Genomic DNA, 54900 nt, shown 5'->3' on the forward strand with positions numbered 1-54900 from the left:
CCCCCTCCACGGCCGCGCGCACCTCCGGCTTGCGGACGCCCGTCAACTCGCGCAGGGTCTCCGCCAGTTGGGAGCGGACCGTGCGGACGGGCGTCAAGTGGGCGGCGGGGCTCTGCGGCACGAGGCCGACGCGGCGCCCGCGCACCGTGCGGGCGAGGGTCCGCTCGTCGGCGGTGAGCAGGTCGGTGCGGTCGAGGACCGCCGACCCCGCGGTCTCGGCGTTCTGCGGCAGCAGGCCGAGCAGCGCGGAGGCGAGCACGGACTTGCCGCAGCCGCTCTCGCCGACGAGGGCGAGGCACTCCCCCGCCGCGAGGTCGAACGAGGCGTCGCTGACGGCCCGTACGAAGGTGTCGCCGCGCATGCGGAAGCGCACGGAGAGGTTCCGGACGGAGAGGACGGTCGCGGCGGCGGGGGCAGAGGCAGGGGCGGTCACAGCATCAGCTCCGATCGGCGGCGCGGGTTGATCCGTTCCCGCCAGGCGCCCGCGAGCCCGGCGACGGCCAGGGTCGGCACGATGATGAACAGGCCGGGGAAGAGCGTCGGCCACCAGTCGCCCGCGAGCAGCGAGCCGCGCGCGGTCTGCACGAGGGTGCCGAGGCTCGCCTGGTGGGTGGGCAGGCCGAGGCCGAGGAAGGACAGCGCGGACTCGTGCCAGATGGCGTGCGGCACCATCAGGACGGCCGCGAGCCCGGCCTGCGGGAGCACGCCCGGAAGCAGGTGGCGCACCGTGACCCGCCACCGCGACGCACCCCCGGAGACCGCCGCGTCGATGTACGGGCGCGCGCGCAGCGACAGCACTTCGGCGCGGACGATGCGGGCCGTCGACAGCCAGTGCGTGAGCGCCACGGACACCACCACCGGCCATACGCCGGGCCGGAACATGGCGACGATGAAGATGCCGAGCAGCAGGTGCGGCACCGACGAGAAGACGTCGACGAGCCGCATCACGACGCGGTCCACCCAGCCGCCGAGCGCCCCTGCGAGCGCCCCCACGGCGGTGCCGATCACGGTGGCGACGACGGCCGCCACCACCCCCACGAGCAGGGAGACGCGCAGCCCGTACACGCAGCGGAGCAGCAGGTCGCGGCCCACGTCGTCGGTGCCGAACGGGTGTGCCCAGGAGGGCGGTCGGAGCTTGGCGGCGAGGTCCACGGCCTGCTCGTCGAGGTGCACCAGGGGCGGCACCACGAGCACGGTGAGGACGACGGCGGCAACGAGCACGGCCGAGGTGCGCACCCGCCACGCGCGCGTGGAGCGCCGTACGCCTCCTCGGGCGCGCCAGACAGTCGTGGTGTCAGCCATCGAATCCCACCCTCGGGTCGGCCAGGCCGTAGAGCAGGTCGGCCAGCAGGTTGCCCAGGAGCACCGCGACGGTGGCGAGCACGGTCAGGGCCGCGAGCAGCGGGAAGTCCACGGACGTCGCGGCCTGCACGGTCGCGGCGGCGATGCCCGGCCAGCTGAAGACGGTCTCCACCAGGAGCGCTCCGGTGATGAGTTCGGGCACCCGGGAGCCGACGAGCGTGAGCACCGGCAGCATTCCCGAGCGCAGCGCGTGCCCGAGCAGGATGGTGCGTTCGGCGAGCCCCCGCGCGCGGGCGCCACGTACGGGGTCGTCGCCGAGCGCGTCGCCCACGCCCTGGCGCACGTACAGGACGAACCAGGGCAGCTGGGACACCGCCAGCACCCCGGTGGGGAGCACCAGGTGGTGCAGGACCTGTCCGGCCGTGACGGTGGAGCTCGCCGTGTCCGTGAGTCCGCCCGCCGGCAGCACCCCGAGCTTCAGGGCGAAGAACCACACGGCGAGCAGCCCGAGCCAGAACGGGGGCGCGGCCTCCAGCGTGTAGGCGAGGGAGGTCACCGCACGGTCGAGCCAGCCGCCGGGGCGCCGGGCGGCCAGCACGCCGAGCAGGGCGCCGAGCACGATCGCCACGGCGAACGCGGTCGCGGCGAGCAGCACCGACCAGCCGACGCGCTCGCCGATGGCGTCGGCGACGGGCTGGCGCAGCGTGCTGGACTGCCCGAGGTCCCCGGTGGCGGCCGAGGTCAGCCAGTCCCACCAGCGGCCCACGAGCGGCTTGTCCACGCCGAGGTTGGCGCGCAGCTGGTCGAGGTTCTCCTGGGACGCGGTGAGCCCGGCGTTCCCGGCGTACGCCTTGACGGGGTCGAACGGGGAGAGCGCGGCGATCGCGAAGACCCCGAAGGTGACGGCGAGCAGGACGGGCACGGCGAACAGGGCCCGCCGTGCCGTCAGCCGCGCCATCGGCCCCCAAGGGAGCGCCCGGCGGGGGGACTTCACTTCTTCGTCTGCCAGTCCTCGACGTTCCACCACGGGCCGGAGGCGAGGCCGTGGTCGTGCGGCTCGACCTGCGTGCTCAGGTCGCCGTAGCCCTTGTCGACGACGTAGAGGTGGTCGATGTGGGTGAGGAAGGTGTAGCCGGGGTCCTTCATGAGCTCGCGCTGGATGGTGTCGTAGGCGGCCTTGCGCTTGGCGTGGTCGTCCGTCTCGCGGGCGTCCTCCAGTGCCTTGTCGACCGTGGCGTTCTTGTAGTGCGCCATGTTGTTGAAGCCGTCGCCCGCGAGCGCGGACTTCAGCATCAGGTACTGGTCGAAGTCCGGGTCGGCCGGGGCGCCGCCGCCCGCGAGGACCGCGTCCTTGGGCATGCGCGGCTCGATGACCTCCCAGGTGCCGGACTGCACCTCGACCTTGATGCCGAGCTTCTTGGCGTCGGAGGCGTAGGCGAGGGCGTGGTCCTGGCGGAGCTTGTCGCCGGTGAGGTACCAGAGCGGGAAGGTGGCCGTGACGCCGTCCTTCTCGCGGATGCCGTCCTTGCCGGGCTTCCAGCCCGCGTCGTCGAGGATCTTCTTCGCCTTGGCGAGGTCCTGCTTGCGCTCGGTGCCCTTGGTGAACCAGGGGCTGTCGGTCGGCACCGGCCCGTAGGCTTCCTTGCCCGCGCCCTCCAGGATCGACTTGACCATGGCGGCGCGGTCCACACCGATGTCGAGGGCGCGGCGGACGGCGGTGTCGCCCGCGACCTTGTTGCCGGTGGGCAGCGTCACGACGCGGTAGTCGAAGGTCTTGGCGGCGTACGTCTTCTTGTCGCCGTCGCCCTTGAAGGTCTTGGCGAGGTTGGGCGGCAGGATCGCGCCGTCGAGGTCGCCCGTGCGCAGGCGCGTGGCGCGGATGTCGTCGTCCTTGATGATCGCCATCGTGAAGTTCTTGATCTTCGGTGCGCCGCCCCAGTAGCCGGGGTTCGCCTTGAAGGTCAGCTTCTCGCCCTTGGACCAGTTCACCAGCTGGTAGGGGCCGGTGCCGACGGGCTTCTTGGTGAAGTCGCCGGTGTTCACGTCCTGCTTGCCCGCGATGTGCTCGGGCGCGATGGGCAGGACGGTGCGCTCGGCGAACGGCGCGTAGGGGTACTTCAGGTGGAAGACGACGGTGTCGGCGCCCTTGGCCTCGACGCTCTTGACGGCGTCGAGTTCGGTCTTGGAGGCGTTGTTGGTCTTCTTGTCGAGGATCGTCTCGTAGGTGAAGACGACGTCCTTGGACGTGAAGGGCTTGCCGTCGCTGAACTTGACGCCCTTGCGCAGCTCGTACGTGTAGGTCGTGCCGTCGTCGGTGACCTTGGGGAGCGCGGCGGCGAGCGCGGGCTTCAGCTTCATGTCGGCGTCGTGCGTGAGCAGACCGTCGAAGATCTTGGAGTTGCCGTCCTTGCCGAAGCCGAGGAGCGGGCTGAGGGTCTCCGGTTCGTACGCGATGCCGACGACCGCCGAGTCCTTCGCGCCGCCGGACCCCTCGCCGTCACCCGGCGCCGAACAGGCCGACGCGGCAACCGTCAGTGCGGTCGCCGTCGCGGCGACACCGGCTGCGCGTATCGATCGGGCCCTCATGCCACACCCCTACTGAAGATCAAACGTTATTGCGAACGGCTCGCAATTATGCCTCATGTAATGGGTGGGTAAAACGCGCAGCCCGTACGGGGTTCCGTACGGGCTGCGGGGCGGCGGGAGAGCGCCGCGCTCAGGGCGTCAGGAGAGCCTCAGGGCGCCTGGAGGTCGACCAGGGCGGCCAGTTCCTCCCGGTGGCGGCCCGCCGTGCCCAGCGCGATCGCGTCGGACTTGGCGCGCTTCAGGTAGAGGTGCACGGGGTGCTCCCACGTCATGCCGATGCCGCCGTGCAGCTGGAGCGCCTCCTCGGCGGCGTGCACCGCGACCGGGGCGGCGTACGCCTGCGCGAGGGCCGCGGCGAGGTTGGGCTCACCGCTGCCGGTCGCCAGGGCGTCGGCGGCGTGCCGGGCGGCGGCGCGGACGCCCACCGTCTCCAGCCAGAGCTGCGCGAGCCGGTGCTTGAGCGCCTGGAAGGAGCCGACGGGCCGGTTGAACTGGTTCCGCTCCTTCGTGTAGCGGACGGTCTCCGTCAAACACCATTCCGCGAGGCCGAGTTGCTCGGAGGCGAGCAGTCCCGCTCCTGCGCGGAGGCCGAGGCGCACCGCAAGGTCGGCCCGCTCCGCGTCGTCGACCAGCACGCGCGCGCGTGCCGCCTCGAAGGTGACGGTGGCGAGCGGCCGGGTGCGGTCGAGGGAGGTCTGCGGGGTGACGGTGACGCCGTCCTGGCTGGTGTCGACCGCGTAGAGGCCGCCGTCGGCGGGGACCAGGAGGACGTCGGCGACGCTCGCGTCCGCGATGCCGGTCAACTGCCCGTGCAGGGCACCGTTCTCGTGCCGTACGCGGGTGAAGGCACCTCCGGGGGCGGTGGCGAACCCGACCGCGAGCGCGCCGATGGTGCGCCCGGACGCGAGGCCGCCGAGCAGCTCGGCCGCCGCACCGCCCTCACAGATCAGCAGCGTCTCGGTGGCGATGACGGCGCTCGTCAGGAACGGCACGGGCGCGACCGCTCGGCCCAACTCCTCCAGGACCAGGGCGGCTTCGCGGTGCGAGGCGCCCTGTCCGTCGTGCTCTTCGGGGACGAGGAGGCCCGCGAGGCCCATCCCCTCCGTGAGCGCCTTCCACAGCTCGCGGTCGTGCGGGGCGTCCGACTCGCTGCGGGCGAGCACCGATGCGGGCTCGCAGTGGTCGTCGAGGAGGTCGCGGACCGCGGCGCGCAGCGCCTCCTCCTCTTGCGTGTACAGCAGGTCGCTCATCGCGCGAGGTCCTTCCAGGCGACGTCCTTGTCGGTGCGCGGCTCGGCGGGCAGGCCGAGGACGCGTTCGGCGACGATGTTCAACAGGACCTCGCTGGTCCCGCCCTCGATACTGTTTCCCTTGGCGCGCAGATAGCGGTAGCCCGCCTCGCGCCCGGTGAAGTCGACGAGTTCGGGGCGCCGCATCGTCCAGTCGTCGTACAACAGCCCTTCCTCGCCCATGAGTTCCACTTCCAGGCCGCTGATCTCCTGGTTGAGGCGGGCGAAGCCGAGCTTCATGCCGGAGCCCTCGGGGCCGGGCTGGCCCGCGACGAGCTGCTGGCGCAGGCGTTCGCCGGTGAGGCGGGCCACCTCGGCCTCGACCCAGAGCTTCACCAGGCGCTGGTGCAGGTCGTGGGTGCGCAGCTCGGGGCGTGCGCGCCAGGCGGCGGCGACCGGGCCGATCATGCCGCCCTCGCGCGGGATGCGCATGCCGCCGATGGAGACCCGCTCGTTCATGAGCGTGGTCTGTGCGACCTTCCAGCCGTCGCCGACGGGACCGAGGCGCCGGTCGTCGGGGATCCGCACATCGGTGAGGAACACCTCGTTGAACTCGGCCTCGCCGGTGATCTGCCGCAGCGGCCGCACCTCGACGCCGGGGTCGGTCATGTCGCACACGAAGTAGGTGATGCCGCGGTGCTTGGGCACGTCCGGGTCGGTGCGGGCGATGAGGATGGCCCAGCGGGCCAGGTGGGCGCTGGAGGTCCACACCTTCTGCCCGTTGACGACCCAGTCGCCGGTCGCCTCGTCCCGCACGGCCCGGGTGCCGAGCGCGGCCAGGTCGGATCCGGCGCCGGGCTCGCTGAAGAGCTGGCACCACACCTCCTCGCCGACCCACAGGGGCCGCAGGAAGCGCTCCTTCTGCTCGTCCGTGCCGAAGCCGAGGACGGTGGGCGCGGCCATGCCGAGCCCGATGCCGATGCGGCGCGGGTCGTTGTCGGGCGCGCCCGCGAGCTCCAGCTCCTCGTCCACGACGGCCTGCAGGGTCCTGGGCACCCCGAGCCCGCCGAGCCCCTCGGGGAAGTGCACCCAGGCGAGCCCCGCGTCGAAGCGGGCCTTGAGGAAGTCGAGGCGGCCGGTGGTCCCCGGCGGGTGCGCGGCGAGCAACTCCTGCGTACGGAGGCGCAGTTCGGCCTCGTCCATGACGGCCTTCGTCGTGGCCTTCTCGGCGTCGGTCATGCGGCGACTCCTTCCGGAACGACGGCGACCCGGCCGGTGGTGACACCGTCGGCGACGCGCTGCACGGCGGCGGCCGCGTCACCCAGGGCCACGCGCTCGCTGATCAGCGGCTTGATCGCACCCTTGGTCGCGAGCTCGGTCAGCTCCTCGTGGCAGCGTGCGATCGACCGCGGGTCCTTGGTGTTGTAGAGGCCCCAATGCAGGCCCACGATCGAGTAGTTCTTCACCAGGGCGTGGTTGAGGGCGGGCGTCGGGATGGCGCCGCTCGCGAACCCGACGACGAGGATGCGGCCCTCGAAGGCCACGCACTTGGCGGACTGCGCGTAGGCGGTGCCGCCGACGGGGTCGTAGACGACGTCCGCGCCCCTGCCGCCGGTGGCCTCCTTCACGGCGCCCACGATGTCGTCGGCGCGCCGGTCCAGGACCAGGTCGCAGCCGAGCTCACGGGCGACCGCCGCCTTGTCGGCTCCGCCGACGACACCGATGACCCTGGCGCCCGCGGCCTTGCCGAGCTGGACGGCAGCGCTGCCGACGCCACCCGCGGCGGCGTGCACCAGGAGCGTCTCCCCCTCCTGGAGGTGCGCACGCCGGTGCAGGCCGAACCAGCCCGTCTGGTAGCCGATATGCAGGGCGGCGGCCTCCGCGTCGCCGAGGGCGTCGGGCGCGGGCAGCAGGGCGGCGGCGTCCGCGACCGCGTACTCGGCGAAACCCCCGTACGGGAGCGCCGGGTTGGTGATGACGCGCCGCCCGTCCTCGATCTCGCCGCAGATCTCCACGCCGGGCGTGAACGGCAGCGTCGGCCTGATCTGGTACTGACCCCGGCAGAGCAGCGCGTCCGGGAAGTTGATGTTGGCGGCGCGGACCTTCACCAGGACCTGCCCCTCGGCGGGCACCGGCCGGTCCACGTCCGCGAGGCGCATCACCTCGCCCGGCTCGCCGTTCTCGTGCACTTGCCATGCCTGCATGCGGGGCCTCCACGGGCTGTCATCGACCGGGTTCCACCGCATACTAAGCGGTCGCTTGCCCCGAGGGGAACCGTGCGAGTGCCGGAATCGTCACGTCCCCGCCACAGCCACCGGGCGGCTCTTGAATCACATCCGGCGCGGAATCGACGCTGGTGGCACACGGAGACGCCGATACGCGGAGCCGCGGACACCCAGAGCCGCAGAGACCAGGCCCGCACGGCACACGACTCACCGGGGGAACCACCATGAACGCTCGCCACCGCTCGGCCACCTTGATCGCCGGCGCACTGACCGCCGCCCTCGCCCTCACCGCCTGCGGCGGAAACGGCGGCGAGGGAGCCGCGGACGGAAAGCGCGGCAAGGACGACAAGGCCGCCGCCTCGTCCACCGGGGCCAGGAACCTCGAGCAGAAGGCGCAGGTCCGGGGCGAGGAGTGCGGCTGGGAGAAGGGCGTCGGCATGTACTGCGGCCGCTACAAGGGCGACCGGTACACGGACTACGGGGACCGGGGCCTGCACGTGGAGGAGATCCAGCAACTGATCCTCCAGACCACGAAGTTCAAGGGGCACATGGTCGCGGACGGCAAGTTCGGGCCCGACACCCTGGCCGCCGTGAAGTGGTACCAGAGGACCCACCGGCAGGCCGGTGCCGCGGACGGCAAGGTGGGCCCCAGGACCTGGGCCGCGCTGCGGCAGAGCTGGGTCTGAGCCGCTCCCCCGCCGCCCCTTCGCCTGCCGCTCGTCCCCGCCCGCCTTCCGCTACTCGTCCCCGCCCTTCTTCGCGGGCCGCGCCCGCACATGCATCCGCTCGCCCTGCGGCCCGAAGAGGCTGATGAACTCCGCGCCCGTCTCCGGCGTGGCCCCGAACCAGTGCGGCACCCTGGTGTCGAACTCGGCGGCCTCGCCGGGCCCGAGCACCACGTCGTGCTCGCCGAGGATCAGCCGCACCTTCCCGGAGAGGACGTACAGCCACTCATAGCCCTCGTGCGTCCTCGGCTCAGGGGCCGGCTCGGTGCGGGCGGGCTCGATGCACTTGTACGCCTGGAGGCCGCCGGGCTGCCGGGTCAGCGGCAGCAGTGTGCGGCCGTGCCGGACGATCGGCTTGGCCCGCACCCGCGGATCCCCGACGGGCGGGGCCCCGACCAGTTCGTCCAGCGGGACCTGGTGGGCGCGGGCGATGGGCAGGAGGAGTTCGAGGCTGGGCCTGCGCCGGCCGGACTCCAGCCGGGAGAGGGTGCTCACGGAGATGCCGGTCGCCTCGGAGAGGCCCGCGAGGGTGGCGCCGCGCTCCTTGCGGATGTTGCGCAGCCGGGCGCCGACCTCGGCGAGGACGTGGTCCATCTCATCGGCCCCGGGTCCGGCGCCTTCGTCCGCGTGGGGGTGCGCGTGACTGTGCCCGTCTGCGTTCATGGACCCATTCCAGTTTCGGCAAACCCGTTTGTCAACGCCGCAGCGGGGCGGGGAGTGGAATCCCGTACGGGCATGGAGATTTCACGCCCGTCGCGCTACCGATGGCGCCCATGACGTACGACGACGAGGGCACCCAGCACGCCGGCCGCGCCCTGCCCGGACTCCCCGCCCCGCCCCCGCCCGGCGTGAGCGCCCTGCCGCCCGGCACCTATGACGGGCAGGTGGTCCTGGTCACCGGGGGCGGCACGGGGCTCGGCAAGGCGATCGCGGCGGAGTTCGCGCGGCTCGGGGCGGACCTGGTGATCGCCGGCCGCAAGGAGGACCGCCTCAAGGCCGCGCGGGACCAACTCGCCGCGCTGGGCGGGAAGGCGACGGCCGTGCCCTGCGACATCCGGGACCCGGAGCGGATCGTGGAGCTCTTCGACGCGGCGGAGGCAGCCCACGGCCTCCCGGACGTCCTGGTCAACAACGCCGCCGCCAACTTCCCCGTACCGGCCGAGGAAATGTCGCCCAACGCGTGGCGCTCGGTCGTGGACATCACCCTCACCGGGACGTTCCTGGTGACGCGCGAGTTCGCCCGCCGCCATCTGGCGGCGGGCGCCCCCGGCTCGGTGATCGACATGGGCGCCTCCTACGCCTGGACCGGCGGGCCGGGCTTCGCACACAGCGCGGCGGCGAAGGCCGGGGTGAAGTCACTCGTGGAGAGCCTCGCGGTGGAGTGGGGCCCGTACGGGATCCAGGTCAACGGCCTGGTGCCGGGCCTGATGCCGCACGAGGACATGACCGCCGACATCCGCGCGAACCTCGACCGGGCGAGCGGCGACAGGGGCGACGACGATCACGGTGACGGCCTCGACCGGGCCCGCGACCAGGACGCCCGCCAGCCCGCCCTGCGCGCCGGCGCCCCGCGCGAACTCGGCTGGGCCGCCACCTTCCTGGCCTCCCCGTACGCCCGCTTCATCACCGGTCACACCCTCGTGGTGGACGGGGCGAACTGGCAGCGCCGGGGGCTGGTGAGCCCGCCGGTGGTGACGGTGCGGGAGCAGATGGGGCGCGGGCCGTTCGCACCCTGAACCCCCAACTCCCTTGTGAGGGGCGTCACATCGGGCCCATGTCACAGACGGGCCGTCTTCTTCCATCTGGTGGTCGTCAGCAACGAAGCGAAGCAGCAAAGGGGCCCGGCGATGAGCCACCAGCACGAAGTCGGCACACACCGCGTACTGATCCTGGGCGCGGGCTACGCGGGCATGGCCGCGGCGATGCAGCTCGCTCCCCGCACCAAGGGGCGCGGCGACGTCCAGGTGACCCTGGTGAACCCGCAGGAGCGGTTCACGGAGCGGCTGCGACTGCACATGACGGCGACCGGGCAGCCGCTCCCCGAGTTCAGCATCCCGGAGCTGCTCGCGGGAACCGGCGCCCGGTTCGTGCGCGGCTGGGTGACCGCCGTCGACGCGGACGCGCGCACGGTGCGGATCGACGACGACCGGGTGCTCTCCTACGACACCCTCGTCTTCGGCGTGGGCAGCGTCGCCGACACGGCCGCGGTGCCGGGCGTCGAGGAGCACGCGCACACCCTCGACTCCGCGCAGGACGCCGGGATTCTCGCCGACCGGCTCGCGCGGCTCGGCCGCGGCACGGTCGTGGTCGGCGGCAGCGGGCTCACCGGCGTCGAGTCGGCGGCCGAGATCGCCGAGCGGCACCCGGAGCTGAGGGTCGTGCTGCTGGGGCGGGGGGAGGTCGGCGCGTCCCTGCGGCCGAAGGCGCGGGCGTATCTGCGGGCCGCCCTCGACCGCCTGGGCGTCGAGGTGCGCGAGGGGGTGGAGGTCGCCAAGGTGCTGCCCGACTCGGTCGAACTGGCGGGCGGGGAGAGCATTTCCGCCGACGCGGTGCTGTGGACGAGCGGGACGCGCGTGTCGCCGCTGGCGGCCGCGGCCGGGCTGACCGTCGACGAGCGGGGCCGCGTCGTCACCGACGCCGCGCTGCGCTCGGTCTCGCACCCGGAGGTGTACGCGGTGGGCGACGCGGCCGCGATCCGGCAGGGCTACGGCGTCATGCACGGCACCTGCCAGGGCGGGATGCCGACCGGGGTGCACGCCGCCCTGTCGGTCCTGCGCGAGCTGAAGGGCAAGCGGCCGAAGCCGTTCCGCTTCGGCTACTACCACACGCCGGTGAGCCTCGGCCGCGGCGACGGCGTGGTGCAGTTCACACACCCCGACGACAGCCCGAGAAGGATCTTCCTCACCGGCAGGACCGCCGCCCGGTATAAGGAGTTCGTGACAGCCTCTCCCTGGCCGACGTACGGCCGCATGAAGAAGATGCCCTCCTCGGGCGCGTTCTGGCCGCACGGCGGCCGCTTCACCCGCACCCACCGCACCCACCGCACCCACAAGGACGAGCAGTGACCGGCCCCGCCCCCGCCGACCCCTTCCACGAGCATCGCACCCTGCTGTTCTCGGTGGCGTACCGCATACTCGGCTCGGCCGCCGACGCCGAGGACGCGGTGCAGGACGCCTGGCTGAAGTGGTCGGACGCCGACCGCTCGCACGTGGCCGACCCGAAGGCGTACTTGTCGCGGATCGTCTCCAACCTCGCGCTGGAAAGGCTGCGTTCCACGCGCCACAAGCGGGAGACGTACGTCGGCCCGTGGCTGCCGGAGCCCATCCTCACCACCGGCGACACCGCCGACGCCGTCGCGGACGCCGAGACGGTCTCGACGGCGATGCTGGTGGTCCTGGAGACGCTGAGCCCGCTGGAGCGGGCGGTGTTCGTCCTGCGGGAGGTCTTCGCCTTCAGCCACGCCGAGATCGCCGAGGCGGTGGAGCGGTCGGAGGCGGCGGTACGGCAGGCCGCGCACCGCGCCCGTGAGCACGTGCAGGCCCGGCGGCCGCGGTTCGCGGCGGACCGGTCGCGGCAGCGCCAGGTCACCGAGCGGTTCTTCGCGGCGGCGACCGGCGGGGACGTCAACTCCCTGATGGAGCTGCTGTCCCCGGACGTCACGCTGTGGACCGACGGCGGCGGCAAGGTGCACCAGGCGCTGCGCCCGGTGGTGGGAGCGGCCACGGTCGCGGGCTGGTTCGCGGCGATGGGCACCGTCACCTATCAGGGCGTCGCGCCGGCCGACATGAAGGCCGAACTCGTCGAGCTCAACGGCGGCTTGGGCCTGATGTTCAGCGCCCCGGACCGGGTGATCGCCACGGTCACGTTCGACTTCGACGCGGAGGGCCGCATCACCACCCTCCACAACGTGGCCAACCCGGACAAGCTCCGGGCCGTCGGGGCGGGCACTGCTCTCCGGCTCGGGCAGCGGTGACCCGGGGGCGGCGGCATCCGCCCGGAGTCACCGCCCCCCGGAGCCACCGCCCCCCCCCGGAGTCACCGCCCTTCGAAGCTCGCCGCCCTGCGCGCCGCCTTCGCCGCGTACCCCTCGCGGACGTCCTCCGACGCGAGGGTGAGCGCCGCGGTCATCGCCACCTGGTCGAGCGCCTCGGCCAGGCCGGCGTCGGCGTAGGCGTCGATGTCCCGCTTGATGCCCTGGACGGCGAGCGGCGCGTTGCCCGCGATCTCGGCCGCCACGGCACGGGCGGACGCACCCAACTCGTCCTCGGACACCAGGAGTTGGACCAGGTGGAGGCGCTCCGCCGTCGCCGCGTCGACGCGGCGCCCGGTGAGCGCGAGGAGCTTGGCCCAGCCCGCGCCCGCCTCGCGCGCGACGCGCAGGTCGCCGCCCGCGTCGACGGCCACGCCGAGCTGCGCCTCGGGCAGCGCGAACACCGCGTCCCGCGCCGCGATCCGCACGTCGGCCATGAGCGCGAGCTCGAAGCCGAAGCCGAGGCAGTAGCCCTGGACGGCGGCGACCACCGGCTGGGGCAGGCCCGCGAAGGCGCGGAAGCGCTCGTGCACCCAGCGGATGCCCTCGTAGTAGTTGCGGGTGCGCTCGGCGCCGGAGCGGCCGGTGATCGCGCCGCCCGGCGCGGTGACGTCGATGCCCGCGCAGAACGCCCGGCCCTCGGCGCGCAGCAGCACCACCCGGATCGAGTCGTCGAAGCGGATCCGGTCGGCGAACAGGCCGAGTTGGCGGGTGGACTCCCAGCTCCAGGCGTTGAGCCTGTCCGGTCGGCAGAGGGTGAGGACACCGATGCCGTCCTCGACGTCGAGGCGGAGGCGCTCGGTGCCCTCCGGGATGTCCGTGCCGGTCGTGTCGATCATCCAGCCCCCATGGACCCTGCCGCCGCCAGTTACTGATGGGGCGTCAGGTTACGGGGGTCGGGTCACCGAGTGAAGACCTCGAACGCGACCGCGGGCCGCCCGCCGAAGCGGGGCGCGACCGCCTCCGCGTGGGCGGTGAGGAAGGACCGGCAGTACTTCTCGGGGTCCTCCTGGGTCAACACCTCGATGTAGGTGCGGTGTTCGAGGAGCGAGCGCACGGAGCGCTCCAGGCCCGGGCCCGCGTCGGCGGCGTGCGTCGGCTCGGTGGTCCCGGCGACGGCCACCCAGCGCACCCCGTCCCACGGCTCAAGGCCCTGTTCCTCGATCAGCTCGGGGAAGATCCAGCGGTTGCCCGCGTCGGCGGCGGCGTCCAGGGTGGCGCGGCCGACGGCCACGTGGTCCGGGGTGTTCCAGGCGACGCCGCCCCAGGTGTCGCGGTAGTTGAGGGTGATGAGGAGCTCGGGGCGGTGCCTGCGGATGGCGGCGGCGATGTCGCGGCGCAGCGCCGTCCCGTACTCGATGACGCCGTCCCGGTGGTCGAGGAACTCGACGGTGCTCACGCCGACGACGGCCGCGCTGGCCCGCTGCTCCCGCTCGCGCAGCGGCGCGCACTCGGCGGGCGGCAGGGTGTCGATGCCCGCCTCGCCTCGGCTGGCGAGGAGGTAGGCGACCTCGCGGCCGCCGTCGGTCCAGGCCGCCACGGCCGCGGAGCAGCCGTATTCGAGGTCGTCGGGGTGGGCGACGACGGCGAGGGCCCGCTGCCAGTCCTCGGGCATGGGCTGCAGCTGGGCGGGGGTGGAGCCGGCGTCGGCGCCGGTCTGCGGCTCAGTCATGGCGGCAGCCTAATCACCCGGTACGGGGTGTTCGCGGGGAGCCTCGGCTTCCGCTCACGGAGTCCCGGGTTCCGCCCGCGGACCCTTCGACTCCGCTCACGGGCCCTTCGACTCCGCTGCGGCAGCCTTCGGTTGCGCCCGCGGCCCCTTGGGTTCCGCTCGACCGGCCGGGCCGAGGAGCGCGCGCAGGCGGCCGGGGGCGAGGCCCGTCTGCGCGCGCAGGACCCGCGTCATGTGGGCCTGGTCGGTGAAGCCCACCTCGGCGGCGAGCAGGCCGAGCTCCCGCTCGCCGTCGAGCAGCCGCTCCAGGGCGGCGGCGAGCCGCAGACCGCCCCGGTACCGGGCGAGCGTGGTGCCGGTGACCTCCCGGAAGACCCGACTGAGGTGGTACGGGGAGCAGTTGAGCTCCTTGCCGAGCGTCGCGAGGTCCAGGCGGTTGTCGGCGGCGAGGGCCTCGCGGGCGTCGCTCGCGAGGCGGCGCCGTGCGGTGCGGGTCGCGGGCAGCCCGGCGGCGACCCGCTCGGGAGCGAGCCGGGCGAGCACGCCGACCGCCAACTCGCCGGTGCGTTCGGCGAGTTCGAAGGAGTCGGCGCCCGCGCGGGCGGAGGCCAGGAGCAGCCGGTGGGCCAGGGCGGCGTCGGGGGTGGTGCGGACGAAGCCCTGGGGGACGGTGGGATCGCCGCCGAGACAGGCGGCCAGGGCGGGCTCGGACAGCACGATCTCCGTGAAGACGTCACCGCCGTGCGGGTGCGCGAACTGCTGCTCCCCGCCGATCCGTTCCACGAAGACGGTGGTGGGGTCCATGACCTGCTCGACACCGTCGACCCGGGCCCGCACGAAGCCGCTGCGCACCAGGACCAGTCCGAAGACGGGCGCGGGCCCGAGCGGGCCCCAGCCGTGCGGCGGGTCGACGCAGCGCACGTCCGCGAGGTACAGGTCGGCGCCGCTGAGCAGGGTGTGCCGGTCGGCCGCCATCGCCGCTCCTCCCCTGCGCCGGGCACCGGACTCCGGCCGCCTGGGCCCGGAGGCTTGCGGGGCCGTGCGCCCCCTGAGCAAGAAGGTACAAGAATCCCCCGCCGCCCTCTCCCGAGGATTCCTCCAACTCATCCCTTACGAAGGTGTGTTGGAGTCTCCATGACCGTTCCCCGGAAGTCGCCCCTGCCGCGCAGGCGGCTGCTCACCGCCACGGCCGCCGCCACCGGGGTCGCGGCCCTGCCCGCCTGGACGGCGCCGCCCCGGCCCGTGGGCGGTGGCCTGGAGGTCCTGGCGCTGCTCGACGCGGAGGGTCCGTTCCCGCGGCCCGCCCGGCCGACCTTTCCCGGCGCGACGGAGGCCGACTGGGCGCGCGCCCGCCGCCTGGACCCGGCGGCGTTCGGGCCCGACGACGCCTGGCTGCTGGCCTTCCGCTGCTTCGCGGTGCGCCGCCCCGGCGGCCGGGTCACGATCGTCGACACGGGCGTGGGCCCGGCGAACAGCCCGGCCGCGCCCTGGGCGCCGGTACCGGGAAGGCTCCCCGAGGTCCTCGAGAGCGCCGGGATCGACGTACACGACGTCGAGGCGGTCGTCCTCACGCATCTGCACGAGGACCACTACGGCTGGGCCGTCCTGCCCGGCGGCGAGCCCCTCTTCCCCGACGCCCGCCACCTGGTGCAGCGCACCGAGCTCGCGGCGCTCGCAGACGGCGACCCGGCCCAGTCGTACGTCGTCGAACCGCTGCGCCGGGCCGGGCAGTTGCACGCCGTGGAGGGCCGCCACCAGCTGCGGGGGCGGGGCGGGCGGCTCACGCTCCTGCCCACCCCCGGGCACACACCCGGCCACCAGTCGGTGCTCGTCGAGGGCGGCCGCAGGGACGTGGTGATCACCGGGGACGCCCTGGTGCACGCCGTGCAGCTGGCCGCGCCGGACGTGGCGTACGCCCCGGAGCGGGACAAGGAACAGGCTCGTGCCTCGCGCCGCGAGCTGTTCGCGACGGCCCGCGAGCGGCACGCCCTGCTCGCGACGAGCCACCTCAACCAGCCCTTCACCGAAGCGAGTTGGGGCCCCGACGCCTAGGACCTGTCCAGCGGATCTTGCCGCGGTCGCGGGCGGCACAGCTCGGAATCATGCGGCCTGATCCGCCGGACAGGCCCTAGGCTTCGCCGCGCACCAGGGCGAGCAGCCGGTCCAGGACGCGCCCTCCGCTCACCCGCAGCCCGTCGTGCTCGTACTCGTCGGTGACCCAGGTGCGCAGGCCCTTGACGGCGCGGGCCGTGTCCAGGGAGTGGGCGGTGTCGACGTACAGGTCGTCGTGGTAGACGGCGGCGGCCACCGGGACCTCGTTGGCGGCGAGGCGGGCGGCGTCGTAGAGCGGGGTCCAGTCGGTGCGCGCGGCAAGCAGATCGGCACTCTCGCGCAGCGGGCGCAGGGCCGGGTCGCAGTCGAACTGCCAGGGGTGGACGGTCTCCCCGGTGAACTGCAGGGGCGCGTCACCGGCCAGTGCCTTCGCCGCGTCGAACGCGGGGAACTCGGCGCGCACCCGGTCGGCCGCCCAGGCCGTGGGACGCGCGTCCTGCCCGTAGATCGTCTCGTGCAGGACGGCGTACAGCGGGCGCCCGGCGTAGGAGAGGGCGGCGTGCGCGGCTTCCTGGAAGGCGTCGGAGAGGGCGGGCCCGGAGGGGGTGCGGACGAGGGCGTCCTCGAGGAGGTAGTGGAGACGGTGGCTGCCGTCACCCGTGCCGAGGAGGATGCCGAGGGACTGGAAGGCGGGGACGGTGAGGCGGTAGCCGCTGTTCAGGACGGGCTCGTGCTCGGCGAGGTGCGCGGCGATGCGGCGGGCCCGCTCGATGTCCTCGGGGTAGCGGGCGTAGTGCGCGGCGACCTTGCGGGCCATGCGCGGGTAGGCGGCGCGGTAGACGTCGTCGGCGTGCGCGTCGAGGCTCGGCAGGCCGCCGGTGATGAGCGCGGCGCTCAGGCCCTCGGGCGCGACGGACAGATAGTGGGTGGCGCAGAAGCCGCCGAAGCTCTGGCCGAGGACGGTCCAGGGGGCGCCGCCGGTGAGCCGGGCGCGGAGGGCCTCGCAGTCGCGGACGATGGCGTCGGCGCGGAAGTGCGCCAGGTAGTCGGCCTGTTCACGGGGGCCGCCGCGCAGGGGCAGGGTCTGCCGGGTGGCGGGCGTGGAGGAGCCGGTGCCGCGCTGGTCGAGGAGGAGCACCCGGTAGTCCTCCAGGGCCCGGCCGAGCCACGCCTCCTTGCCCGCGAACCGGTTCGCTGCGCAGCCGGGGCCGCCCTGGAGGTACAGCAGCCAGGGCAGATCGCGGCCCTCGTTGCCCGCGGCCACCGCCTCGCGCGCGAACAGCTCGATGTGCTCGCCACCGGGCCGGTCGTGGTCGAGGGGCACGGAGAAGCGGTGGTCGGTGAGGACGACGCCGGGCTGGCGGAAGGTGACGGGCACGGTGCTCCTGGGCGGGACGGGACGGAACGGCGGACGAGCCGCGGACGACGGACAAGCCGTGACGACGAACAAGCCGCTGTGGCGGACGGTGCGTCCCAGTTCAGCACATCTGTCCCAGCCGCCTGCCGGGGCCCCGGTGGGCGGGTACGGGCTGCCTGCCTGGGCCCGGTCGACGGGTACGGGCTGCCCGCCAACACCCCACTCAGCAAACACCGACCGCCCACCGGGACCCGGTCAGCGCGGAGCCGCTCCGCTCGGTGGTGGACGCGAGCGACCCCGCCTTTCTGGCGCCCGGCCGGATGCCGCAGCGGCTGGCGGAGGCGTGCCGCGCCTCGGGGCAGCCCGCGCCACAGACGCCCGCCGCGACGGTGCGCTGCGTCCTCGACTCGCTCGCCCTCGCCCACCGCCGGGCCATCGCCGACGCACACCGGCTGACCGGGCGGTCCGTCGACGTCGTCCACCTGGTCGGCGGCGGCGCCCGCAACGGCCTGTTGTGCCAACTGACCGCCGACGCCTGCCGGATACCCCTGCTCGCGGGCCCGGCCGAGGCAGCGGCCGTCGGCAACGTCCTGGTGCAGGCGCGGGCCCACGGACTCGTGGCGGACCGGTCCGAGGCACGCGCCCTGGTGGCGCACGCGCTGCCGCCCGTGCGGTACGAACCACGCGGCGACGAGCAGGCGTGGCGGGCGGCAGAGGACCGGCTGCTCCGTCGCCTCCCGTAACGCGGGGTCCGACGCGTACGCTGCATCCATCCGATGATCGACGAGGAGGAACCGCGATGCGTGTCGCCCTGTTCCTGACCTGTGTCAACGACACGCTCTATCCGGACACCGGCCGCGCCGTGGTGAAACTGCTGACCAGGCTGGGAGTTGAGGTGGACTTCCCGCAGGCGCAGACCTGTTGCGGGCAGGCCCACTACAACACGGGCTATCGCCATCAGGCGGAGCCGCTCGCCCGGCATTTCTCCGATGTCTTCGGTTCGGGGGCGTATGACGCGATCGTGACGCCGTCCGGCTCCTGCGGGGCGATGGTCCGTGAGCTCTACCCGCGCATGGGTGAGCGGGCGCGCGCGGAGGGGCGCGGCGCAGGGCTCGCGACGGCCGTGGCGCCGGTGGTGCCGAAGACGTACGAGCTGACGGAGTTCCTCGTCGACGTGCTCGGCGTGACGGACGTCGGCGCGTACTACCCGCACCGCGTGACGTACCACCCGACCTGCCACGGCCTGCGCTCCCTCGGTCTCGGCGAGCGGCCGACCCGGCTGCTGGCCACAGTGAAGGGGCTGGAGCTGGTGGAGCTGCCGGGCGCGGCGGAGTGCTGCGGCTTCGGCGGGACGTTCGCCGTGAAGAACCCCGACGTCTCGGCGGCGATGGGCGCCGACAAGGTGCGCAGCGCGGTCTCGACGGGCGCGGATGTGCTGTGCGCCGCCGACAACTCCTGCCTGATGCACATCGGCGGCACCATGTCGCGGCTGCGGGTGGGCATGCGGCCGGTGCACCTCGCGGAGATCCTGGCGAGCACGGAAGAGGAGCCCCTGGCATGAGCGGCACGTTCGTAGGCATGCCCGCCTTCCCGAAGGCCGCGCACGACGCCGTACGGGACACGACACTGCGCGCCAACCTCCGGCACGCCACCCACACCATCCGCGACAAGCGGGCCCGCGCCGTCGCCGAGCTCGACGACTGGGACCGGCTGCGCGAGGCGGGGCGGCAGATCAAGGACCACACGCTGCGCCATCTCGACACATATCTCGTGCAGTTGGAGGAGTCCGTCGTACGGGCGGGCGGCACCGTCCACTGGGCGGCCGACGCCGACGAGGCCAACCGGATCGTGACCGAGGTCGTCCGGGCCACCGGCGAGACCGAGGTGGTCAAGGTCAAGTCGATGGCCACGCAGGAGATCGGGCTGAACGAACACCTGGAGGCCGAGGGCATCCACGCGTACGAGACCGATCTCGCCGAGCTCATCGTGCAGTTGGGCAAGGACCGCCCCTCACACATCCTGGTCCCGGCCATCCACCGCAATCGGGGCGAGATCCGTGACATCTTCGCCCGCGAGATGAGCGAGTGGGGCCGCCCGGCGCCCGACGGTCTCACCGACACCCCGGCCGAGCTCGCCGAGGCCGCCCGCCTTCACCTCCGGGAGAAGTTCCTGCGCGCCAAGGTCGGCATCTCCGGCGCCAACTTCATGGTCGCCGAGACCGGCACGCTGGTCGTGGTCGAGTCCGAGGGCAACGGCCGCATGTGTCTCACCCTCCCCGAGACCCTCATCTCGGTCGTCGGCATCGAGAAGCTGGTGCCGACCTGGCGCGACCTGGAGGTGTTCCTCCAGACGCTGCCGCGCTCCTCGACGGCGGAACGGATGAATCCGTACACGTCGATGTGGACGGGCACCACCGGCTCCGACGGCCCGCGGGACTTCCATCTCGTCCTGCTCGACAACGGCCGCACCGACACCCTCGCCGACGAGGTCGGCCGCCAGGCCCTGCGCTGCATCCGCTGCTCGGCCTGTCTGAACGTGTGCCCGGTGTACGAGCGGGCGGGCGGCCACGCCTACGGCTCGGTCTACCCGGGCCCCATCGGAGCGATCCTCAGCCCTCAACTGCGGGGCACCGCGAGCGAGATCGACGCCTCGCTGCCCTACGCCTCCTCGCTGTGCGGCGCCTGCTACGAGGTGTGCCCCGTCGCCATCGACATCCCCGAGGTCCTGGTGCACCTGCGGGAGCGGGTCGTGCAGGGCGGCGAGGTGACGCGACAGGGGGTGAAGGTGCGCCTCAAGCCCGCCAAGGGCCACGCCGCCGAGCGGGCGGCGATGCGCGCGGCCCGCTGGACGTTCAGCCACCCGAGGGTCCTCGGCACCGGCCAGCGCCTGGCGTCCCGCACCCGGCACCTCCATCCGCGCACGGTCCCGGGACCCGGCCGGGCCTGGACGGCGACGCGCGACCTGCCACGGGTCCCGGCGGAACCGTTCCGCGACTGGTGGCAGCGGACGAACGGCGGAAAGGACACAGCTGAATGAGCAGCAGGGACGTGGTCCTCGGCCGGGTGCAGCGGGCGCTCGGCGGTCCGAGCGGCACCCCGACGACGTACGACACCGACATCGACCGGGGCTATCTGCGCGAGCACGGCTCCCGCTCGACCGAGCAGACGGTGGAGCTGCTTGCCGAGAACCTGGCGGACTACCGGGCGATCGTGCACCGCTGCACGGACGCGGAGCTGCCGGAGGTACTGATGCGCCTGCTGGCCGAGCACGGCTCCCGGACCGTGGTCGTGCCCCCGGATCTCCCGGCGTACTGGATGAAGGCCGTCGACGCGACCCGCGTCCACGACAGGGCCGCGGACACCCCCGCCGCTCTCGACCGGGCCGACAGCGTCGTCACCGGCTGCGCCGTCGCCGTCGCCGAGACCGGCACGATCGTCCTCGACGGCTCCCCCGACCAGGGCCGCCGCCGCATCACGCTCGTGCCCGACCACCACATCTGTGTGGTGCGGGTGCCGGAGCAGGTCGTCTCCTCCGTCCCGCAGGCCCTCGAACGGCTCGCTCCGGTCCGCCCACTGACCTGGATCTCGGGCCCGTCCGCGACCAGCGACATCGAGCTGGACCGGGTCGAGGGGGTGCACGGTCCGCGCACCCTGGAGGTGGTTCTGGTGAGCGGGGAGTGAGCGGCGCGGTTACGTTGAGGGCATGATCCGGTTCGAGCAGGTGACCAAGCGCTACCCGGACGGCACCACGGCCGTGGACGACCTGTCCTTCGAGGTCGCCGAGGGCGAACTGGTCACGCTCGTCGGCCCGTCCGGCTGTGGCAAGACCACGACGATGATGATGGTCAACCGGCTCATCGAGCCGACGTCGGGCCGCATCTTCGTGAACGGCGAGAACATCGCCGAGGTCGACCCGGTCAGGCTGCGCCGCCGCATCGGGTACGTCATCCAGCAGGTCGGCCTCTTCCCGCACCGCACGATCCTCGACAACACGGCGACGGTGCCCGCCCTGGTGGGCTGGAAGCGGGCGAAGGCCAGGGCGCGCGCCGCCGAACTCCTCGACCTGGTGGGCCTGGACCCGAAGACCTTCGGCTCCCGCTACCCCGACCAGCTCTCCGGCGGCCAGCGCCAGCGCGTCGGCGTGGCCCGCGCCCTCGCCGCCGATCCCCCGGTGCTGCTCATGGACGAGCCGTTCGGCGCCGTCGACCCGGTGGTGCGCGAGCGCCTGCAGAACCAGTTCCTGGACCTCCAGCAGAAGGTCCACAAGACGGTTCTGATGGTCACGCACGACATCGAGGAGGCGGTGCGGCTCGGGGACCGGGTGGCGGTGTACGGGGAGGGGCGCATCGAGCAGTTCGACACCCCGGGCGCGGTGCTCGGCACGCCGTCGACGCCGTACGTGGCGGAATTCGTCGGCGCGGACCGCGGCCTCAAGCGACTGTCCGTCACGGAGATCCAGACCGACGACCTGGAGCAGCCGCCCGTGGCCCGCCTGGACGAGCCCGCCGCCCAGGCCGCGGCCCGGCTGCGCGAGGAGGACGCCCGCTGGGCCGTGGTCCTCAACGAGGAGCGGGAGCTGCACGGCTGGGTCGGCGTCGACGAGGTGGCGCTCGCGGGCGAGGGCGGCACGGTGGGCGACCTGGCCCACCGCATGAACTCGTGGGTGCCGCTGGGCGCCCCGTTGAAGCAGGCGTTCGGCGTGATGCTGCAGCACGACGCGGGCTGGGTCGCCGTCCTGGACGGCGCGCGTTTCCTCGGCGTGCTGACCCCGGCGAAGCTGCACGAGGCGCTGCGGCGCTCGGTGGACGCGGACGCGCAGGGCGTGGCCCGGGACGAGGTGGAGTTCGACTCGGTGGCCGACGCGTAAGCGCTCCGCGGGACGTGTGGCTGCCTGCTCCGGCACCCGGGAATGCGCCATCGTCCCCGGGCCGTTGCCCCTGGAGAGTCGATCTTGGGCGCGAGCAGCGAGGTAGCAGATGACGATTCTGGTCACCACCCCGAACGGCGGCGTCGGACGCCACGTGGCGGCGGCGTTGCGGGACCGCGAGGACGTGCGTTTCCTCGTCCGGTCGCAGTCGGGCGTCGAGGCGCTCGGGCCGGTCCGCGGTGAGGTCTTCCGCGGGGACGCCACCGACGCCGACGACGTGCGTCGCGCGGTCGCGGGGGTGCGCCGGCTCTACCTCGCGCATCCCTTCGCCGAGGACCAGGTGGCGGCCGAGACCGGGCTCGGTCTCGCGGCCCTCGACGCGGGAGCGCGGCGGATCGTGAAGCTGGGCGCACGGGCGTTCCGCGGCGCCGGGACCGTGCCCGACGCCGTCACGGGTGCCCATGACGCCGTCACCGCGCGGCTGCGCGACGCCGGTGTGCCCGAGCTGTCCGTGCTGCAGCCCGACCGCTTCCTGCAGAACTTCCTCCCAGCCGCCGCCTCGATCGCCGAGGGCACGCTGGCCGACCCGGCCGGGTCGGGCGCCCGGGGCTATGTGGATGTGCGGGACATCGCGGAGGTCGCGGTCGCCGAGCTCCTGGCGGACCGTCCGGTGGGCGGCGAGATCGAGCTCAGCGGGCCGGACTCCCTCACCCTGGCGGAACTCGCCGCTCAGTTCGGCGCGGCCCTCGGGCGTCCGGTGCGGCACGTCGACGTCCCGCTGGACGAGGCATGGCGGGCGGGGCTGGCGGCACGTGGTGTCAGCCCGTGGCTGGTCGACGGGCTGCACGGCCTGTACGCCAACTACCGGGGGGAGGGCGTCGCGGGGCTCGGCGACGGGGTCCGGCGGGTGCTGGGCCGCGCTCCGCGTTCGGCCGCGGACTTCGCGGCCGACCAGCTCGCGCCCGCCCTGGCCTGACCGGGTTCCACCGGTTCCCCCCTGGACCAGCCTCTCAACCAGCCGGCTGAACCAGCCCCTTCTCCTCCAGATAGTTCCGCGCCACGTCCTCCGGGAGCCGGCGCCAGCTGTCGACTTGCTGGTTCATCGATGCCAGGTCCGCCGTCGTCAGGACGGAGTTGAGGCGGCCGAGGGCCGCGGCCACGCGTTCGCCGCCCGCGCGGGAGCGGTTGACCACGGGGACGATGTAGTCCGCGTTCTGGAGGTGCTTGTCGTCCTCCAGGAGCACCAGGTCGAACTGGCCGAGCGTCGCGTCGGTGGTCGTGGTGAGGACCATCTGGTCCTGGCCGCTCTGCACGGCCTTCTTGGCCTGGGTGGTGCCCACGCCCTTGGGGTCGACGCCGGTGATGTCGATGCCGTACACCTTCTTCAACCCCGGGGCGCAGTAGGGGCGTTGCACGCACTCGTCGCCCGCGGCGAGCCGCACCTTCAGGCCCGACCTGCCGAGGTCGCTGAGGGTCTTGAGGTGGTGTTCCTCGGCGTACGAGGCGGCGACGGCGAACGCGTTCTGGTCGACCGCCCTGCCGGGGTCGAGGACGGTGAGGCCGCGCGGGGTGGCGAGGCGGCGCAGGGCCGCCATCGTCTTCTCCAGGTCGGGGGAGCCGACGGGCGGCGCGTCGGCGCCGTTCTTCTTGGCGTTGAGCCAGTCCGCGAAGGTCGCGGCGTATTCGGGGACGACGTCGATCTGGCCGGACTCCAGGGCGGGTTCGTACAGCTCCCGGTTGGCGACGGAGAGGATGTCGGTGCCGTATCCGGCCTTCTTCAGGAGCAGCGCGTACATCTGGGCCAGCAGGTCGCTCTCGGTGAAGCCCGCCGAGCCGACCACCAGGTGCTTGCTGTCGCCGGGCGGCGCGGTGACGGCGTCCCGGTTCTCCAGGGAGGGTCCGGAGCCGCAGCCCGCGAGGACGGTCAGCGCGGCCGCGACCAGGATCGGTACCAGGCGCCGCTTCATCCCGTCCCGTGCCGGACTCTGCCTCATTCCGCCGCCCTCCCCCGCGCCCATCCCGGCGCGAGCCGCTCCGCGACCTCGAAGATCCCCTCGACGAGCAGCGCGAAGGCCGCGACGAGGACCGCCCCAGCCACCACCTGCGGGGTGCTGGCGAGGTTGAAGCCCGCCGTGATGATGCGGCCGAGCCCGCCGCCGCCCGCGAGCGCCGCGATGGTGGCCGTGGCGACGAGCTGGACGGCGGCGATCCGCACCCCGTTGAGGATCAGCGGCAGCGCCAGGGGCAGCTCGACGCGCCGGAGCATCTGGCCGCCCGTCATGCCCATGCCCCGCGCGGCCCGCACCACGTCCTGGTCGACGGAGCGCATCCCCACGTACGCGTTGGTGAGCAGCGGCGGCACCGCGAACAGGACCAGGGCGACGACGGTCGGCCCCTCGCCCCAGGTGCCGATCGGGGTGAGCAGGAGCAGCACCAGGACCGCGAAGGTGGGCACGGCGCGGCCGATGTTGGAGATGTTCACGGCGAGCGCCCCGCCCTTGCCGAGGTGGCCGAGGACGAGGGCGATGGGCAGCGCGATCAGACAGCTCAGCAGCAGGCAGACCACGGTGAGGACGAGGTGCTGGGTGAGCCGGTGCCAGATGCCGTCGTCGCCCGCCCAGTGCGCGGAGTCGGTGAGCCAGTCCCAGGCGTCGGTGAGGGTCTTCATACGGGGGCCGCCTTCGGGTCCGTGCCGGTCATGAGCGGCTCGCTCTCGTCCAGGGAGTGAGGAGGCGCTGTACGCCCAGGAGCAGGAGGTCGGCGGCGATCGCGATGACCACGCAGAGCACGGACGCGGTGAGGACCTGCGCCTTGAAGTACGTGTTCATGCCCGCGTAGATCAGATTGCCGAGGCCGCCGAAGCCGACGATGGCGCCGACGGTGACGAGGGAGACCGCCGAGACGGTGGCGATGCGCAGCCCGGCCATGGCGGCGGGCAGGGCGAGCGGCAGCTCCACGGCGAGGAGCAGCCGGATGGGGCCGTAGCCCATGCCGCGGGCGGCCTGCCGGGTCTCCTCGGGGACGGCGCGCAGCCCGGCGAGGATGTTCCGGACGAGGAGGGTGAGGGAGTAGAGGACGAGGCCCGCGACGACCAGGGAGGCGGAGAGCCCGTATGCGGGCAGGAGCAGCGAGAACATCGCGAGCGACGGGATCGTGTAGAGGATCGTCGTGACCGCGAGGACCGGGCCCGCGGCGAGCCGCCAGCGGCGGGCGACGACGGCCAGCGGCACCGCGATGACCAGGGCGATCAGCACGGAGACCGCGGTGAGCTGGAGGTGCTGGAGGACCGCGTCGAGGAGGATCTGGCGGCGGGTGCTCAGATAGTCGCCGCAGATCCACTCGTTGCGCGCGAGGCAGTCGTCCGGGGGCGCGGTCACCCGTCCATTCCAGCGCTGCGGGCGGGTGACGGCGCGTATTGCTGGCCCGTACGGGGGCCGGGCGGCTCAGCGGAAGGCGGCCTCACCCGTCAGGGCCTTGCCGATGACCAGGGTGTGGACCTCGCTGGTGCCCTCGTAGGTGAGGACCGACTCCAGGTTGTTGGCGTGGCGCAGGACCGGGTATTCGAGGGTGATGCCGTTGGCGCCGAGGACGGTGCGGCACTGGCGGGCGATCTCGATGGCCTCGCGGACGTTGTTGAGCTTGCCGACGCTGACCTGCTCGGGGGCGAGCGTCCCGGCGTCCTTGAGGCGGCCCAGGTGGACGGCGAGGAGCATGCCCTTGCCGAGCTCGACGGCCATGTCGGCGAGCTTCTGCTGGGTCAACTGGTAGGAGGCCAGGCTGCGTTCGAAGACGGTGCGGTCGGCGGCGTAGGCGAGGGCCGTCTCCAGGCAGTCGCGGGCGGCGCCGAGCGCGCCGAAGATGATGCCGAAGCGGGCCTCGTTCAGGCAGCCGAGCGGGCCGGAGAGGCCGCGGGCGCCGGGCAGCAGGGCGTCGGCGGGCAACCGTACGTCCTCGAGGACGAGTTCGCTGGTGACGCTGGCGCGCAGGGAGAGCTTCTTCTTGATCTCGGGGGCGCTGAAGCCCGGGGTCCCTGCGGGGACCAGGAAGCCGCGTACGCCCTCATCGGTGCGGGCCCAGACCACGGCGACGTCCGCGACGGAGCCGTTGGTGATCCACATCTTGGTGCCGTTGAGGACCCAGTCGGCGCCGTCCTTCTTGGCGTGGGTGCGCATGGAGCCGGGGTCGGAGCCCGCGTCGGGCTCGGTGAGGCCGAAGCAGCCGATCTTCTCGCCCGCCGCCATGCCGGGCAGCCACTGCTGCTTCTGCTCCTCGGAGCCGTACTTCCAGATCGCGTACATCGCGAGGGAGCCCTGCACCGAGACCAGGCTGCGCAGGCCGGAGTCGACGGCCTCCAGCTCCAGGCAGGCGAGGCCGTACGAGACGGCGTTGGTGCCCGCGCAGCCGTAGCCCTCCAGGTGCATGCCGAGGACGCCCAGCTCGCCGAGCTTGCGGGCGAGTTCACGGGCCGGGATGGCGCCCGCCTCGAACCACTCGGCGACGTGCGGGCGCAGCTCCCGCTCCCCCATCGTCCGTACCGTGTCGCGGATCTGCCGCTCCTCGTCGCTCAGCAGGCCGTCGATGGCCAGCAGATCGAAGGGGTGCACGGGCGACGACTTCATTCCGGCCTCCTGGAGTGAGTGGTGGGGGCCGCCCGCCGGTCCGGTCCGGTCCGCCGGTCAGGCCCGTGGGCACCCTAGCCGCACTTCGGATTTTGGATCCAGTATTGAATTTCCCTTGCCGGGTCCGTAGGTTCCGGGGCATGTGTAATCCGGCAGGTGCGCTCTCCGGCGTCGTGGTGGCCGACTTCAGCAGGGTGCTCGCGGGCCCGTACATGACGATGCTCCTCGCCGATCTCGGCGCCGACGTCATCAAGGTCGAGCGGCCCGGTTCCGGGGACGACACCCGCGCGTGGGGCCCGCCCTTCGTGGACGGCGAGGCCACCTACTTCCTGGGCGTGAACCGCAACAAGCGCTCCGTCGCCCTGGACCTCACGGACGAGCGGGACCGGGCGACGGCCCGCGCGATCGTGGCGCGCGCCGACGTCCTGGTGGAGAACTTCCGGCCGGGCACCATGGAGCGCCACGGCCTGGGCTACGAGCAACTGCGCGCCGAGCACCCGGAGTTGGTGTACTGCTCGGTGACCGGATTCGGCGCCGGTGAGGGCGCGCGGCTGCCCGGCTACGACCTCCTCGTGCAGGCGATGGGCGGCCTGATGAGCGTGACCGGGGAGCCGGGCGGCCCGGGCACGAAGGCCGGGGTCGCCCTCGTCGACGTGATCACGGGGCTGCACGCGGGCCTGGGTGTGCTCGCCGCCCTGCGCCACCGCGAGCGCACCGGCGCGGGCCAGCGCGTGGAGGTCTCGCTGCTGACCTCGCTCCTGTCGGCGCTGACCAACCAGGCGGCCGCGTACGTGGGCGCCGGCGTGGTCCCGTCCGCGCTGGGCAACCGGCATCCGAGCATCACGCCGTACGAGGTCTTCGACGCCGCGGACCGGCCACTGGTCCTCGCGGTCGGCAACGACCGGCAGTTCACGGCGCTCTGTGCGTGCCTGGGACGGCCCGGTCTCGCCGCCGACGCCCGCTTCGCCACCAACGCCGCCCGGGTCGCGCACCGCGAGGAGCTGACCGCCGCGCTCTCGGACGCGCTGGCCTCCCGTACGGCCGACGCCTGGTTCGAGGAGCTCACCGCGGCCGGGGTGCCGTGCGGCCCCATCAACGACCTGGACGCGGCGTTCACGCTCGCCGAGAAGCTGGGCCTGCCCGCCCGGGTCGACCTCGACGACCCGCGCCGCCCCGCACCGGCCGGACAGGTCGCGAACCCCATCGCCCTGGCCGCGACCCCGGCGGCCTACCGGACGGCGCCGCCACGGCTCGGCGAGGACACCGAGGCGGTCCTGGCCGAGCTCGGCCTGACCGGCACGGGCGAACGGAGGGAGCGGCGATGAGCGGAGCTCTGCAACGCCGACGGCCGCCCACAGCCCAGCAGTTCGTCCTCGCCGAGCTGCGGCACGCCATCACCACCGGCGAGCTGCGCCCCGGGCGGCCGATCCGGCAGGACGCCCTCGCGGCCCGGCTCGACGTCAGCCGGGTGCCGCTGCGCGAGGCCCTGAAGATCCTGGAGGGCGAGGGCCTGGTGGTGCACCACGCCCACCGCGGCTACTACGTCACGGAGTTGTCGCTCGACGATCTGCGGGAGATCTACCGGCTGCGGGAGATCCTGGAGGCCGAGGCGGTACGGGAGGCCGCCGCGCACCTGGGCCCGGAGCTGCTCGGCGTCCTCGAAGAGGCCCAGGAGGAGGTCGAGCGGACCGGCGCGAGCGGGGACGTCACGGCGATGGCGGCCGCCAACCGCCGCTTCCACTTCGCCCTCATCGAAGCCTCGCGCATGCCCCGCCTGGTGCGCCTCATCGGCACCCTGTGGGACTCGACCGACGCCTACCGCTCGCTCTACTACACGCAAGGGCCCAACCGGGAGCGGGTCGTCCACGAGCATCGCGGGGTGCTCGACGCGCTGCGCGCGGGCGACACGGAGACGGCGGTGCGGCTGCTCGACGAGCACCGCGCGCACGCGGTCGCTGCGCTGCGGAACGTGATCGACCTGGCGCCGCCCGGCTGAGAGCTACAGCCCGAACACCCGCCGCGCGTTCCCCGCGAGGAACAGCTCCGTCGTCTCCTCGTCCAGATCGAGCGAGCCCAGCTCGGCGAGCGCCTTCTCCGGCGTGATCATGGGGTAGTTGGTGCCGAAGAGGACCTTGTGCCGGCCGTGGGCGCGCAGATAGCGGACGAGCTCGGGCGGGTAGCGGCGGGTCGTGTAGGCGGAGGTGTCGATGTGGACGTGGGGGTACTTGGTGGCGAGCGCGACCATCTCCTCCGTCCACGGGTACCCGATGTGCCCGGCGACGATGGTCAGTTCGGGGAAGTCCAGGGCGACGTCGTCCAGATACGGGACGGGGCGGCCCGTCTCGGAAGTGCGCAGCGGGCCGGTGTGGCCGACCTGGGTGCAGAAGGGGACGCCGAGCTCGACGCACTCCGCGTACAGCGGGTAGTAGCGGCGGTCGTTGGGCGGCAGCTCCCACAGCCAGGGCACGACGCGCAGCGCCTTGAACCCCAAGTCGCGCACGGCGCGCCGCAGTTCCCGCACGGCCGCCATCGGCCTGCGCAGATCGACCGAGGCGACGCCGGACAGCCGGTCGGGCGCCTGGGCGACGAAGGCGGCGACCTCGTCGTTCGAGATCAGCTCGCCCTCGGGCCCGTGCCAGGCGCTGAGCAGCGTGTGTGCCACGCCGCCCGCGTCCATCGCCGCGAGGGTCGCCGCCACCGGCAGCTCCTCGGTGAGCTCGGCGGGCTCACCGGTCCAGCGGCGCAGCGAGGCGAACATCTCGTGCCTGCTGAGGCGGAGGGTGGGGTGCTGCGCCCACACGTCGATCACTGACACGCGGCTGCCCCTGCCTGACACGTCCAAACCCTCTCCCCTTCACTCTTTCCCATGCGCCTTTGCCACGGCGCCTGTTGTGCGGCGCTCGGTGCCCACCTCATCACACCCCCCTTGACCCGGCCATCCCCTTCCTTGACACACTGCACTCGCTCCACTCCCCCCACGAAGCACGGAACATCCATGTCTCACCTCAACCGCCGCCGCTTCCTCCAGATCGCGGGCGTCACCGCGGGTGCCGCGGGCGCGGGCGCCGGAGTCGCGGTCCTCACCGACAGCATCGACCGGGCCTCGGCCATACCCCCCAACCGCCGTTCCGGGTCCATCGAGGACATCGAGCACATCGTCGTCCTGATGCAGGAAAACCGGTCCTTCGACCACTATTTCGGGACGATGAGGGGTGTACGGGGCTTCGGCGACCCCCGTCCCGTCTCGCTGCCCAGCGGGAAGTCCGTCTGGCACCAGGAGGACAACGGCGGCAAGGAGACGCTGCCGTTCCACCCGGACGCCGAGGACCTCGGCATGCAGTTCATCGCGGGCCTCGACCACGACTGGGCGGGCGGCCACAGCGCCTTCAACAACGGCAAGTACGACAACTGGGTCCCGGCGAAGGGCATCGGGACGATGGCGCACCTCACGCGCGAGGACATCCCGTTCCACTACGCCCTCGCGGACGCGTTCACGATCTGCGACGACTACCACTGCTCGTTCATGGGCGCCACGGACCCCAACCGCTACTACATGTTCACCGGCCACGTCGGCAACGACGGCAAGGGCGGCGGCCCGGTCCTCGGCAACCAGGAGGCCGGGTACGACTGGACGACGTATCCCGAGCGCCTGGAGAAGGCCGGGATCTCCTGGAAGATCTACCAGGACATCGGCGACGGGATGAGCGAGAAGGGCAAGTGGGGATGGATCGACGACGCGTACCGCAGCAACTACGGCAACAACTCGCTGATGTACTTCCACAAGTACCGCAATGCCAAGCCCGGTGACCCGCTCTACGACAAGGCCCGCACCGGCACCGACGCCAAGGCGGGCGACGGCTACTTCGACGTGCTCAAGGCCGACGTCAAGGCGGGCAAGCTCCCGCAGATCTCCTGGATCGCCGCACCCGAGGCGTTCTGCGAGCACCCCAACTGGCCGGTGAACTACGGCGCCTGGTACATCTCTCAGGTCCTGGACGCCCTCACCTCCAACCCCGAGGTGTGGGCCAAGACGGCCCTGTTCATCACGTACGACGAGAACGACGGCTACTTCGACCACGTCGTGCCGCCGTACGTGCCCAAGGACGCGAGCCAGGGCAAGTCCGCCGTCGACACGAAGCTCGACTACTTCCCCGGGGACGCCGACTACGACGAGGGCGTCTACGGGCTCGGGCAGCGCGTGCCGATGATCGTGGTCTCGCCGTGGTCGACGGGCGGCTTCGTGAACTCCGAGGTCTTCGACCACACGTCGATCATCCAGTTCATGGAGAAGCGCTTCGGCGTCAAGGAGCCGCACATCTCCCCGTGGCGGCGCGCCATCGCCGGTGACCTCACCTCGGCGTTCGACTTCACCGGCAAGGACACCGACCCGGCCGACCTGCCCGACACCGACGGGTACCGGCCCCCGGACCGCAAGCGCCACCCGGACTACGTCCCGCACGCCCCCGCCAACCCGGCGCTGCCCCAGCAGGAGAAGGGCTCCCGCCCCTCGCGCCCGCTCCCCTACGCACCACGCGTCGACGCCGCGCTCTCCCCGTCGTCGGGGAAGCTCGAACTCACCTTCCGCAGCGGCGAGTCGGCCGGCGCCTGCTTCCACGTGCGCTCCGGCAACCGCACCGACGGCCCGTGGACGTACACCACACAAGGGGGCGGGGCCGTCTCCGACACCTGGAGTCCGGAGTACTCGAAGGACGCTCACGACCTGTGGGTGTACGGGCCGAACGGCTTCCTGCGCGTCTTCAAGAACTCCGCCAAGACCGCGGGACCCGAGGTGGAGGCGCGCCACGAGAAGGCCACCGGCAACCTCAGGCTCACGCTCACCAACGCCGGTTCGGCCGAGGTGAACCTGACGGTCAGCAACGCCTACGGCGGCACCAAGGAGACCTTCAAGGTCAAGCCCGGTGCGACCGTGCACCACACCGTGGACCTGCGCACCAGCAAGCGCTGGTACGACGTCAGCGTCGTCTCGGACGCCGACAAGGGGTTCCTGCGGCGGCTCGCGGGGCGGGTGGAGACCGGCCGGGCGGGGGTGAGCGACCCGGCGCTGATCACGGGCTGAGCCACCTGGGCTGCGCCCGGCTCAGCACGGCGGTCGCCGCTCCGCACCCGGGTGCGGAGCGGCAGCCTCGGGCCCTGCGGGCCCGCGTCGACGGTGAGCTGCGCCGCGACGCGGACACCCGCGGGGCCTTCGACGCCCTGTCCCGGCCGCGCTCGCTCAGCGCACCGGCCCGGCTCCGTTTCCCCGGGTCCGTGCGGGGCACCCGGGCCGCGCACCACGACGCGGAGGTGAGGTGAGCGCCACCCATGCGATTCCGGGACCGCGCCCAGGCCGGACGGGCCCTCGCCGCCCGGCTCTGCGCACATCATGAAGAGGGCTCCCTGCCGGGGCCGTTGGCCGTCCTCGCGCTGCCGCGCGGCGGCGTCCCCGTCGCCGACGAGGTGGCCCGCGCCCTGGACGCCCCGCTGGACGTGCTGGTGGCCCGCAAGGTCGGCGCGCCCTTCCAGCGAGAGCTCGCCGTCGGGGCGCTCGCGGGCGACGACCCGCCGCTGTTCGACGAGCGGACCCTGGAGCGGCTCGGCCTGACCCCGGCCGACCTCACCGCCGAGGTCGAGCGGGAGCGGGCGGAGCTGCGGCGCCGCACGGAGCGGTACGGGCGGGGCCGTACCGCGCCCGAACTGGCGGACCGGACGGTGGTGGTCGTCGACGACGGCCTCGCCACCGGGGCGACCGCGCGCGCCGCGCTGCGCTCCCTGCGCCGCCGCCGGCCCCGCCATCTGACGCTGGCGGTGCCCGTGTGCTCCCGCCAGGCGGCCCGGCTCCTCCACGAGGAGGCCACCGACCTCGTCGCCCTCCACCAGCCCGAGCCGTTCGAGGCCGTCGGCCTCTGGTACCAGGACTTCGGCCAGCTCACCGACGACGACGTGCTCCGCGTCCTGGCAGAGCACGACCGCCGCGCACGGCGCCCGGCGGCACGGGCGGTGCCGGGCGACTGACGCACACGCGCGCCCGCCTCGCCCCGCCTCGCCCCGCCTCGCCCCGCCTCGCCCCGCCTCGCCTCCGGGAGAGGTCGCGCGGTCAGCCCCGCCCCGGCCAGGCGGCGAGCGCCAGCTCGGCGACCGCGCCGAGCTCAGCGGCCGTGGCCCCGTCCTGGGCGCGCTGCGAGAGGCCCTGGAGGACGGTGGCGAAGTAGTCGGCGAGGGCCCGGGGGCTCGCCCCGGCGGGGAGTTCACCCGCTCGCCGGGCCTCGCGGAGGCGGGCCTCGAACCCGGCCACGTTCTTGTTCCGCAGGTCGCGCAGGAGGTGCCGCACGTCGGTGTCCTGCACGGTGACGTTGGTGGCCGCGCTGATGGCGAGGCAGCCCGCCGGGTGGGCGGGGTCGGGGTAGATCGCGGCGGCCTCGCGCAGGATGCGGGCGAACGCCCCGTACGCCGTGGGTTCCTCCTGGAGCGCGACGCCCGCGAAGGCTCCGGCCGGCGATCGCCCATAGCTGTCGAGCACCTCCCCGAACAGGGACTTCTTGTCCCCGAAGGCGGCGTAGAGGCTGCCGGGGCGGATTCCCATGGCCTCGGTCAGCTCGCCGATGGAGGTGCCTTCGTAGCCACGCTGCCAGAAGAGGCGGGTCGCCGCCGCGAGGGCGGCCTCCCTGTCGAAGGTGCGCGGTCTGCCGCGCCGGGGCGTCTCACTCATGCCGCACATTTTAGAGCGACCACTCAAGAAAGCGTGCTAGATTCTTTCTTGAGCGCTCACTCAACAAATGATGCTCACCTTCGAAAGGCGCTGAATCACCATGTCCACAAAGGCACTTGAGGGCAGGATCGCACTGGTCACCGGCGGCAGCCGGGGCATCGGCCGGGCCATCGCCGAGCGGCTCGCCGGCGACGGCGCGGTGGTCGCGCTGACCTACGCACGGAACGAGGAGGCGGCCCGGGAAGTCGTCCGACGCATCGAGAAGGACGGCGGCCGGGCGTTCGCGGTCCGCGCCGGGTTGGGGCGGCACGGGGACGCTGCCGCGCTCTGGGCGGGCTTCGATGCCGGGATCGACGCGTTCGCCCCGGAGCGGTCCGTGGACATCATCGTCAACAACGCGGGCATCGGCCGCAGTTCGGACCTGGCCGCCCTCACGGAGGACGGCTTCGACGAGGTCTTCGCGGTCAACGTACGAGCGCCGTTCTTCATCGTCCAGGAGGGCCTGAAGCGGCTGCGCGACGGCGGCCGGATCATCAACATCTCCAGCGGCGCCGCCCGCCTGGCCATGCCGGAGGCCATCGCGTACGGAGCCACGAAGGGCGCCCTGGACACCTTCACCCTCAACCTGGCCAAGGAACTGGGCGCCCGCGGCATCACGGCGAACTCGGTGGCCCCGGGAATCGTCGACACGGACGTCAACGCGGGCTGGCTGCGCGGCAACCCCGAGGCCGAGGCCCACGCGGCGTCCCTGGCCGCCCTCGGCCGCATCGGCCGCCCCGACGACGTGGCGGACATCGTGGCCTTCCTCGCCTCTCCCGACGCCCGCTGGGTCACGGGCCGCACGATCGACGCGACGGGCGGTGCGGGGCTCTGACTCCGGCCCCGGCCCCGGCACCCCCGACATCTGGTTCAGGAGCGCGTCAGCGCACCCTCCCCCGCGGCTTCAGCGGGACCGGCGGCAGGTCCGGTGCCGGGATCGGGGCGCCGGCGTAGCCCTTGACCTCACCGAAGCGCGTGCCCGTCATCCAGTCCTCGCGGGCCTGCGCGATCTCCTCCTGGGTGCGGCCGATCCAGTTCCAGAACATGATCAGCTCCTCCTCGAACGGCTCGCCGCCGAGGAGCATCAGGCCCGCGTCCGACGCGGCGCGCAGCGGGAGTTCGGTGCGGCCGCAGCCCAGATAGAGCATGGAGCCGGGGAGCAGCGGGACGCCGTCCACGTGGGCCTCGCCGGACATGGACAGAACCGCGTACTCGAAGTCCGGCTCCAGGGGGACCCGGACGTCGGCGCCCTGCGCGAGCGCCAGGTCGGCGCCGACGATCGGGGTGTACGTCGTGCCGGGGGACGTGGCGTCGTCGAGCGTGCCGAGCACGACCGTCGCGGTGAGCCCCGGAGCGGTGACCCGGGGCAGCTCCGCGTGGTGCTCGAAGTGGGGCTCGGTGTGCCGGTGGGCGTCCGGCAGGGCCACCCAGAGCTGGGCGCCGTGCAGGAAGCGGGCGTGCTCCCGGGGCGTCTCCTCCGAGTGGGAGATGGCCCGGCCCGAGGTCATCAGGCCCAGCTCGCGGGGGCGGACCGTCGCCAGGCTGCCGACGCTGTCGCGGTGCAGCACCTCGCCCTCGTGCAGCCAGCTCACGGTCTGCAGGCCCATGTGGGGGTGGGGCGGGACCTGCATGCCGGGCTCGTCGGCGATGTCGTCGGGGCCGTAGTGATCGACGAAGCACCAGGCGCCGACCATGCGGCGGCCCAGATTGGGCAGCAGCCGGCGCACCTCGGTGGACTCGCCGAGCTTCACCTTGCGGGGGCTGAGGAGTTCCCGCACCGGCTCGGCGACGACGAACCCGCGACCGCCGCACAGGGCGGGAGTTGCCTCGCGATCAAGATTGCTCATGGCGCACAACCTAGCCGCGCGGGACGCCGCCCGTCAGGCGCGGACGCGATAGTGGAATATTTGACTATCGAGGGCCGTTGTCCACCGTCGAAGACCGGAGTACTCACCCGGCCCACGACGAGGAGGCAAGGAGACAGCGGTGGAGATGACGTATTACGACCACGGGACGGCCGCGGAGCGCTGGGAGCGTGCGCGGCAGTTCTTCGACGCCAAGGAGTACGCCACGGCGGCGCGCGTCCTCGACGGCCTGGTCGCCGAGGTGCCCGAGCAGGTCGCCCCGCGTCTCCTGCTGGCCCGCTCCTACTACCACTCGGCCCAACTGCGCCGCGCCGAGGGCGAGTTGCGCGCCGTCCTGGAGCGCGATCCGGTCGAGGAGTACGCCCGGCTGATGCTGGGGCGCACCCTCCAGCGGCAGGGCCGGGACGCGGAGGCCGAGCCGCACCTGCGGATGGCCGCGGCGCTCGGCGGGGAATTCCCGGCGGACGCGTCGTAGCCCTGGTCGGCCGACACCTGGTACGGACCACAGACCCCGCACGGCGCCCCAACTAATGCGCATTAGTTGGGGCGCCTCTCTAGCCCCGGCCGTCGACTGTCGCCACAATTGCCGCAACTTCAACTCTGCGGAGACTGAGGGGAATTACGCATGAAGAGGCGCGGCGTGCCGCTCGCGGCCCAGGCACTCACGGCGACCACCGCCCGAGCCGCGACGGCGGCTCCGCAGCGGGCGGCGGAGGTTTCCTCGACCCTGTCGGGAGGCTGATCTCCCGGCGGCCGAGGGATTGTGCCGTAGGGGGCGCGGGCGGACTCCCGCGCCGTGCGCTCCGTCGCGCGCCTCTTCATCCGGAGGCCCGCGCCGGAAGGCCGCGCCAGGAGACCCCCACTCCGCCCGCTCCCCCTACGTCCACAGCGCCTCTGCGAGCGCGGCGCCCAGGAACACCGCGCCGAGCCCCGCCACCACGCTCGCCACCGCGTTGGCCGCCGCGTAGAAGCGCGCCCCGGACTCGGCCAGGCGCAGCGTCTCGTACGAGAAGGTCGAATAGGTCGTGAGTGCCCCGCACAGGCCGGTGCCGACGAGGAGTTGGAGGTCGGAGGAGCCGGCGCCCGCGGTCACCGCGCCGGTCACCAGGCCGAGCACCAGGCTGCCCACGACGTTCACGGTGAAGGTCCCCCAGGGGAAGACGCTGTCGTGCCGGGCCTGCACGGCGCGGTCGGTGAGGAACCGGAGCGGGGCGCCGGCCATCGCCCCGACGATCACCAGCAGCCAGTTCACTTCGGCGCCCCTTTTCGCCTCGGCGCCCCGTTCACTTCGCACGCTCCCGCGCGACGACGCGGCGCGTGAGGTCCGCCGCTCCCCAGACCGCCGCGAGCGCCACGAGCAGCGTCAGGGCCAGATAGGCGAGGCCGGTCCCGGCGCGCCCGGCGTCGACGAGGCGCCGGACGTCCACCGCGTACGTGGAGAACGTGGTGAAGCCCCCGAGCACACCGGTCCCGAAGAACGGGCGGACCAGGCGGTGGGTCGGCCAGACGTCGGTGATCAGGACCATGAAGACGCCCATCACCGCGCAGCCGACGGCGTTGACCAGGAGCGTCGTCCACGGGAAGGCATCGGGGGCGGTGGGCCAGAGCAGCGAGGCGCCGTAGCGGGCGGACGCGCCGACGGCGCCACCGAGGGAGACGGCGGCCACGACCGGTCCCAGTTCGCGGGCCGCGGCGCGGCGCCGCGCGGACGTGGGCAGGTCGTCGGCGTCGGGGACGTCCGCCGCGTCCGGATCGATGGGTTCGGCCACGGCGTCCCGGACTGCGTCGGCGTCGGCAGCCGCTTCGGACGACGGTGGCTGGGGGCCACTGGACATGGTTCTCCTACTCGCCAGGCGCCCCGTACGCAGGTACACGGGCGCGCTCGTTCGCAAGCAGGGACCGTTGGCGGCGCCTTCGCCGCGGTTCGGGTACGGCGGGCCCCACCGCCGCGCGGCGACCTCGAAGATCGCCGCCGTGTTCAGGCTAGCCTCCGGGCCCCGGCGCGCGCACGCCGGGCCGGGGCCACAGGGCTCACAGGGCGGCGAGCGCGCTCTCCACCACATCCAGGAGCGCCTGCCGGTCCGAGCGCACCCGGGCGAGGACGCGCAGCCCGTAGTACGTGCTCAGGATCTGTCGCGCCAGCGTCCCCGGGTCGCCGTCGGCGGTGAACTCGCCCGCGCGCTGACCCCGCGCGATCGTCTCGCGCAGCGCGGCCTCGACCGTGCTGAACTGCCGGTCCACCTCCGCGCGGACCTCGGGGGCCGAACCGGCCATCTCCACGGCCGCGTTGATGGCGAAGCAGCCGGTGCGCCCGTCCTCGCCCGCGAGGTCCATGTCGATCGCGTGCGTCATCAGCTCGCGCACCAGGTCCCGCGCCGGGCCCGGCCCCTCCAGGAGGGCGACCTGCTCGCGGGTGGCCGACTCGTAGTACGTGCGCAGGGCCCGCAGGTAGAGGGCCCGCTTGTCGCCGAAGGCGCCGTACAGGCTGGAGGGGCCCACCCCGGTGCGCTCCGTGAGGTCGCGCGTGGAGGTGCCCTCGTAGCCGTGGCGCCAGAACACGTCCATGGCCGCGTCGAGGACACGGGTCTCGTCGAACTTCCTGGGTCGCGCCATGCGGCCAAGCCTACGGGCCCGGGGCACCTTCATCCGCCGTTTTGAAGCGAGTGCTTCAAAACGTGTTAGCGTCGTGCCCCGCGCAGCGAACGCAGCGCAGCACACACAGGGGACACGGGAGGGGACATCGTGCCGTTGGCCGTCTACATCCTCGGGTTGGGGATCTTCACCCAGGGGACTTCGGAGTTCATGCTGGCGGGCCTGCTGCCCGGCATGGCCGCCGACTTGAACGTATCCATCCCGGACGCGGGACTGCTCATCTCGGCCTTCGCCGTCGGGATGGTGGTGGGCGCCCCGCTGCTCGCGGTCGCCACCATCGGCTGGCCGCGGCGCACCGCCCTGGTCGCGCTCCAGGCCGTGTTCGGCGCGGCGCACGTGGTGGGGGCGGTGGCTTCCGGCTATCAACTCCTGTTCGCCACACGGATCGTGAGCGCGGTCGCGTACGCCGGGTTCTGGGGCGTCGCGGTCGCCACGGCGGTGGGGCTCGTGCCGGCGGCGGCGCGCGGCAAGGCGGTCGCCGTCGTGGCGAGCGGGCTCACGCTCGCCACCATCGTGGGCGTGCCCGCGGGCACCGTCCTGAGCCAGGTCGCCGACTGGCGGGCCGCGTTCTGGGCGGTCGCCGCGGCCACCGCCGTCAGCCTGGTCTGCACGGTGTTCGCGGTGCCGGGCGGGCGCAGCGACGTCGAAGGTGCGCCTTCCGTCCGTGCGGAGCTGCGCGCCATGGCCCGGCCGCAGCTGTGGCTCTCGTACGCGATCACGGCCTGCGCCTTCGGCGGCGTCATCGTCACCTTCAGCTATCTCGCCTCGGTCCTCACCGAGGTGAGCGGGGTCTCCGAGGGCTGGGTGCCCGCGGTCCTGGCCCTGTTCGGGGTCGGCGGGCTGCTCGGGATGGCGGTCGGCGGGCGGCTCGCGGAGCAGTTCCCGATCCGCGTCCTCGCGCTGGGCACCGGGACCCTCGCGGCCGCCTCGGCGCTGCTCGCGCTCACGGCTCGGAGCACGGCCGCGACCGTGGTCCTGGTCTTCGTCCTCGGCGTGGCCGGCTACGTCACCAACCCGGCCCTGCAGTCACGGGTGTTCGCGCTGGCGCCGGGCGCCGGGAACCTGGTGGGGGCCGTCAACACCTCGGCCTTCAACGTCGGCAACACCCTCGCTCCGATGCTGGGCGGCCTGGTGATCAGCGCGGGCTTCGGCTTCGCGGCCGTGGCGTGGGTCGGCGCCGCGCTCGGCGGGCTCGGGCTCGCGGGCGCGGTGTGGGCGGGGCGGCTGCAGAACAGGAGGGACGGTGGGGAAAACCGGAGTGAGAAGTCTCGACTCAGCCGTGATGACCGTCCTGTACCGGTACGGCTGCAATGACTGAGTGGCAACTCTCCTCGTAGATCAGTCAGTTCACGCAGGTCAGCGACGTCGTGCGGCACGGCTCCCGCACGACGGACCGTGGTGGGCCCGCCGACCCGCCTGGGTCGCGGGCCTGCTGCTGTGTGCCGCGTGGGCGGCGGCCTTCCCGCTCGTCTCGGAGCTGGAGACCCACCGGGTGTGGGGCGTGTGCGCGGCCGTGGGCTACGCGGCCGCCGCTGCCACCGCGTGCGGCCTCCCCCGCCCGCGCGCCCGCACGGCGTCCTTGGTGCTCGCGCTGGCCGGGGCCGTCGTGGTGCCGCTCCTGTATCTGGTCCTCACGGCCCGCGCGCAGAGCGAGGTCGGCGTCATCGAGCGCTCGGGGACGCTGCTGCTCCAGCACGCGACGCCGTATCTGCCGCACCCGCGCTCGGTCGGCGAGTACACCCCGTACCTGCCGGGGATGGCCGTGTTCGGGGTACCGCGCGCGGGGCTCGGCGCGGACGACTGGGTGGCGCGGCTGCTCGGGGACGCCAGGGTCTGGTGCGCGGCCGCGTTCCTGATGTGCCTGCGGGGTGGACGGATGATGCTGGGGCACCCCACGCGCCGTACGGGACAGGGGAGTTCACCGGCGGGCACCCCTTCTCTTGAATACGGGTGCAGGTACGGGCCAGGGCTTGCGGCCCTGGTGGCCTCGCCCGTGGTCGCGCTTCCGCTGTGCGTCAGCGGGGTCGACCTGCCGCTCACGGGCCTGTGCGCGCTCGCCCTCGCCTGTGCCGCGCGGGGGCGGCCGGTCGCGACGGGGCTCGCGCTCGCCGCCGCCTGCTCGCTCAAGTGGACGGCGTGGCCCGCGATCGCGGTGGCTGCGGCGCTGCTCGCCGTGGCGTACGGGGGCCGGGCGGCGCTGCGGGCGACGGGGGTCGCGGTGGCCGGGACGGTCCTCGTCGTCCTGCCGAGCGCGCTGCTCTCACCGGGCGCCCTGGTCGAGCAGGTCCTCGCCTTCCCGACGGGGCGGGGCGCCGTACAGACCCCCGCGAGCAGCCCGTTGCCGGGTCATCTCCTCGCGGAACAGGGGCGGTTGGGGTGGTGCGCGGCGGTCGGGCTGCTGCTGTGCGGCGGGCTGGCGGTGGCTGCCTCGCTGGTGGTGCGGCCGCCCTCGGGCCTGGTGGCGGCGGCGGACCGGCTCGCGGCGGGGCTCTGCGTGGCCTTCCTGCTGGCCCCGGCCGGACGGTTCGGCTATCTGGCACTGCCGGTGGTGCTGGTGGTGTGGGCGCGGCTCGCCGACCCGGTCACCCCACCCCCGAGGCGTCCCGCTCCTCCCCCCGCAGATGCGCCAGCACGGCGAGCACGCGGCGGTTGCCCTCTGTCGGGTCGAGGTCCAGCTTCATGAAGATGTTGCTGGAGTGCTTGACCACCGATGCCTCGGTGATGGAGAGGCGGGCCGCGAGGGTCTGGTTGTTGAGGCCCTGGGCCATCAGGGCGAGCACCTCGCGCTCGCGTGGGGTGAGGCGGTTCAACGGGCGGTCCGCGGACTGCTGTTGGAGCAGGACGCGCACCACCTCAGGGTCGATGACCGTCTGCCCCTCGGCCACCCGGCGCAGCGCGTCGAGGAAGTCCGCGACCTCGCCGACCCGGTCCTTGAGGAGGTAGCCGAGCCCGCCCGCCGCCGCGCCCGCGCCGCCGAGCAGCTGGGCTGCGTACGCCGTGGCGACGTACTGGGACAGGACGAGGACGGGAAGGCGTTCGTGGCGGGCGCGCAGCTGGAGAGCGGCGCGCAGGCCCTCGTCGCGGAAGCCGGGCGGCATCCGTACGTCGGTGATGACGACGTCGGGGCGGTCCGCGTCGACGGCGCGCGCGAGTTCGTCCGCGTCGCCGACCGCCGCGGTCACCTCGTGGCCGGTGCGGCCGAGGAGTTCGACGAGGCCCGCGCGCAGCAGCACGGCGTCCTCGGCCAGGGCTATGCGGAGCATGTGCACGGCACCTCCGCCCGCAGCCGGGTCGGACCTCCGACGGGACTCTCCACCATCAGCCTGCCTCTCAGTATCGCGAGCCGGTCCGCGAGACCCTGAAGTCCCGCTCCGGCGCCGGGGTCCGCGCCGCCCCGGCCGTTGTCGGTGATCTCCAGGGCGAGGCGGTCGCCCTCGTGCCGTCCGCGCACCGTGATGTGGGTGGCGTCGCTGTGCTTCGAGGCGTTGGTGAGGGCCTCGGTGACCGTGAAGTACGCCATCGTCTCGACCTGGGAAGGCAGCCGTCGGGGCAAGGTGATGTCCACGGCCACGGGGATGGGGTTGCGCTGGGCGACCTCGGCGACGGCGGCGGACAGGCCGTGGTCGGTGAGGACCTGGGGGTGGATGCCGCGCACGAGGGTGCGGAGCTGGTCGAGGGCGAGCCGGGCCTCGCCGCGGGCGCGGGCGACGAGGTCGGCGGCGGGCACGGCGGCAGGCGGGGCAGCGGGCGCGGCGGCAGGCGGGGCAGCGGGCGCGGCGGTGGGCGCGGCGCCGTCGTCGACAGTGACACCCGCAGCAGCCTCGTCGCCCGCGACACCCGCAGCGCCCGCGACACCCGCAACACCCGCGTCACCCCCAGCGCCCGCGTCGCTCCCAGCGCCCGCCGCACTCGCGCGCAGCTCCATCTCCGCGAGGCCCAGCGTCATGGTGAGGGCGACGAGCTGCTGTTGGGCACCGTCGTGCAGATCGCGCTCGATGCGGCGGCGCTCGGCCTCGAAGGCGTCGGCGAGGCGGGCCCGGGAGCGGGTGAGCTCGACGACGCGGCGGTTGAGACCGTCGTCGCGGGGCGCGAGCAGGAACAGCGCGGTGCGCACCTGGATCCCGGCCAGCAGAGCCGCCACATAGGCCCACAGGGCCAGGCCGAGGGCGCCGACGAGCGTCGCCGGGAGCGCCTCCAGCGGGCCCGCGACCGGCTGTCCGGGGATCACCATCACGGTGTCGGGCGCGACCGCCCACACGATCAAGGGCATGACGAACAGCAGGCCCGCGAAGGCGAGCAGCAGCACACTGCCCACGCCGGTCGCCGCGAACACGAGGCCGAGCAGCACCGAGTACCCCAGCTCCCGCCACGTCGCCCGCTCCCGCAGCCGGGTCCGCAGCCACGCGAGCCGCCCGGCCCCGGCCACCGAGGCGTGCGGGGAAGGCACCGGCACCGGTTCCACGAGCCGCAGCCTGCGCCGCTCCAGGGCACCGAGCGGCACGCCGGACACGGCCACGACCGTCAGCAGGACGAGGCCCACGCCGACGACCGAGAGCATGACCCCGGCGACGAGCAGGGCGGCGGTGACGGCGAGGGCGAGCAGGCCGACGAGGGCGCCGCTGAACAGGTACGCGAAGGAGCGCAGCGGCCAGGACGAGAACAGGAAGGCGGGCGGCGGCTCGCGCAGCGCCGCCCACACGGCCACGCGCCGCTCGGCGGCAAGCTCCTCAGGCGCCGCGATCGCCTCGGACGCCCCCTGCTCCCCGCGGAGCTCCCGCCCCTCACTCCGCTCCGACATCCCCGTCCTCCTGTCGGCCGCGCGCGCTGTCCGGCCGCCGCGATGTGCCTGGTTCCGCACCGAGCGTAGGCGCCGTGCCGGGGCCCGCGCGGTAGGGAAAACCCGAAGGTCCGGGCTCGGGTCAGGCCCAGGTCGGGCCGGGATCAGGCCCGGATCAGGAGCGGATCAGGCCCGGATGCAGGTGCGGATCAGGAGCGGATCAAGCCCTGCTCGGGAGCGGATCAGGCCCAGCCCGGGCTCGCCGCGGGGAGCGGGATGCGGGGGCGCCGGGGTGGTGCTTCTCTGGATGGGTCCGCAGGCGTTGGGGGGCGACAGGAGACCCGACGATGAAGCTCGTACTGTTCGGCGCCACCGGCATGGTGGGCAGCCGCATCGCCGCCGAGGCCGTGGCCCGCGGCCATGAGGTGACCGCCGTCAGCCGCTCCGGCCGGGCGCCGCTGCCCCGGACCCGGGCGGTCGCCGCCGACGCCCATGACTCCGAGACCGTGGCCGGGCTCGCGGCCGAGCACGACGCGGTGGCCTCCGCCCTGGTGCCGCCGCGCGACGGCTCCGATCCGCGCGAGCCGTTCATCGCCCTCTACGACACGTTCCTGCGGGGCCTGCGTGCGGGCGGCGCGACCCGGCTCCTGGTGGTGGGCGGCGCGGGCAGCCTGGAGGTGTCGCCCGGTGAACTGCTCGTCGACACCCCGGACTTCCCGCCCGAGTTCCGGGGCGAGGCGCACGCCCACCACGACGTGCTGACCCGGCTGCGGGGCTGCAACGCCGAGCTGGACTGGACGTACATCTCCCCCGCCGCCGAGATCGCGCCCGGCGAGCGCACCGGCACGTTCCGGCTCGGCGGGGACGTGCTGCTCATCGACTCGGAGCGGCGCAGCCGGATCAGCGCCGAGGACTACGCGGTGGCGTTCGTCGACGAGCTGGAGCAGGACGCGCATCCGCGCCGCCGCATGTCGGTCGCGTACTGACCCCCCGTACCGGACGACTGCCTGCGCTGCCCCCCGTACCGACCGACGGTCTGCGCTGCCCCCCCCGTACCGACCGACGGCCTCAGGACCGGCGCGGCCGGATCAGGACCTCCTGGACCGCCGACGCCACCAGGCGCCCGTCCCGGGTGTAGAACTCGCCGTGCGCGAGGCCCCGGCCGTCCGAGGAGCTGGGGCTGCGCTGGGCGAAGAGCAGCCACTCGTCGGCGCGGAACGGGCGGTGGAACCACATGGCGTGGTCCAGTGACGCCATCGAGACCCGGGAGGGTCCCTTCCGCTCGGCGCGCGGGGGCTGCACATGCAGCGCGGCCGTGGAGGCGAGGGTGAGGTCGGAGAGGTAGGCGAGCGCGCACACCTGGAGGAGGGGCTCGTCCGGGGGCAGCGGCTGCGCGGACTTCAGCCAGACGAACTGCTGGGTCACGCCGGGCAGTTCGGGCGCGAGGGCGGCCTGGTCGCGCGGGACGATGCGCATGTCGAGGGTGCGGCGCCCGGTCGTGCTCCAGTAGTCGCTGCTGCCGGCCGCCGCCCACGCCTGGTAGGGGTCGGGCAGCTCCTCGGGGCCGGGCAGGGCGGGGATCAGGCGCTGCCGGTCCGGGGTGTCCCGTTCGGGCTTTTTGAACGAGGCGGAGAGCGTGAAGACCGCCTCGCCCCGCTGGATCGCGGTGACCCGGCGGGTGGCGTACGAGCGGCCGTCGCGCAGCTCCTCCACCTCGTACACGAGGGGGCGGCGGGGGTCCCCGGGCCGCATGAAGTAGCCGTGCAGCGAGTGCACCGCGCGGCCCTCGTCGACCGTGCGTCCGGCGGCGACCAGGGCCTGGGCCGCGACCTGCCCGCCGAAGGCGCGCTGCGGCGCCCCCGCGTGGCACCAGCCGCGCAGCAGCCCCCGGTCGATCTCCTCGAGGCGGAGCAGGTCGACGAAGCCGGTGATGGCGGCGGGGTCCGGCGCGGGGCCCGGGGGCGACGGGCGGGAGGCTGCTTCGGTCACCGCGACATCGTTCCAGACGGAACGAAGTCCTCGATGTGATCTTCGCTACCCGGCTCCCGGTCGCTGAGGTGCCAGTACAGGTCGCGGATGCCGGGCTCCAGGGAGAGCCGGGAGACGAGCTGTTCCATGTCGGCGCCCGGCGGCCCGTCGACGGTGACGGCGGCGGCCAGGCTGGTGGTGTCGTCCTTGCCGCGGCGGATGCGCACCCCGTCCAGGCGCGGGTCGGTGCTGCTGAGCAGCTGGATCAGCAGCGCCCGGACATGGGACTCCTCGCGCCGCTCGCACACCACGTGGAAGGTGAGCTGCGTGGGGGTGTCGGCGTTGCCCTGCGGGGCCCGGTCGATGAGGCGGCTGGTGGGCCGCAGGAGCAGGTGCACGGCGATGACGGCGGCCGAGCCGAGCAGCGCGAGCTCCAGGCGCCCGGAGGCGGCGAGGACCCCGACGGCGGCCGAACACCACAGCGTGGCGGCCGTGTTGAGGCCCCGTATCGAGGCGCCTTCCTTCATGATGACGCCGCCGCCGAGGAAGCCGACGCCGGAGACGACGTACGAGGCGACCCGGGTCGGGCTCGTGGGATCGTGCATCGCCTCGCTGTAGAGGACGAAGAGGGTGGCTCCGGCGGCGACGAGGGCGTTGGTGCGCAGCCCGGCCATCCGGGCGCGCCACTGCCGCTCCACCCCGATGAGGGCGCCGCAGCCGACGCCGGTGGCCAGGCGGATGGCGAAGTCGAACGTGGTCAGGGACTGCATGGCGGCACCTCCGTGCGGCGTGGTGGGGACGAGGGAGTCTCGGGTCCGGGCACGCGCAGAGGTGAGCTGCGGTCGCACGCGCAGAGGCGAGCTGCGGTCAGCGGCAGCCGTGGGTGGCCGGACGGGGGCTGGTCGGACTGTGACTGTCGGAGCTGTTCACGTCTGCCCCCTCTCCGGCCGGGCGCGGGCTCTTCCCGCGCGAAAGTGACGGCGTCCATGGTTGCACATATGTGCAATTACGGGCAAAGGCGCCCGCCTCGGAGCCCCACCCGGACGCCCCCGTACGGTCGCGGCCCCGGCGCGCCTGTGGACACAGTGTGGGCGGAGGTTCATGCCATGTGGAAGGGCCGGATGACCTGGGTGGACGTGGTGGTCGCCGCGGCCGTCCTCGTGCTGCTCTACCTCGCCCTGCAGGTGGGCCACGGCGTCACCGTCCGCTTCTCCACCGAGCAGTCGGTCAAGGTCGACACCTCGCCGGCCCGGCTGCCGTACGACGCGGCGCGCTCGCTGCTGCGCATGTTCGTGGCGCTCGCCGTCTCCACCGTCTTCACCTTCGTGTACGCGTATGCGGCGGCCAAGAGCCGGCGCCTGGAGCGGGTGCTGATCCCGGCCCTCGACATCCTCCAGTCCGTGCCGGTCCTGGCCTTCCTGACCGTCGCGGTCACCGGCTTCGTCGCCCTGTTCCCCGGCTCCATGCTGGGCCTGGAGTGCGCCTCGATCTTCGCGATCTTCACCTCGCAGGCGTGGAACATGACGTTCAGCTTCCATCAGTCCCTCACCTCGCTCCCCCGTGAACTCGACGAGCTGTCACGGTCGTTCCGCTTCACCAAGTGGATGCGGTTCTGGAAGGTCGAGCTGCCGTCCGGGATGATCGGCCTGGTCTGGAACGGGATGATGAGCTTCGGCGGCGGCTGGTTCTTCCTCGTCGCCTCCGAGGCGGTGACGATCGGCAACAAGGACTACGCGCTGCCGGGCGTCGGCTCGTACGCGGGCGCCGCCATCGCCGACGGGGACCTGGGCAAGGTCGGCTGGGCGATCCTCACCATGGCCGTCATGGTCATCGGCGTGAACTTCCTGTTCTGGCGGCCGCTGACGGCGTGGGCGGAGAAGTTCAAGAACGAGCAGTCCGAGGCGAGCGAGGTGCAGCGCTCCGCGGTCCTCGGCTTCCTGCGGCGCTCCCACTGGCCGGACGCCCTCGGCCGCTTCTTCCGCCCGGTGGGCCGCCGGCTCGGCCGGGCCGCCCGGGTGTTCGGCATCGACGACCGGCCGCTGTCCGTGGACGCGGCGCGGCGGCGCACCGGCGACGTGGTCTTCACCGTCGTCGCGGGCGGGCTCATCGTGTGGGGCCTGGTCGACCTCGCGTTCTACCTCCACGACCGCACCGGGCTCGGTGTCTTCGGCAAGCCGCTGTGGCTCGGCCTGATCACGCTCGGCCGGGTCGTGGTCCTGGTCGCCGCCGCGACACTGATCTGGGTGCCGATCGGGGTGCGGATCGGCTTCTCGCCGAGGCTGACCCGCATCGCCCAGCCGGTCGTGCAGGTCCTGGCCAGCTTCCCCGCCAACTTCCTCTTCCCGCTGGCCGTCTGGTTCTTCCTGAAGACCGGCCTGTCGATCAACATCGGCGGCATCCTGCTGATGGCGCTCGGCGCCCAGTGGTACATCCTCTTCAACACCATCGCCGGTGCCATGGCGATCCCGACGGACCTGCGGGAGGCCATGGACGACCTGGGGGTGCGCGGCCGGCAGCGCTGGAAGCGGCTGATCCTGCCCGGCATCTTCCCCGCGTACGTCACCGGCGGCATCACCGCGTCGGGCGGCGCCTGGAACGCGTCGATCGTCTCCGAGGTCGTCACCTTCGGCGCCACCACGCTCACCGCGACCGGCCTCGGCGCGTACATCGCCGAGGCCACCTCCGACGGCGACTTCCCGCGCCTGATCGCGGGCGTGGCCGTGATGAGCCTGTACGTCGTCGGGCTCAACCGCCTCTTCTGGCGCCGCCTCTACCGCCTCGCCGACACCCGCTACGCCCTCTGACACGCCCTCTGAGACCGCTGAGAGCCGCTCATGCCGCTGAAGATCTTCCGCAAGCCGCGCACCGGGACCGCCACCGGATCCGCCGCCGGGTCCGCGAAGCCGCCGCGCGCCGCCGACGGCGAGGTCCTCCTGGAGACCGTCGGCCTGACCAAGTCGTACGCGGGCGCCGACGGCGAGCTCCCGGTCCTCGCGGGCATCGACCTGAAGGTGCGGGCCGGGGAGATCGTGGCGCTGCTCGGCAAGTCCGGATCGGGCAAGTCCACGCTGCTGCGCTGTCTGGCGGGGCTCATCCCGCCGAGCTCCGGCACGGTCGCCTACCGGGGCGCCCCGCTGACCGGCGCCAACCCGGGCACGGCCATGGTGTTCCAGACCTTCGCGCTGCTGCCGTGGCTGACCGTGCAGCAGAACGTCGAACTCGGCCTGGAGGCGCGGGGTGTGCCCGACGAGGAGCGGGCCCGCGCCGCCGTGCACGCCATCGACCTGATCGGTCTCGACGGCTTCGAGTCGGCATACCCGAAGGAGCTCTCCGGCGGCATGCGCCAACGCGTGGGCTTCGCGCGGGCGTTGGTGGTGGAGCCGGACGTCCTGATGATGGACGAGCCGTTCTCCGCCCTCGACGTGCTGACCGCCGAGAACCTGCGCGGCGAGCTGATGGAGCTGTGGGAGTCGGGCCAGTTCCCCACCCGCGCGGTGGTGCTCGTGACCCACAACATCGAGGAGGCGGTCCTGATGGCGGACCGCATCGTGGTGCTCGGCTCCCGCCCGTACGGCACGATCCGCGAGACCATCGACGTGGGCCTGGAGCGGCCCCGCGACCGTGAGTCGGAAGCCTTCCAGGACCTCATCGACCGCGTCTACCGCATCATGACCGGCCGTACGGAGGCGAAGGAGACGACGGCCCCCGCCGCGCAGGCCGCCCCGGGCGGGGAGCCGGGCCGCGCCGCGGGCCGCCCGGAACCCGTGGACCTCGACAAGCGCACGGTGGCCAACACCCCGCTGCCCACCGCCACCGTCGACGGCTTCTCCGGCCTCGCCGAGCTGGTGGCCCACCGCGGCGGCCGCTGCGACCTGGCCGACCTCTCCGACGAACTCGGCCTGGACATCGACGACATGCTCCCCCAGGTCGACGCGCTCGACCTGCTCGGCTTCGCCACGATCCAGGGCGACGACCTGCTGCTCACGGACGTGGGCGGCGCGTTCGCCGGGGCCGATGTGCAGGAGTCCAAGACGCTGTTCGCGCGGGCCGCGATCCAGGTGCCGCTGGTGAAGCTCATCACCAACAGCCTGCGCCGACAGCCCGAGGGCACCGTCCGCGCGGGCTTCTTCCGCGACCTGCTCGCCCACCACTACACCAGCGAGCAGGTGGAGCAGCAGCTGGAGACGGCCACCGACTGGGGCCGTTACGCGGAGCTGTACATGTACGACGCGGACCCGGAGGAGTACCGGCTCGACGAGGGCGCGGCCCTTCTGTGAGCCCTCCTGCCAGCGAGGAGCCCCGCGTCACAGCGGGAGCAGCGTCCCGGCGCGTTTGAGGGTGCGGATGACGGGCGCGGTCTCCATCGTGCGGATCGCGTCGTGGGCGCCGACGCGCTCGGTGAGATAGCGCGAAAGGTCCTGCGCGTCACGGCAGTTGACGGCGGCCAGGAGGTTGGTGGGGCCGGTGGTGAGGGCCACCAGGGACGCCTCGGCGTGCCCGGCCAGGGCGGTGGCGACCTCGGTGACGTGGGCGGGCTGCACGGACATCCACAGGCGGGCCTCCGCGTGGAAGCCGAGCGCCGCCGAGGGGATGTCGACGAGGAAGATCAGCGCTCCGGCCGCACGCAGGGCGTCCATGCGGCGGCGGACCGTGGAGTCCGACCAGCCGGTGGCGGCGGCCAGTTCGGCGTGGCTCGCCCGGCCGTCCTTGGCGAGGGCGGCGAACAGGGCCCGGTCGCCGTCCCCGAGGGCCGTGTCCCGCGGCTCGGCCTGCGCGGGCGTGAGGAGGGCGGCCTGTTCGGGGGTGAGGCGGGCGGGTCCGGCCCAATGGCTGGGCAGGGCGTAGTGGTTGAGCAGGAGGTGCGCGGAGACGGAGGTGACGCGGCCGGTGCGCGGCAGCTGGTGCAGCAGCGGTGCGTCGCTCTCCTCGCTGCCGCGCGTCTGGGTGCTGAAGGAGATCTCGGTGCCGCCGGACAGGAGGTGCACGAAGGAGGTGTCCTCGCGGGCGGCGAGCGCCTTGGCGAGGGGCCCGGCCGCGTCCGGGGTGCAGCGCACCCGGATCGTCCAGGCGCTGTAGCCGAACCGGGCGCCGTTGAAGGTGCCGACGACGCGCAGCGCCCCCGCACCGCGCAGCCGCCGGTAACGCCGGGCGACGGTGTTCTCGGAGACCCCGAGGGCCTGGCCGACGGTCCGGAACGGGGCCCGGCCGTCGATCTGCAGGGCGTGCACCAGCTTCCGGTCCACCTCGTCGAGAGTGACGGCTTCCGTCTTCATGACGCACGAGCATGCCACTATCCGCCACTGGGCGCGCTGCGGCTGGCGGCATCCGGCTCTCCCGCCCGACCTTGTGAGCGTCCCTGACGTACTCCCCGCACTCCCTCTCCCTTCCCGAGGACCTCTCATGCGCAAGTGGTGGCCGCTGGTGGCGATCTGCCTCGGCACGTTCATGTTCCTGCTCGACACGACCGTCCTGAACGTCGCGCTGCCCGACATCGGCGCCGACTTCTCCGCCCCGCTCTCGGGGCTCCAGTGGGTGATGAACGTGTACACCCTCGTCCTGGCCGTCCTGATGCTGCCGTTCGGCTCGCTCGCCGACCGCGTCGGGCCGCGCACCGTCTACGTGGCCGGGCTCGCGGTCTTCGCCGTCGCCTCGCTGGGCTGCGCGCTCGCCCCGGGCACCGGAGTGCTCGTCGCGGCGCGCGCGGTGCAGGGCGTGGGCGGTGCGGCGCTGTCCGTGGCGACGTTCGCGCTGGTCGTCGCCGTCTACCGGGGGCCCGACCTGGGCCGGGCGATGGGGGTGTTCGGGGCGTTCACGGGCCTGGGCGCGGCCGTCGGCCCGATGGTCGGCGGCGTTCTGACCGAGTGGCTGAGCTGGCGGGCGGCGTTCTACCTCAACATCCCCCTCGCCCTGGCCACCCTCGCCCTGACGCTGCGCGTGCTGCCCGCCCGGGACCGCACCCCTGGCGTCCGGCGGGACGCTCCCCGCGTCGACCTGCCCGGCACGGCTGCGTTCGCGCTCTGCGCGGGCTCCCTCACCTACGCCCTGACGACGGCGGGCGACGACGGCTTGACCCCCGTGGCGTACGCGGCCCTGGCCCTCGCGGCGCTCGCCCTGGCACTCTTCGTCCGGCTCGAACTCCGTTCCCCGCACCCCCTGTTGGACGTGCGACTGTTCCGGCGCCGCGCCTTCGCGGCGGTCATGCTGTGTGTCCTGGCGTCGTCAGCGGCGTTCGCGGCGCTGCTGTTCACCTCGGTGTGGCTGCAGTCGGGCCTTGGGCTCGGGCCGGTGCGGGCGGGGCTCGCGCTGATGCCGCTCGCCCTGGCGTGCTTCGTCGCCTCGCTGGTCAGCGGGCGTGCGCTGCACGGCCGTTCACCTCGTGCGGTCGTCGGCACGGGGCTGCTGCTCAGCGGCGTCGGCTGTGCGCTGCAGTCGGGGCTCGACGCGGGGTCGTCGGCGGGTTCGCTCGCTCTGGGCCTGGCGGTGACGGGGGCGGGGGTGGGCCTGATGACGCCGGCGATGGCGGGCGCCGTGTTCGCCGCCGTACCGGCCGAGCGCGGCGGAATGGCGGCGGGCGCGATGACGACGTTCCGCCAACTCGGCCCGACGCTGGGCGTCGCGGCCTTCGGTGTGCTGTTCCGCACGGGCGGCGCGGACGCCGGTGCGGGCGGTGCAGGTGCGTCGATGGCGGCCGGTCTGAGCCGAGTGTTCCTCGGGGCGGCGGGAGTGGGGCTCGCCGGAGCGGTGCTGGCCTTCGCCTTCGTACGGACGTCGGGTGCGACACCGGAGCGGGCCGAGCCACGAAAGAGGGGTCTCCGTGGTCCAGGTGCGCGTCGGCTGCCCGACGGGGCCGCAGGGGTGGACAGTTGACCGGGCGGCGTGTCGGTTACCGTGGGACGGGAATAGGTAAGGTAAGGCTTACCTTGTTCGACATCTCCCCTGTGTCCCCGAGGAGTTCGCGTGCCCCCGTTCGCGCCGCCGACCACGGGCGAGGCTCTGGCGCCGACCGCCTGCGCACCCGCCCCCACTCCGGCCTCTGCCCCTACCCCTGCCCCTGCCCCCGCCCACGCCCTCACCTCCCCGCTCGCCGCGACCTATCGCCGGCTCACCGAGCTGTGCCCGGCCCTGGACGTGACGATCACGGAGCCCGGTGCCGCCGCGGGCCCGCCGGACCGCCAAAGCCGGCTCGACGGGGCCGAGTTGGCGCACCGGCCCGACGCGCTCGACGCCTTCGTCGCGGCGGAGGCCCGGCGCATCGAGGCCCGGCACGACCACACCCCGCGCCCGGACGTCGCGGCGTCCCGGGCGCTGCACTCCTATCTCTGGGACATCTGTCTGCTGATGAGCGGCGCCTGGTACCTGGAGCGGCGGGTGCCGCGGATCCGCCCCGCCGAGGTGCGCGTCGACCTCGTGAGCGGCGCCCTCACCGTCGCGCCCGGCGCCTCCTTCGCCTGCCTGCCCGGCGACGCCGCGGCCGCGCTCCCCGGCGCCCGGGTCGTCGCCCACGAGGAGGCCCTGCGCGCCGAGCTGCGCACGGCCGTCGCCGACCACGTCGGGCCGCTGCTGTCCGCGATCGGGCCCCGACTGCGGCGCGGACAGCGGGCGTTGTGGGGCATGGTCGGCGACGACCTGGTCTCCGGCATCTGGCAGCTCGGCCGGGCGACCGGCGAGGAGGAGCGGGCCCTCGTGGCCGCCGACGCGGTGCTCCCCGGGCCGCTGGGACCCTTTCCCGGCGGCGCGGACTTCCGCTGTCTGACGGACGCCGACGGCGGGCGCCACCCGACCCGCACCCGCCTCGGCTGCTGCCTCTACTACACGATCCGCCCGGCCGAGGCGTGCGGGACGTGCCCGCGCACCGACGACGCCGAGCGGCTGCGGCGGCTCACGCAGCCCTAGCGGTTCACACGGCCCTGGCGACTCACGCGGCCCTGGCGGCTCACACGGCCCTGGCCGCGGGGCTCGGTTCGGGGTGGACGGGCGCGGCCGGGTAGGCGGAGGGGGCACCTCCGGCGCGGCGCGACTCGGGGAGCCACATCGCGAGGATCGGGCTGGTGCGGTCGAAGACCTGCGTGGCGCCGAGAGCGGCGGGCAGCAGGCGGCCCGGTGACGGTGCGCCCGCGAGGGCGGCGACGGACCGGGACAGCGCGTCGGCCCGGTCCGCTCCCGCCACCCGCGAAGCCACGGTCAGCAGCGCGATCTGCTGCTCCTCGGGCTGGTGCAGCAGCCAGACGCTCGCGAGCCCCTGCCGCTCGGCGTCCGCCAGGACGGCGGGCCACACCTGCGCCAAGTGCCGCTCCACGCCGTCCGCCTCGGTGGTCCAGCGCTCGAAGCGGTTCACGTGGTGGGTGGTGGCCAGCGGGGTGAGGTCATGGGCGCCGGTGACCCGCCAGATGTGCCGGTCGACGCCGAGGAAGAACGGGCGGTCCCAGAACGCCACCCCCTGCTCGAACTCCAGCTCCTTGCTGGTGAACTCCTCGTAGTCGACGACGTCCGCCCAGGTGTCGAAGAGATAGCGGCCGCCGATCTGCGGGGCGCCCGTGACCGCGTCGTAGCGCAGCGGCGTGTACTTGTGGCGCATGCCCGGCCGGACGTCCATGCTGCGCCGCTCGGTCTCCAGCATGTCGACCAGGCGCTGCACGGGCAGGTCCGCCGGGATCTCGAAGTCGGAGGTGAAGGCGGCCTCCGCCGCGACGGCACCAGTCTCGTATCCGCGAATTTCCATAGGGGGCATAGGAGTTCCCTCTCTGCGACGTGTCGCGACGCGCCGCGATGTACTGCGACGTGCCGCGATGCGTGCCCTCGGTGAGCACGTCCACGACCGTACATGAACGCCGTTCATTCACTAAACGCCGTTTAGTTTCCTGCTGCTGTATGCTTCCAGCATGGATGCACCCCCGCTGAGCCGCCGCGAACGCCTGCGCGCCGAGACCGTGCGCGAGATCAGGACCGTCGCGTTCCAGTGCCTGGCCGACGGCGGGGTGGACGCCCTCTCCCTGCGGGCCATCGCCCGGCAGATGGGCATGACCGCGGCCGCCCTGTACACGTACTACGACACCCGGGACGACCTCCTGGACGCGCTGGCCACCGACGTCTACACCGCCCTCGCCCAGTCCCTCGAAGCGGCGCGGGAGAGCCGCCCGGCCGGGGACACGGCGGGGCGGCTCATGGCCCACGGCGTCGCCTACCGGGAGTGGGCGGTGGCGCGGCCGCACGAGTTCCGGCTGCTGTACGGCGGTTCGGGACAGGGCGGGCAGGCGCCGTCGGGGCGGGCCGCGGCCGCCGCCGAGCACCGGGTGTGCCTGGGGCTGCTGGGCCTGGTCGCCGCCGCGTGGCCCGAGGCCCGGGAGCGGCAGCCGGGCAGGGGCCACAAGTGGGCGGAGTTCGACCAGGACTTCATCGCCCTCGCCCGCGCCGCGCACCCCGGCCTGCCCGCCGCCGCCATCGCGCTCACCCTGCGCGTGTGGGGCCGCATGCACGGACTGGTCGCCCTGGAGGTCGCGGGCATCCTCGCCCCGCGCGCGCAGGACGCCGCCCGGCTGTACCGGGACGAAATGCGGGACCTCACGTGGTCGTTGGGGATCGGCTCCGAGTAGGGCTGCCTCCTCCTGCCCGGCGCCCGCGGCCGTCAGGCGCGGCGCCTCACCCGCTCGGCCACCCCTTGAGTGAGTTTCAGCTGCCCGTCCTCCAGGTTCCACTTCCCGTCCTGGTAGGCGTGGTTGCTCACCCAGAACACCCAGGTGTCGTCGCGGCGGAACTCCGCGACCGTCGCCAATGACCAGTCGTTGCCCCCGTCGTGCCAGGCCACCCGGCCGTCGTCGGTGTCCATGACGACCCAGCCGTAGCCGTAGGCCCCGTCCAGCTCGGGCACCCGTACATGCGGGGCGAACAGCTTCCGCTTCGCGGCCTCGGACAGGACGGTGTCGCCCATGAGGGCGCGGTGCCAGCGGAACATGTCGCGGGCGGTGGAGAGCATGCCGCCGTTGCCGCGCAGATTCCAGTACGGGCCGTCGGGCGCCCCTGGATGGTCGAGGGGCCGTCCCTGGGAGCGCCCGTGGCGGTCGTACTCGACGGCTACCTGGTCGCGCTTCCAGGTGGGCAGCACATATCCGGTGCGGGTCATCCCGGCGGGCCGGAACAGGTGCTCGGCCAGGAAGCGTTCGTAGCTCCGGCCCGAGACCTTCTCGACGATCGCGGCGAGCAGGCTGTAGCCGACGTTGGAGTAGTGGAACTCCTT

Annotated in this window: 53 protein-coding genes and 1 pseudogene (1 of these 54 only partly in view); 25 read left to right on the forward strand and 29 right to left on the reverse strand. The window is 73.4% G+C overall.

Features of this window, described 5'->3' with window-relative positions; all coding sequences use genetic code 11:
• From ACFWYM_RS16935 to ACFWYM_RS16965, 7 genes are all read right to left on the reverse strand, one after another.
• The coding region (locus tag ACFWYM_RS16935; RefSeq protein ID WP_384837130.1) for an ATP-binding cassette domain-containing protein at positions 1-361 on the reverse strand (361 nt) is incomplete at its 3' end.
• Positions 362-429: 68 nt separating this feature from the next.
• Entirely contained in the window at positions 430-1302 is an 873-nt protein-coding gene (locus ACFWYM_RS16940) for an ABC transporter permease (protein WP_384836741.1), read from the reverse strand.
• Positions 1295-2260 carry an ABC transporter permease gene (locus ACFWYM_RS16945; protein ID WP_384836744.1) on the reverse strand — a complete coding sequence of 322 codons (966 nt, stop codon included), beginning with the start codon at positions 2258-2260 and terminating at the stop codon, positions 1295-1297. Before ACFWYM_RS16945 ends, ACFWYM_RS16940 begins: the two co-directional genes overlap by 8 nt.
• Positions 2261-2292: 32 nt before the next feature.
• Positions 2293-3888 (reverse strand): ABC transporter substrate-binding protein, encoded by a 1596-nt coding sequence (locus tag ACFWYM_RS16950; RefSeq protein WP_384836746.1) that lies wholly within the window; start codon positions 3886-3888, stop codon positions 2293-2295.
• A 149-nt stretch (positions 3889-4037) separates the two neighbouring features.
• Positions 4038-5138 (reverse strand): acyl-CoA dehydrogenase family protein, encoded by a 1101-nt coding sequence (locus tag ACFWYM_RS16955; RefSeq protein WP_384836749.1) that lies wholly within the window; start codon positions 5136-5138, stop codon positions 4038-4040.
• Positions 5135-6319 (reverse strand): acyl-CoA dehydrogenase family protein, encoded by a 1185-nt coding sequence (locus tag ACFWYM_RS16960; protein WP_384837133.1) that lies wholly within the window; start codon positions 6317-6319, stop codon positions 5135-5137. Before ACFWYM_RS16960 ends, ACFWYM_RS16955 begins: the two co-directional genes overlap by 4 nt.
• A gap of 32 nt (positions 6320-6351) precedes the next feature.
• Positions 6352-7320 carry an NADPH:quinone oxidoreductase family protein gene (locus ACFWYM_RS16965; RefSeq protein WP_384836752.1) on the reverse strand — a complete coding sequence of 323 codons (969 nt, stop codon included), beginning with the start codon at positions 7318-7320 and terminating at the stop codon, positions 6352-6354.
• A gap of 245 nt (positions 7321-7565) precedes the next feature.
• On the opposite strand from ACFWYM_RS16965, the gene ACFWYM_RS16970 reads away from it, so the two are divergent.
• Positions 7566-8027 (forward strand): peptidoglycan-binding protein, encoded by a 462-nt coding sequence (locus ACFWYM_RS16970; protein WP_384836755.1) that lies wholly within the window; start codon positions 7566-7568, stop codon positions 8025-8027.
• A gap of 51 nt (positions 8028-8078) precedes the next feature.
• Here ACFWYM_RS16970 and ACFWYM_RS16975 read toward each other — a convergent pair whose 3' ends face one another.
• A complete protein-coding gene (locus ACFWYM_RS16975) occupies positions 8079-8660 on the reverse strand; it encodes a helix-turn-helix domain-containing protein (RefSeq protein ID WP_384837137.1) in 582 nt (193 codons plus the stop codon).
• 179 nt (positions 8661-8839) lie between these two features.
• On the opposite strand from ACFWYM_RS16975, the gene ACFWYM_RS16980 reads away from it, so the two are divergent.
• From ACFWYM_RS16980 to ACFWYM_RS16990, 3 genes are all read left to right on the forward strand, one after another.
• Positions 8840-9802 carry an SDR family oxidoreductase gene (locus ACFWYM_RS16980; RefSeq protein WP_384836758.1) on the forward strand — a complete coding sequence of 321 codons (963 nt, stop codon included), beginning with the start codon at positions 8840-8842 and terminating at the stop codon, positions 9800-9802.
• A 111-nt stretch (positions 9803-9913) separates the two neighbouring features.
• Positions 9914-11131 (forward strand): NAD(P)/FAD-dependent oxidoreductase, encoded by a 1218-nt coding sequence (locus tag ACFWYM_RS16985; protein WP_384836761.1) that lies wholly within the window; start codon positions 9914-9916, stop codon positions 11129-11131.
• Complete coding sequence (locus ACFWYM_RS16990; protein WP_384836764.1) at positions 11128-12039, forward strand: RNA polymerase sigma-70 factor; 912 nt, start codon at positions 11128-11130, stop codon at positions 12037-12039. The genes ACFWYM_RS16985 and ACFWYM_RS16990 overlap by 4 nt, the downstream gene beginning before the upstream one ends.
• A 62-nt stretch (positions 12040-12101) precedes the next feature.
• On the opposite strand, the gene ACFWYM_RS16995 is transcribed toward ACFWYM_RS16990, so the two are convergent.
• The 3 genes from ACFWYM_RS16995 to ACFWYM_RS17005 all read right to left on the reverse strand — a co-directional run bounded on the left by ACFWYM_RS16995 (position 12102) and on the right by ACFWYM_RS17005 (position 14743).
• A complete protein-coding gene (locus ACFWYM_RS16995) occupies positions 12102-12935 on the reverse strand; it encodes an enoyl-CoA hydratase/isomerase family protein (RefSeq protein WP_384836767.1) in 834 nt (277 codons plus the stop codon).
• Between the two features lie 62 nt (positions 12936-12997).
• A complete protein-coding gene (locus tag ACFWYM_RS17000) occupies positions 12998-13768 on the reverse strand; it encodes a PIG-L deacetylase family protein (RefSeq protein ID WP_384836770.1) in 771 nt (256 codons plus the stop codon).
• A gap of 96 nt (positions 13769-13864) precedes the next feature.
• Positions 13865-14743 (reverse strand): helix-turn-helix domain-containing protein, encoded by an 879-nt coding sequence (locus ACFWYM_RS17005; protein WP_384836773.1) that lies wholly within the window; start codon positions 14741-14743, stop codon positions 13865-13867.
• A 159-nt stretch (positions 14744-14902) separates the two neighbouring features.
• Here ACFWYM_RS17005 and ACFWYM_RS17010 point away from each other — a divergent pair, with 159 nt between their 5' ends.
• Positions 14903-15820 (forward strand): MBL fold metallo-hydrolase, encoded by a 918-nt coding sequence (locus ACFWYM_RS17010; RefSeq protein WP_384836776.1) that lies wholly within the window; start codon positions 14903-14905, stop codon positions 15818-15820.
• 76 nt (positions 15821-15896) lie between these two features.
• On the opposite strand, the gene ACFWYM_RS17015 is transcribed toward ACFWYM_RS17010, so the two are convergent.
• On the reverse strand, positions 15897-17198 hold the full coding sequence (locus tag ACFWYM_RS17015) for an alpha/beta fold hydrolase (protein WP_384836780.1): 1302 nt from the start codon (positions 17196-17198) through the stop codon (positions 15897-15899).
• Positions 17199-17422: 224 nt separating this feature from the next.
• Between ACFWYM_RS17015 and ACFWYM_RS17020 the strand changes: the two are divergent.
• From ACFWYM_RS17020 to ACFWYM_RS17045, 6 genes and pseudogenes are all read left to right on the forward strand, one after another.
• Positions 17423-17920 (forward strand): annotated as a pseudogene (locus ACFWYM_RS17020) (FGGY-family carbohydrate kinase); the annotation flags it as partial.
• A gap of 56 nt (positions 17921-17976) precedes the next feature.
• On the forward strand, positions 17977-18738 hold the full coding sequence (locus ACFWYM_RS17025) for a (Fe-S)-binding protein (RefSeq protein ID WP_384836783.1): 762 nt from the start codon (positions 17977-17979) through the stop codon (positions 18736-18738).
• On the forward strand, positions 18735-20213 hold the full coding sequence (locus tag ACFWYM_RS17030; RefSeq protein ID WP_384836786.1) for a LutB/LldF family L-lactate oxidation iron-sulfur protein: 1479 nt from the start codon (positions 18735-18737) through the stop codon (positions 20211-20213). Before ACFWYM_RS17025 ends, ACFWYM_RS17030 begins: the two co-directional genes overlap by 4 nt.
• Positions 20210-20857: a lactate utilization protein C gene (locus tag ACFWYM_RS17035; protein ID WP_384836789.1), complete on the forward strand. Its 648-nt coding sequence runs from the start codon at positions 20210-20212 to the stop codon at positions 20855-20857. Before ACFWYM_RS17030 ends, ACFWYM_RS17035 begins: the two co-directional genes overlap by 4 nt.
• Before the next feature lie 22 nt (positions 20858-20879).
• Positions 20880-22043 carry an ABC transporter ATP-binding protein gene (locus tag ACFWYM_RS17040; protein WP_384836792.1) on the forward strand — a complete coding sequence of 388 codons (1164 nt, stop codon included), beginning with the start codon at positions 20880-20882 and terminating at the stop codon, positions 22041-22043.
• A 109-nt stretch (positions 22044-22152) separates the two neighbouring features.
• Positions 22153-23019 (forward strand): NAD(P)H-binding protein, encoded by an 867-nt coding sequence (locus tag ACFWYM_RS17045; protein WP_384836795.1) that lies wholly within the window; start codon positions 22153-22155, stop codon positions 23017-23019.
• Between the two features lie 34 nt (positions 23020-23053).
• Here the strand turns inward: ACFWYM_RS17045 and ACFWYM_RS17050 are convergent, their stop codons facing one another.
• The 4 genes from ACFWYM_RS17050 to ACFWYM_RS17065 all read right to left on the reverse strand — a co-directional run bounded on the left by ACFWYM_RS17050 (position 23054) and on the right by ACFWYM_RS17065 (position 26662).
• Positions 23054-24010: an ABC transporter substrate-binding protein gene (locus ACFWYM_RS17050; protein ID WP_384837140.1), complete on the reverse strand. Its 957-nt coding sequence runs from the start codon at positions 24008-24010 to the stop codon at positions 23054-23056.
• Positions 24011-24033: 23 nt separating this feature from the next.
• Positions 24034-24711 (reverse strand): ABC transporter permease, encoded by a 678-nt coding sequence (locus tag ACFWYM_RS17055; RefSeq protein ID WP_384836798.1) that lies wholly within the window; start codon positions 24709-24711, stop codon positions 24034-24036.
• 28 nt (positions 24712-24739) lie between these two features.
• Positions 24740-25420, reverse strand: coding sequence for an ABC transporter permease (locus ACFWYM_RS17060; RefSeq protein WP_384836801.1), 681 nt, complete (start codon positions 25418-25420; stop codon positions 24740-24742).
• A gap of 66 nt (positions 25421-25486) precedes the next feature.
• Entirely contained in the window at positions 25487-26662 is a 1176-nt protein-coding gene (locus ACFWYM_RS17065) for an acyl-CoA dehydrogenase family protein (protein ID WP_384836804.1), read from the reverse strand.
• Between the two features lie 140 nt (positions 26663-26802).
• Between ACFWYM_RS17065 and ACFWYM_RS17070 the strand changes: the two genes are divergently transcribed.
• A complete protein-coding gene (locus tag ACFWYM_RS17070) occupies positions 26803-27987 on the forward strand; it encodes a CaiB/BaiF CoA transferase family protein (protein ID WP_384836807.1) in 1185 nt (394 codons plus the stop codon).
• On the forward strand, positions 27984-28658 hold the full coding sequence (locus ACFWYM_RS17075) for a GntR family transcriptional regulator (protein ID WP_384836810.1): 675 nt from the start codon (positions 27984-27986) through the stop codon (positions 28656-28658). The genes ACFWYM_RS17070 and ACFWYM_RS17075 overlap by 4 nt, the downstream gene beginning before the upstream one ends.
• Before the next feature lie 3 nt (positions 28659-28661).
• On the opposite strand, the gene ACFWYM_RS17080 is transcribed toward ACFWYM_RS17075, so the two are convergent.
• Positions 28662-29477, reverse strand: coding sequence for an amidohydrolase family protein (locus ACFWYM_RS17080; protein WP_384836813.1), 816 nt, complete (start codon positions 29475-29477; stop codon positions 28662-28664).
• A 180-nt stretch (positions 29478-29657) separates the two neighbouring features.
• Between ACFWYM_RS17080 and ACFWYM_RS17085 the strand changes: the two genes are divergently transcribed.
• Entirely contained in the window at positions 29658-31739 is a 2082-nt protein-coding gene (locus ACFWYM_RS17085) for a phosphocholine-specific phospholipase C (RefSeq protein ID WP_384836816.1), read from the forward strand.
• Between the two features lie 245 nt (positions 31740-31984).
• Positions 31985-32674, forward strand: a complete 690-nt coding sequence (locus ACFWYM_RS17090) for a phosphoribosyltransferase (protein ID WP_384836818.1) — start codon at positions 31985-31987, stop codon at positions 32672-32674.
• A gap of 82 nt (positions 32675-32756) precedes the next feature.
• On the opposite strand, the gene ACFWYM_RS17095 is transcribed toward ACFWYM_RS17090, so the two are convergent.
• Positions 32757-33377 carry a TetR/AcrR family transcriptional regulator gene (locus ACFWYM_RS17095; protein WP_384836820.1) on the reverse strand — a complete coding sequence of 207 codons (621 nt, stop codon included), beginning with the start codon at positions 33375-33377 and terminating at the stop codon, positions 32757-32759.
• Between the two features lie 91 nt (positions 33378-33468).
• Between ACFWYM_RS17095 and ACFWYM_RS17100 the strand changes: the two genes are divergently transcribed.
• Positions 33469-34242 carry an SDR family oxidoreductase gene (locus tag ACFWYM_RS17100; RefSeq protein WP_384836823.1) on the forward strand — a complete coding sequence of 258 codons (774 nt, stop codon included), beginning with the start codon at positions 33469-33471 and terminating at the stop codon, positions 34240-34242.
• Positions 34243-34288: 46 nt separating this feature from the next.
• Here ACFWYM_RS17100 and ACFWYM_RS17105 read toward each other — a convergent pair whose 3' ends face one another.
• Positions 34289-35254, reverse strand: a complete 966-nt coding sequence (locus ACFWYM_RS17105; protein ID WP_384836826.1) for a pirin family protein — start codon at positions 35252-35254, stop codon at positions 34289-34291.
• A 139-nt stretch (positions 35255-35393) separates the two neighbouring features.
• Between ACFWYM_RS17105 and ACFWYM_RS17110 the strand changes: the two genes are divergently transcribed.
• Positions 35394-35747: a tetratricopeptide repeat protein gene (locus tag ACFWYM_RS17110; RefSeq protein ID WP_384836829.1), complete on the forward strand. Its 354-nt coding sequence runs from the start codon at positions 35394-35396 to the stop codon at positions 35745-35747.
• A gap of 402 nt (positions 35748-36149) precedes the next feature.
• Here ACFWYM_RS17110 and crcB (ACFWYM_RS17115) read toward each other — a convergent pair whose 3' ends face one another.
• From crcB (ACFWYM_RS17115) to ACFWYM_RS17125, 3 genes are all read right to left on the reverse strand, one after another.
• Positions 36150-36524, reverse strand: a complete 375-nt coding sequence (gene crcB, locus ACFWYM_RS17115; RefSeq protein WP_384836832.1) for a fluoride efflux transporter CrcB — start codon at positions 36522-36524, stop codon at positions 36150-36152.
• Between the two features lie 31 nt (positions 36525-36555).
• Positions 36556-37107 carry a fluoride efflux transporter CrcB gene (gene crcB / locus ACFWYM_RS17120; protein ID WP_384836835.1) on the reverse strand — a complete coding sequence of 184 codons (552 nt, stop codon included), beginning with the start codon at positions 37105-37107 and terminating at the stop codon, positions 36556-36558.
• 196 nt (positions 37108-37303) lie between these two features.
• Positions 37304-37885: a TetR/AcrR family transcriptional regulator gene (locus ACFWYM_RS17125; protein ID WP_384836838.1), complete on the reverse strand. Its 582-nt coding sequence runs from the start codon at positions 37883-37885 to the stop codon at positions 37304-37306.
• A gap of 129 nt (positions 37886-38014) precedes the next feature.
• Here ACFWYM_RS17125 and ACFWYM_RS17130 point away from each other — a divergent pair, with 129 nt between their 5' ends.
• Positions 38015-39238, forward strand: a complete 1224-nt coding sequence (locus ACFWYM_RS17130) for a Cmx/CmrA family chloramphenicol efflux MFS transporter (RefSeq protein WP_384836841.1) — start codon at positions 38015-38017, stop codon at positions 39236-39238.
• 4 nt (positions 39239-39242) lie between these two features.
• Positions 39243-40607, forward strand: a complete 1365-nt coding sequence (locus tag ACFWYM_RS17135; RefSeq protein WP_384836844.1) for a glycosyltransferase 87 family protein — start codon at positions 39243-39245, stop codon at positions 40605-40607.
• Here ACFWYM_RS17135 and ACFWYM_RS17140 read toward each other — a convergent pair.
• Positions 40507-41187 (reverse strand): response regulator, encoded by a 681-nt coding sequence (locus tag ACFWYM_RS17140; protein WP_384836847.1) that lies wholly within the window; start codon positions 41185-41187, stop codon positions 40507-40509. The genes ACFWYM_RS17135 and ACFWYM_RS17140 overlap by 101 nt on opposite strands.
• Complete coding sequence (locus tag ACFWYM_RS17145; RefSeq protein ID WP_384836850.1) at positions 41175-42722, reverse strand: sensor histidine kinase; 1548 nt, start codon at positions 42720-42722, stop codon at positions 41175-41177. The genes ACFWYM_RS17140 and ACFWYM_RS17145 overlap by 13 nt, the downstream gene beginning before the upstream one ends.
• Before the next feature lie 326 nt (positions 42723-43048).
• Between ACFWYM_RS17145 and ACFWYM_RS17150 the strand changes: the two genes are divergently transcribed.
• A complete protein-coding gene (locus ACFWYM_RS17150; RefSeq protein WP_384836853.1) occupies positions 43049-43687 on the forward strand; it encodes an NAD(P)-dependent oxidoreductase in 639 nt (212 codons plus the stop codon).
• Between the two features lie 82 nt (positions 43688-43769).
• On the opposite strand, the gene ACFWYM_RS17155 is transcribed toward ACFWYM_RS17150, so the two are convergent.
• Together ACFWYM_RS17155 and ACFWYM_RS17160 are read right to left on the reverse strand one after the other, a co-directional pair.
• Positions 43770-44690, reverse strand: coding sequence for an acyl-CoA thioesterase (locus ACFWYM_RS17155; RefSeq protein ID WP_384836856.1), 921 nt, complete (start codon positions 44688-44690; stop codon positions 43770-43772).
• Positions 44687-45439 carry an MgtC/SapB family protein gene (locus ACFWYM_RS17160; protein WP_384836859.1) on the reverse strand — a complete coding sequence of 251 codons (753 nt, stop codon included), beginning with the start codon at positions 45437-45439 and terminating at the stop codon, positions 44687-44689. The genes ACFWYM_RS17155 and ACFWYM_RS17160 overlap by 4 nt, the downstream gene beginning before the upstream one ends.
• Positions 45440-45790: 351 nt before the next feature.
• On the opposite strand from ACFWYM_RS17160, the gene ACFWYM_RS17165 reads away from it, so the two are divergent.
• Complete coding sequence (locus tag ACFWYM_RS17165) at positions 45791-47473, forward strand: ABC transporter permease (RefSeq protein ID WP_384836862.1); 1683 nt, start codon at positions 45791-45793, stop codon at positions 47471-47473.
• 30 nt (positions 47474-47503) lie between these two features.
• On the forward strand, positions 47504-48946 hold the full coding sequence (locus ACFWYM_RS17170; protein WP_384836865.1) for a nitrate/sulfonate/bicarbonate ABC transporter ATP-binding protein: 1443 nt from the start codon (positions 47504-47506) through the stop codon (positions 48944-48946).
• A gap of 27 nt (positions 48947-48973) precedes the next feature.
• Here ACFWYM_RS17170 and ACFWYM_RS17175 read toward each other — a convergent pair whose 3' ends face one another.
• Positions 48974-49942 carry an Lrp/AsnC family transcriptional regulator gene (locus ACFWYM_RS17175; protein ID WP_384836868.1) on the reverse strand — a complete coding sequence of 323 codons (969 nt, stop codon included), beginning with the start codon at positions 49940-49942 and terminating at the stop codon, positions 48974-48976.
• Between the two features lie 127 nt (positions 49943-50069).
• Here ACFWYM_RS17175 and ACFWYM_RS17180 point away from each other — a divergent pair, with 127 nt between their 5' ends.
• Together ACFWYM_RS17180 and ACFWYM_RS17185 are read left to right on the forward strand one after the other, a co-directional pair.
• A complete protein-coding gene (locus ACFWYM_RS17180) occupies positions 50070-51536 on the forward strand; it encodes an MFS transporter (RefSeq protein ID WP_384836871.1) in 1467 nt (488 codons plus the stop codon).
• Between the two features lie 126 nt (positions 51537-51662).
• The gene (locus ACFWYM_RS17185) at positions 51663-52562 is read left to right on the forward strand and encodes a (2Fe-2S)-binding protein (RefSeq protein WP_384837143.1); all 900 of its coding nucleotides are present in this window, start codon (positions 51663-51665) and stop codon (positions 52560-52562) included.
• 40 nt (positions 52563-52602) lie between these two features.
• On the opposite strand, the gene ACFWYM_RS17190 is transcribed toward ACFWYM_RS17185, so the two are convergent.
• Positions 52603-53388, reverse strand: a complete 786-nt coding sequence (locus ACFWYM_RS17190) for a hypothetical protein (protein WP_384836874.1) — start codon at positions 53386-53388, stop codon at positions 52603-52605.
• A 160-nt stretch (positions 53389-53548) separates the two neighbouring features.
• Here ACFWYM_RS17190 and ACFWYM_RS17195 point away from each other — a divergent pair, with 160 nt between their 5' ends.
• Entirely contained in the window at positions 53549-54259 is a 711-nt protein-coding gene (locus ACFWYM_RS17195; protein ID WP_384836877.1) for a TetR/AcrR family transcriptional regulator, read from the forward strand.
• Positions 54260-54291: 32 nt separating this feature from the next.
• Here the strand turns inward: ACFWYM_RS17195 and ACFWYM_RS17200 are convergent, their stop codons facing one another.
• Positions 54292-54900, reverse strand: partial view of a serine hydrolase domain-containing protein gene (locus ACFWYM_RS17200; protein WP_384836880.1) — the 3' portion only. It continues 498 nt past the right edge of the window; the window shows 609 of its 1107 coding nt (coding positions 499-1107); its start codon lies beyond the right edge, outside the window; the stop codon is at positions 54292-54294.

The organism is Streptomyces sp. NPDC059009 (assembly GCF_042740175.1).
Lineage (GTDB): Bacteria > Actinomycetota > Actinomycetes > Streptomycetales > Streptomycetaceae > Streptomyces.

Bases quoted from the DNA above. Each gene is read 5' to 3' on its own strand.
- ACFWYM_RS17090 (WP_384836818.1), top strand. From the start codon at position 31,985: ATGCGATTCCGGGACCGCGCCCAGGCCGGACGGGCCCTCGCCGCCCGG.
- ACFWYM_RS17180 (WP_384836871.1), top strand. From the start codon at position 50,070: ATGCGCAAGTGGTGGCCGCTGGTGGCGATCTGCCTCGGCACGTTCATG.
- ACFWYM_RS17025 (WP_384836783.1), top strand. From the start codon at position 17,977: ATGCGTGTCGCCCTGTTCCTGACCTGTGTCAACGACACGCTCTATCCG.
- ACFWYM_RS17075 (WP_384836810.1), top strand. From the start codon at position 27,984: ATGAGCGGAGCTCTGCAACGCCGACGGCCGCCCACAGCCCAGCAGTTC.
- ACFWYM_RS17045 (WP_384836795.1), top strand. From the start codon at position 22,153: ATGACGATTCTGGTCACCACCCCGAACGGCGGCGTCGGACGCCACGTG.
- ACFWYM_RS16950 (WP_384836746.1), bottom strand. From the start codon at position 3,888: ATGAGGGCCCGATCGATACGCGCAGCCGGTGTCGCCGCGACGGCGACC.
- ACFWYM_RS17040 (WP_384836792.1), top strand. From the start codon at position 20,880: ATGATCCGGTTCGAGCAGGTGACCAAGCGCTACCCGGACGGCACCACG.
- ACFWYM_RS17170 (WP_384836865.1), top strand. From the start codon at position 47,504: ATGCCGCTGAAGATCTTCCGCAAGCCGCGCACCGGGACCGCCACCGGA.
- ACFWYM_RS17065 (WP_384836804.1), bottom strand. From the start codon at position 26,662: ATGAAGTCGTCGCCCGTGCACCCCTTCGATCTGCTGGCCATCGACGGC.
- ACFWYM_RS17140 (WP_384836847.1), bottom strand. From the start codon at position 41,187: ATGCTCCGCATAGCCCTGGCCGAGGACGCCGTGCTGCTGCGCGCGGGC.
- ACFWYM_RS16940 (WP_384836741.1), bottom strand. From the start codon at position 1,302: ATGGCTGACACCACGACTGTCTGGCGCGCCCGAGGAGGCGTACGGCGC.
- ACFWYM_RS17095 (WP_384836820.1), bottom strand. From the start codon at position 33,377: ATGTGCGGCATGAGTGAGACGCCCCGGCGCGGCAGACCGCGCACCTTC.
- ACFWYM_RS17145 (WP_384836850.1), bottom strand. From the start codon at position 42,722: ATGTCGGAGCGGAGTGAGGGGCGGGAGCTCCGCGGGGAGCAGGGGGCG.
- ACFWYM_RS17000 (WP_384836770.1), bottom strand. From the start codon at position 13,768: ATGACTGAGCCGCAGACCGGCGCCGACGCCGGCTCCACCCCCGCCCAG.
- ACFWYM_RS16985 (WP_384836761.1), top strand. From the start codon at position 9,914: ATGAGCCACCAGCACGAAGTCGGCACACACCGCGTACTGATCCTGGGC.
- ACFWYM_RS17195 (WP_384836877.1), top strand. From the start codon at position 53,549: ATGGATGCACCCCCGCTGAGCCGCCGCGAACGCCTGCGCGCCGAGACC.
- ACFWYM_RS17125 (WP_384836838.1), bottom strand. From the start codon at position 37,885: ATGGCGCGACCCAGGAAGTTCGACGAGACCCGTGTCCTCGACGCGGCC.
- ACFWYM_RS17105 (WP_384836826.1), bottom strand. From the start codon at position 35,254: ATGAGCAATCTTGATCGCGAGGCAACTCCCGCCCTGTGCGGCGGTCGC.
- ACFWYM_RS17175 (WP_384836868.1), bottom strand. From the start codon at position 49,942: ATGAAGACGGAAGCCGTCACTCTCGACGAGGTGGACCGGAAGCTGGTG.
- ACFWYM_RS17100 (WP_384836823.1), top strand. From the start codon at position 33,469: ATGTCCACAAAGGCACTTGAGGGCAGGATCGCACTGGTCACCGGCGGC.
- ACFWYM_RS16980 (WP_384836758.1), top strand. From the start codon at position 8,840: ATGACGTACGACGACGAGGGCACCCAGCACGCCGGCCGCGCCCTGCCC.
- ACFWYM_RS17010 (WP_384836776.1), top strand. From the start codon at position 14,903: ATGACCGTTCCCCGGAAGTCGCCCCTGCCGCGCAGGCGGCTGCTCACC.
- ACFWYM_RS17150 (WP_384836853.1), top strand. From the start codon at position 43,049: ATGAAGCTCGTACTGTTCGGCGCCACCGGCATGGTGGGCAGCCGCATC.
- ACFWYM_RS17165 (WP_384836862.1), top strand. From the start codon at position 45,791: ATGACCTGGGTGGACGTGGTGGTCGCCGCGGCCGTCCTCGTGCTGCTC.
- ACFWYM_RS16975 (WP_384837137.1), bottom strand. From the start codon at position 8,660: ATGGACCACGTCCTCGCCGAGGTCGGCGCCCGGCTGCGCAACATCCGC.
- ACFWYM_RS16970 (WP_384836755.1), top strand. From the start codon at position 7,566: ATGAACGCTCGCCACCGCTCGGCCACCTTGATCGCCGGCGCACTGACC.
- ACFWYM_RS17055 (WP_384836798.1), bottom strand. From the start codon at position 24,711: ATGAAGACCCTCACCGACGCCTGGGACTGGCTCACCGACTCCGCGCAC.
- ACFWYM_RS17050 (WP_384837140.1), bottom strand. From the start codon at position 24,010: ATGAAGCGGCGCCTGGTACCGATCCTGGTCGCGGCCGCGCTGACCGTC.
- ACFWYM_RS17070 (WP_384836807.1), top strand. From the start codon at position 26,803: ATGTGTAATCCGGCAGGTGCGCTCTCCGGCGTCGTGGTGGCCGACTTC.
- ACFWYM_RS16945 (WP_384836744.1), bottom strand. From the start codon at position 2,260: ATGGCGCGGCTGACGGCACGGCGGGCCCTGTTCGCCGTGCCCGTCCTG.
- crcB (WP_384836835.1), bottom strand. From the start codon at position 37,107: ATGTCCAGTGGCCCCCAGCCACCGTCGTCCGAAGCGGCTGCCGACGCC.
- ACFWYM_RS16960 (WP_384837133.1), bottom strand. From the start codon at position 6,319: ATGGACGAGGCCGAACTGCGCCTCCGTACGCAGGAGTTGCTCGCCGCG.
- ACFWYM_RS17160 (WP_384836859.1), bottom strand. From the start codon at position 45,439: ATGCAGTCCCTGACCACGTTCGACTTCGCCATCCGCCTGGCCACCGGC.
- ACFWYM_RS17030 (WP_384836786.1), top strand. From the start codon at position 18,735: ATGAGCGGCACGTTCGTAGGCATGCCCGCCTTCCCGAAGGCCGCGCAC.
- ACFWYM_RS17085 (WP_384836816.1), top strand. From the start codon at position 29,658: ATGTCTCACCTCAACCGCCGCCGCTTCCTCCAGATCGCGGGCGTCACC.
- ACFWYM_RS17005 (WP_384836773.1), bottom strand. From the start codon at position 14,743: ATGGCGGCCGACCGGCACACCCTGCTCAGCGGCGCCGACCTGTACCTC.
- ACFWYM_RS17035 (WP_384836789.1), top strand. From the start codon at position 20,210: ATGAGCAGCAGGGACGTGGTCCTCGGCCGGGTGCAGCGGGCGCTCGGC.
- ACFWYM_RS16965 (WP_384836752.1), bottom strand. From the start codon at position 7,320: ATGCAGGCATGGCAAGTGCACGAGAACGGCGAGCCGGGCGAGGTGATG.
- ACFWYM_RS16955 (WP_384836749.1), bottom strand. From the start codon at position 5,138: ATGAGCGACCTGCTGTACACGCAAGAGGAGGAGGCGCTGCGCGCCGCG.
- ACFWYM_RS17190 (WP_384836874.1), bottom strand. From the start codon at position 53,388: ATGGAAATTCGCGGATACGAGACTGGTGCCGTCGCGGCGGAGGCCGCC.
- ACFWYM_RS16995 (WP_384836767.1), bottom strand. From the start codon at position 12,935: ATGATCGACACGACCGGCACGGACATCCCGGAGGGCACCGAGCGCCTC.